The organism is Herbaspirillum sp. LeCh32-8 (genome assembly GCF_017814915.1).
In the GTDB taxonomy this organism is placed as follows: domain Bacteria; phylum Pseudomonadota; class Gammaproteobacteria; order Burkholderiales; family Burkholderiaceae_D; genus Herbaspirillum.
Genome location: NZ_JAGIPZ010000017.1, coordinates 1 through 57671 on the forward strand (window position 1 = coordinate 1; position 57671 = coordinate 57671).

Genomic DNA, 57671 nt, shown 5'->3' on the forward strand with positions numbered 1-57671 from the left:
TGCTCCAACCCTTCTTTTGCTTACTTTTCTTGGCGGAGCAAGAAAAGTGAGCGGCTGCCGGGCCGCCCCCGGCGCTCCCCTCCGACCGGAGAAAGATAGGAATCAAGCCAGTACATCTGCATGCAGCAAGACCAGACTGCCCACACTCCCAACAACAAGCGCCCGTGAAGCGCAACAAACGACGCTGGGTTCCTGCTTTCGCAGGGACGACGGATTAAACGGGAAACTGAGCCCGGATATCGGACGTATCGGACGTATCGGACATATCGTGGATGTCGTGAATAACTCGTCTATCCGGCACACCCAAGACAAGAAACAAGAACACTCAAACCGCATCACTGCAGCATGAACGTCTCATACTCCAGCATCTCCAGCTTGCGCGACAACAGCACACACCCCGCCAACACCACCAGACACACCGCCAACGCAAACCCGAAGCCATAGAAAGTCGGCCCCAGCGTGATCGAGATCCAGGTGAAGACGATGTTCAAGACCACAAACATCGCACACAAACCCAGCACGATCTTGCGCTTGTCCAGATAGAAGAAGACGTTCAAGATGCCCAGCAGCACCACCTGCATGCTGGCTGCGATCACGTCGATGTACAGCAGCGGCAGATACAGCGCCGAGATGCCCAGCCACTTGAGGATGGCCTCGCCGGCCACGATCAGCAGCAGCGTGGCGATGGCCTGGATCTTGATGATCTCGAACAGGCCCAGGCGCACCGTCTGCACCATGCCGTTGCGATGCTTCTCGATGGTCTCCAGCGAAGCGCCGCCGCGCACGGCGTCGTAGAAGGCGTCGTAGTCCTCGACGAAGTCGGTCTCCATGCGCAGCAGGAAGATCGCCATGCCGGGGATGATTGCGAGGTAAGCCAGGAACACCGGCAAGTCATAGATCACCGAGGCGCGCAGCGGGCCGATGATGGCCTGGCTGGTTTCCGGGGTGTACCAGAACATCGCCTTGTCGACCCAGATCGCGGTGTTGTAGAGAAAACCGATTGCCATCAGCGAGGGATACAGCAGCTTCTTGTCGTAGAACTCGAAAGAGATAAAACGGTTGGAGCCGAAGTTGCGCAGGATCAGCGCCATCATCGCCATCAGCAGCACCGCCTGGCCGATCACGAAACCGCCCATCAAACCCTCCAGCCCCAAGCTGCGCAGCGCCAGCGCGGCCAGCACGGTGATGGTGTAGCCGATGGCGTAGATCCAGAAGATCGCCTGGTACTGCCGCATGCCGGACAGGAAGATGGTAGCGATCCAGATGTTGCACATGATGACGAAGGCTGCCAGCAGCAGCAGGCGATACAGCGCGCTCTGCTGCGGGAACAGGAACAGCACCACCAGCAGCGCCAGCGCGCCGCCGACCACCGTGACGGTGAGCGACACCGCGTGGAAGTTCGGCAGGATGGCCTCGTTGTCCTTCTCGAACAGGCGATCGGCGGCGAAGCGCGTCAACGCCAGCTGGAAGATGCCGGTGAAGATCAGCGACAGCGAGATCACATAGGTGATGCTCACCTGGAATTGCACGATGATGGCCTTGGGCATGACCACCGCATAACTCAGCAAGCCGATCACCAGGATGCCGACGATGGACATGATCCACGGGCCCGAGCTGATCAGCGCCGCGTACGAATACGCCTGCATCAGCGACAGCAGGCTGTCGCGCTTCAATATCTTGCGGAGTTCGAATCCGATACCTGCCATCTTTTCCCTCTCAATGCTTCACTGGGCAACGCAACGCGCTCGCGGTCGGCGCGCTCGGCAACGCCAGCGCGTCCTCGTACAGGCGGCGATAGGCGCCAAACACCATGTCCTGCGTGTAAAAACGCTCCACCCGCGCGATGCCCGCCGCCTGCGCCTCGCGCCAGCGCTGCGGATCGGTCAGCAGTTTCAGCGCGGCGTTGGCCAGCGCCTGCGGCTCGGCGATGCCGACCACGTCGCCGGCGGCGCCCAATGCCTTGTCTTCGTCCGACAGGCCGAAGATCAGCTGGCGGCACGATCCGACGTCGGTGGCCACTGCCGGCACGCCGGCGGCGAAGCCTTCCAGCAGCACCAGCGGCAAGGCCTCGCTGATGCTGGAAAGCACCACCAGGCCGATCTTTGGCATGAGTTCATCGATCTTCTGGAAGCCCAGGAACTTGACCTTGTCGGTCAGCCCCAGGCCGTCGGCGATCGCGTGGCATTCCTCGGCGTAGGCCTGGTCCTCGTCCTCGGGGCCGGCGATCCAGGCTTCGGCTTGCGGATAGTGGTTCACCACGGTGCGCATGGCGCGGATGAAGGTCTTGACGTCCTTGATCGGCACCACCCGCCCCAGCAGGCACAGCACCGGCGGGATGTTCTCGCTGCGCTGGGCGCGCAGCTTGGACAGGCGCGGCAGGTCGATGCCGTTGGGGATGTTCATGGTGCGTTCGGCCGGCGCGCCGTCGCTGACCTGGCGCAGGCGGTTGGTCTCGTAGAGCGCCACGATATTGTTGGAGGCCTGGTAGCACAGGCGGCCCAGCGCCTCGAAGAAGCGGATCCACAGGTCGCGGAAGTACGGGATCTGCGAGGCGTCCTTCTCGAACACGTTGCGGTTGTCGCGGATCCACTCGCTCTGGAACAGGTCGATCTTGCGTTCCTTGGTGTAGATGCCGTGCTCGGACAGGATCAGCGGGCGCCCGGTCTGCATCTTCATCAGGCTGCCGAGGAAGCCCGCATAACCGGTGGAGATGGTGTGATAGCACCTGGCCGGGATCATGTTGCGCGCCACGCGCGCCAGCGTCCAGATCGGCAGGTGCATGATGCGCACGGTCCAGAAGTAGTCGACGAAGGACGGGTCGGTGCAGAAGCTGCGGTATTGCTCGGCCAGATAATCCCAGGCCTTCTTGCTGAACAGGAAGGAATCCTGGTCCAACTTGCCGCCGTCGGCCATCTGCGGGATCAGCTCGGCCAGCAGGCCGGTCAGCGCCTCGTGACTGGCGCCGCCGCGGCCGTAGTCGCGGAACTTGGTGTGCAACTCGTCCATCTGCGCGAACGCCGCCGCGTCGCCGCGCGAGCGCGTGACATTGGGCGCGGCCAGATGCTCGTGGATGTAATGGCGCTCCAGGTGCACCACGTTGTCGGGCAGCTGGTACTTGGGCGAACCGTAGTCCTGCGGGCGGCTGCCGATGAAGCACAGGCCGAAGCGGATCTCGGGAAAGCCGCGAATGATCTGATTGACCCAGCTCGACACGCCGCCGCTCACATACGGGAAGGTGCCTTCCAGCAGCAGCATGACGTCGCAGTCGGCGGCGCGGCGCTCGTAAGGATCGGCTGCGGCCTGGGTGGAAGTGGTGACTTGGTTCATGCGGGCCTTCGATTGGGATCCGGGCGGCCGCCGACGGCGCGCCGGCCATGGCGCCAGAAACGGTGCAACTGCGGATTGGAGGAGACGCTGGGGTTGTAGGCCATCTCGATGAAGAGCTTGCGCACCTGCTCGTAGTCGCGCTCCAGGTAGCTCAGCTCGGCCAGGTAGGGCAGCAGGCGGGTGCGCGAGAAGCCGTGCTCGGAAGCGTTCTGCAGCGCCTCGGCCGAGCCTGCGGCATTGCCTGTCATCAGCTCCAGGCGCACCAGCATGAACCACAGGCCGGGCTGTTCCTCGTTGATCGCCAGCGCCGCCTTGGCGTGCTCGCGCATCTGCGCGCAGGAATAGTTGAGCAGGTCGCCCTGCACCAGGTTCTGGTAAATCAGTTCCTGGTACAGCTCGGCCACCTGCCGGTGCATCAAGGCGCGCGCCTCGTCGTCGGGCGCGGACTCCAGCCGCGCGCGCAGCTCGACGATGCGCTGGGTGATCTTCTTTTCCTTGCCGTCCAGGATGCCGTAGGCCAGTAAGCGTACGTCGTCGGCCGGGTCGGCCAGCAGGTTGCGCAGCGACTCGCCGCTGGCGCGGGTGGGCGTACTCTGGATCGCCACCAGGGCGTTGAGGCGCTTGTCCACCGGCGTGCCGAGATTGCTCAGCTGCGCGCGCACGCGGTTGCCGGAAAAGCCGCTGCCTTCGCGGCGGCGCACGGTGATGAATTCCGGCGCCTCGGTGGTGTCGAAATGATCCGCCGCTTCGTCCTTGGGCCACAGGATGCCCACCGCCAGCGCCACCACCGCGCACAGCAGTCCCACCACCGGCATGAAGAAGTTGAAGAAGAACAGATACGCCAGCAGCCACTTGCGCGGATGGCGGTAGCGCTGCGGCACCAGCAACGCGATGGCCAGTGCCAGCAGCGCGCTGGACGCCAGGTGCAAGGCCAGGTAGCCGCTGATCGCCGCGAAGCCGATGCTGCCGGCGCCGCCGTGCAGCAGCATGCCGATGGAGGCGACCTCGAAGGAGATACCGGCGATGGTAAATTTATAAAGCACAGCGTTCCACCAGGTTGGGCAGCAGGCGCGCCGGGTCTTCCACGCCGATCGCCGCGGTGTGCGCCTCGGCATAGTTGGACAGGAACTTGTTGCCGAACTGCGCGTGCGACACCGTCTCCACCCGCATCAGATAACCATCGACGGCCGCCGCGCCCGACAGCGGCAGCAGCGTCATCAGCACGTTGCGGTTGCCGGACTTGTAGCTCCAGACCACGTCGGCGGCGCGCTTGAGGCGTCGGATCTGGTCGAACATGTCGCGCGACAGGTCGTCGTCGCCGAACACCAACGCCACCAGCGAAGAGTCGATACCGGTGTTGCGCTTCAAATGATGCAGGCGCACCACGTCGACCGCCAGCTCCGGCGGGCAGGTCGGCAGCTGCTGCAGGATGGCGCGCGAGGTCGCGCCCACTTCGATGCCGTCGGCGTAGTAATCGATCAGCACCGACATCAGCTGCAGCGTGTCTTCGTTGAGCGCCACGAACGGCAGCGCCTCCACCAGCAGCAGGCCGAACAGCTTGCCCTCGAAATTCTCCAGCGGCGCGACCACCAGATAGCGGCTCTGGTTGCGCAGCGCCTGGTTCACGCTCTCGGTCTGCACGTGCGCCAGCTTGCGCTGTTGCAGCGCGTATTTCACCAGCGGATCGTCGCCCGCGAATTCAGGCATCTTGCCCACCGCAGCCACCGGCTGGGCGACCACATTGCCCTGCGCGTCCAGGGTATGCACTGCAGCCGCCTCGACCTGGCAGCTTTGCACCAGGATCTGCAGGAAGGCCTCCGGCGCCGGGATCTTGGACGGATCCAGCATGGTCTGGGTGAGGGTCAGCGCGCGCATGCGGTCCAGCGATTCACGCAGCGTCAGCGGTTTGGAGAGCAGATCCTGCTCCAGCCGCTCGTGCGACAGACGCAGCAGGAAGTGGTTCTTGGTGAGCATGGTCAGGCGCTCATCCAGGTAGGCATTGATCGCCTTCAGGCGACGGCTGCGCGCATTCCAGACTTCGGCGAACTGTCCGCACAGCAGGGTCAGGATCAGGCCGCCCAGGAAATAAGGCTGCGGAAAGGCTTCTGCCGCCGACACCACCGCCTGCGAGGCATCGGCATGGATCTGGTGCACCAGCACATACCAGCCGGCCAGCATGGTGGCCACCGCGATCACGCCGATCGCGCTGCCGTAGCGCATGGCCAGGATCGCCGGCACCAGCCAGATCCAGGGAAACTGCGCGGCAATGCCGAACGGGTCTTCCGGTGCGATCCAGTACGACAGCGCCACCGCCGCCAGCACGAAGAGCACGGTCTCGACGATGCGCAGCGCCGCCTTGCGCGGCGAGCCGCTGTCGGTGTCGAAATGGGTGAATACCCTCGACCAGAAGTTCAAGCGGCGCCTGGTCTTGCCGACCAGCGGCTTGGCGTTGCCTGCCAGCCGCTGGCGCGGTGCGCCGATCGGGCTCTGGGCCGCCGGCTTGCTTTCGATATCGCTCACGATGCAGTCCTGAACTGACGAGGGCTCAGGGAGCCGGGGCCGGGGTCGCCTGCTCGGCGTCCTGCGCCGAACGCTGCAGCGAGGTCAGCGGCGAAAGCAGCGTGCGCGAGAGCTTCTGCGCCACGGCCGACAAGGCTTCACGGCTCCAGCCGCTCTTGCCGCCGGCGGCCGACCACACCACCTTGCCGGTGGCGACTTCGACCAGTTGCAGTGTCAGGCCCACGGCCGGCTCGCCGTCGATGCCGACCTTGTAGCGCCACTCATCGACGGTGCCGGTCAGCGCGTAGCTGAGGTTCTCAGAACGCGCCCATTCCAGGGCGGCATCCATCTGCTTGCGGTCCATCGGCTCGAACAGGGTTTCGTTGTTCAGCGTGGCCGGGTAGTGGCGCAGGTTGGCGCCGCCCCGCGCGCGCAGGATGCTCTCGGCGATCGCTTCGGCGCGCAGGCCGGCCTGCGGCGTCTCGGTGTGGTTGGCGAACGGCAGCAGGCCCCACTGACCGTTGGAAGCCAGCACCGGCGCGCGACCGATGTCGGTGGTGGTGCAGGCGGCCAGGCCGACGGCCAGCACCGCGGCTGCTGCCAGGCGCAGCAGACGAGACAGGCTGAAGATGGTTTGGTTTTTCATGTTGGTCACCGTTGGTTAGCGATGGGTTGAGACAAATAAACGAAAGGCATGATCAATGAATACCGGCCGCAATCAATACAGCCACTTGTACAGCACACTGAGTTCGAAACCGCGCTGCGGCGTGTTGGGCGTGGCGCTGGTGCTTTGCACGGCGATCGACAGCACGTCCTGGCCGATCACGCTGCCGGCCGCGCCGGCGCGCAGGTTGCGCCCCCAGCCGATATCCGAGGTGCGAGTCATGCCGATTTCGGCATACGGGCGCCAGGCGCGGGTGTAACTGCTTTCGACCACGGTGCCGGCGCCCAGGCTGATGCCATAGATGCGCGAATCCAGCGGCATGTAGCGGAATCCGGTCGGATCATTGCCGGCCGGGACCAGGCGTGCGATCTGATCGTCCGAGGCGCCATTGTCGACGAACTTGGCATCGCTCACGTAGGTGCGCAACGTCAGGTTGGGATACTCCACCCGGAAGTGTGTGCCGGCCTCGAGATTGAGCGTGCGTCCGCTGCCCAGCGAGGTGCCGGCTTGCGTCGTGTAGCGCTGGTACCCGCCGCCGAAGCGCAGGTACTCGGTGCGGCTCAGCAGCAGGTTCAGGTTGAGCTCGCCGCCGTAGCGTTTGGCGCCCACGCGCATGAGCGCCGAGTCGGTGGCGGCCAGGTTGTAGCCGCCGTTGCCGGACAAGGTCAGCTTGGGCGTGAGTTGCTTGGAAAACTCCAGACGCAGGCCGTTGAAGGAAGACATCGCGTCGCGATGCTGCAGGCCGACGCTGACGAAGCCGTCCTCGATGCGCCGGCGCAGCGACAGCTCGAACAGCTTGTCCACCGACGGTACATCGCCCAGCAGCGTGGCGTCGTCTACCGTCTGGTGGCGCTCGGTGTAGTTGAAATACAGCTTGGTGCCGGGCGTCAGCGTAAAGCCGGTGGTGACGTCGTAGCGCTTGGTCGCCAGCGGAAACTCGCGGCTGGAGGTATAGCCGGCGGAGAACTTGGCCGGCTCGTCGGTGACCAGGTTGGTCAGGCGGTTGTGCAGCTCGTCGTCGGCCGGCAGGCGGTCCAGCTGGTCGAACGCCAGCGTCTGCGCCAAGCCCACTCGGCCGGCCACGCGCGCCGCTTCGATGCGGTCGTACATGGGCAGCCAGTCGGCCAGGTTGTCGAGCATGTTGTTCAAGCCCTGGCGATCGTCCGCCGCCAGGGCCAGCGCCAGCTCGCCCCACAGCGGGCGGTCCAGCTCGCGCGCGAAGCGGGTGGCCAGCCAGGCGCGCGCCAGGTCGGACTCGCCGGTGTTCATGGCGTAGGCCAGCGCCAGCTCGCGCACGCTGGAGGACAGGCGCGCATCGTCGCGCGGACGCTGGCCGGATTCCGAAGTCGGCGCGAAGAGCGCGTCGGGCCCCTTGTCCAGTCGGGCCGCAATGCCTTCGCGCTCGCCGCGCTCGCCGGCGTCGCGACGTGCGGCGGCTTCCATTTCCTTCAACAGGGTCGGGCCGTCGGCCGGCGGCAGGTTCTTGTCGGCCGGCGCGACGAGCCTGGTGGCATCGCTCTTCAACAGCGCCTGCAACACGCGCAGGCTGGCGTCGGACTGCATGAACAAGGGCGACAGCGCCGCCAGGCGGTCGCGCCATTCCTTCAATTGGTTGGGCGGGATGTTGCGCAACACCTTGGGGTCGCGCAGCTCGAACCACGCGCGGCGGCGGATGCGCCAGGCCAGGTCGGGCTGGCCGGTGGCGTCCAGCGCCTCGGCGTAGCTCATCAGCCAGAGGTAATCGTTCTGCGGGAAGCCGGACTTGCGGAACCAGTGCAGCGCCACGTCCTGGCGGTTCAGCGACATGTTGGCGGCGGCGAACGGGCCCCACAGCTGCGGCAGGGTCTCGGCCTCGCCGGCCCACAATTGCAGCGCGCGCTTCAACAGTTCGGTGTCGCGCCCGGCGATCAGCACCCAGATCAGCTCGGCGCGCACTTCGGCCGAACGCGGGCGCAGCGTCAGCGCCGCGGCCATGTCGGCGCGCGCGCCGGGCAGGTCGCGTCGCAGCTGCTTGATGGTGGCGCGCACGGTCAGGTAGGGCACGTTCTTTTCCAGCAGCGCGTTCTGCTGCGGGGTAATGCTGTCGATGAAGGCTTGCGCGCCGTCGAGGTCGTTGATGCGCTGACGATAAGTCAGCGCCTGCACCGCGAAGTTGGCCACGCCGGTACGACGGAAGCCAAACTCGGCCAGCTCGGCGGCGGCGCGCGGTTGCTCCTCCTGGATCACGCCCATCATGTTGCTGATGTCGCCCTCCTCCGCCTTGTCGGAGGCCAGCAGCTTGTCGTAGCCCAGGCGCGCCTCTTTCTCGTGCTCGAGGAAGCGCGCGACCTCGGCATAGGCGCGCCAGAAATCGGTATTGCCCACCGGCGCAGCGGTGGCGGCGTCGTTGAGGATGGACATCGCATCTTCGATGTGGCCGTTCAGATAGAGCTGGTTGGCGGCCAGCAAGGCGTTGCCGGCAGTGGCGCCGAACTCCTGGCGTTGCTGGCGCAACAGCGCCAGCGCGTCGGTATCGCGGCCCATGCGCAAATACAGCCTGGCCAGCGCATCCATCTCGGCGTTGCGCTCGGTGGCGACTGCCTGCCCACGCCCGGCGCTCTTCTTCAGGCTGGCTTCCAGCAACGCGGCGGCGCGGTCGGCCTGGCCGATGTTTTCATACTGGGCCACCAGCTGATTGAGCCACTTGGGGTTGCCCGGGTCGACGTGCATCTTGTGCTGCAGGGCCTCGACCACGATCTCTTGCTCGAAGGTGCCTTCGGCGATGCGCAGCACGTTGTCCCAGGCCGCCTCGTCGTTGGACAGGCGGGCGTAGGCCAGCCACTGCGGCGTGGCCTGCTCGGGCACGCCGCTCCACTCGCTGACCTCGGCCAGGCGCTTGCGCCAGGCGGCGCTGTCGGGCTTTTGCCGCACCGCCGACTGCGCCAGCAGGCGCGCGTCGACCAGGTTGCGGTTGCCCAGGAAGACGTTGAAGGCCAGCGTGTAGATGTCGTCGTCGAACGGCAGCCGGGCGATGTCGCGGCTGGCGGCCATGTCGGCTGCGGTGGGCTGGCTGGGGTCGCCGGCCGGGCGCGCCATCACGGCGGCCGGCCTGGCATCGGCGGCAGCCGTGCGCAGGATGCGGCCGTCACGCAGGGCGTCGCGCATGCGCAGGCGCAGCTCGTGCGGCGAATGCAGCAGCGCCTGCGTCAGGCGCAGCGAGCGCGTGAAGTCGCGCATGCTCTGGAAGTGCACCTGGGCGTACGCTCCCTCGCCGGCGCCGGCCAGCGGCGTGCCGCGCAAGTTCATGGACAACTGCAGCAGCTGCTTCACGTAGCGCTCTGCCGCGTCCGGACGGTTGGCGGCCTGCGCCAGTTTGGTCAGGAACAGCAAGGTCTGTTTGTCCTCGGCCAGCGGGCCCAGGTTGGCGTCGGCCGCGGCCAGCGCTTCCTGGTACAGGCCGCCGGCCTGCAAGTTGCGCAGCGCGGTCATGAAGTTGTCGCGGCGTGCCTCCAGCGAACCGGCGCTCTTCATGGCCAGCAGGTAGAAGGCGGCGCTGCTGCGGTAGTCGCCCAGGCCCAAGCTTTCGCGCCCCATGCGGATCGCATCGGCGTTGGGCATGGAGGCGGTCGACTGGTCGGCCAGGATGCGCGAGAAGGCGACGTGCGCCGCCTCGGTGTCGCCCAGGGCCAGCGCGTCCTGCGACAGTTGCAGCCATTGCTGCGAGGTCAGCGGATAGGTCATCAATTGCTGCAGCTGGCCGCGCAGTTGCGCGATCTGGACGGCGCGTTCGGGTGACTTCTCGGGCAGCGCAAAGGCCTCCTGCTGGCGGATGCGGTATTCCAGCCAGGCGGCGTCGACCCGCGCCGACGGATCCGTGCCCTGCTGCAGCAGGGCCAGGTTCTGGCGCGCCTCGGCGTATTGGCCCAGGCCGATCATCTGGCGCACCAGCTCGGCGCGCAGCGAGGCGTTGCCGGGCTGCGCCTTGAGGAAGACCTTGAGGTACTCGATCGTCAGCTGGTCCGGACGGCCGCTCGCGTTGGCCACCTCAAGGCGCTGTTGCAGCGAGACCTTGGGATAGACGAGGGCGAACACCGTCCCGGCCGCCAGCGCGAAGCCGGCGATCGTCCAGGGCGAAAACAGCCTCAGCCGTTCATAAGGTGCATTGAACGAGTACCAGGTGCCTTGTTGTCGCGAGTTGGGCGTTTGCGGTGCCGATGTCATATTGGTGAACTGCGGACTTGCTTGTGAAATTCTTGGCCCACGACTGGGCGGCGATGGAGGCCGAGCTGCCGCGCGCGAGCGGCTTGCCGTCGGCGCTGGCGCTGCATTGCTTGGCGCCGCTCACGCTGAAAGTCGAGGCGCCGTTGGCGGCCAGCGTGAAGCTGAGCTCGGCCTTGTTGCCGTTGACGGTGCGCTTGAAGTCGCCGACCTGGCCGCCGGCTTCCAGCAGCATCGGCAGCGCGGCCTGCGGCGCGGCGGCAGCGCGTTCCTTCAGGCGCACTTCGCCGGCGGCAGCGATCAGGTAACGGTCGCTCGGGCCCGGGGCGATGCCGGCCACGCCCGGCGCCGACAGGTCGTACTCGGGCGCGCCGTCGGGAATGCGCAGCGTACGCAGGTGGGCGCCGGTGCGATAGACCAGGGTGCCGTCGGCGGTGCGCGCCACGCTGGTGTTTTCGAAATCGATCACCTTGCGGATGTACTGCGACACGAACAGGCGCGTGAACGGCTGCACCTGGGCCCAGCGGTGGATCTTGTGCAGCGCCGCCACCGAGGCCGGCTTGGTGCCGGCGTAGAAATGGTAATAGATGTCCACCGCCTTGAAGCGGATCGGCTCGCCGGTCAGCTCGTAGCTTTCGATGGCGCGCTCGAAGCCGTAGAACGGGCCGGTCCAGTTGCCGGTGTAGACGTTCTCGTCCTGGTTGGGCGCGAACACCTGGTACCAGCCTTCCTTGCGCACGCCCTGGGCGGCGATGTCGGTCCAGCTCTTGCGGCTGTTGGTGATCATGGTGTCGCCGCCGTTCATGTTCAGGTAACCGTCCAGGTACACCTGGGCAATCGCCTCGGGCGGCGGTACGCAGTTGCCGGTCCACAGGAAGATCTCGGCCTTCTTGCCCGGCGGCAGCAGGGTGTTGTTGATGTAGTCCATCGAGCCCTTGATCTCACGCTGCAGGTTGAACTTGTAGTTCGGGATCTCCAGCGTGTGCGAGGCGTCGCCGTCCATCTGCGTGATGTCGGCGCGGCTGGTGCCGTGCATGGCGTCGGCCCAGCTGAACGGGTGCGAGAACGAATGGCTGGCCGGCTCGATGTAAGGCAAGGTATACATCTTGCGCGCCAGCGCGGTGGTCTGTGCCGACAGCTTGGGATAGACGCCCTGCGGGCTCAGCTCCCCCTCCACCACCGAGACGGTGACGGGGAAACGGTACTTGTCCCAGATCTCGCGCTGCAGGACTTCCACCGCGAACGGCGAGCCGGGGTATTCCGCCTTGGAGGGGAAACCGTCGCCGTCCAGGTGACTCATCATGATGCGGCGGCCGCCTTCGGTGGTGACGTCGGGCACCGGGATGTCCGGCAGGCGCAGCGCGCGCTTCAGGAAGCTCAGCGGCTGCAGCACCCAGCGCGGCGGATCCAGCACCGGCAGCGTGGTGGTGGCGAACGGCGCCAGCGCAAAACCGCCCCAGGGCGTGATCGCGGCGGCGTCATAGGTGTTGTTGCGGTTGTCCTTCATGCGTAGCAAGGACTTGGCGTTGGGGTCGGTCAAGCGCACGTATTCCAGCTGGGTGCGGTCCACGCGCGGCTTGGTCTCGAAGCCCATCAGCTCGGCATCGGCTTCGGTCACGCTCAGCTTGTCCGGCGCCGGCGCCGAGAAGCTGGTCAGGCCCAGCATGCCGGCGGTGATCTTGGTCATCTGGAAGCCGAAGGCGTTGAAGATCGCCACCGGCACGCCTTCCTTGATGCGCGCGTTGATCCACGGTCCCAGGCGCTGATGGTCGATGCCGCTGCGAAACCAGGTCACCACGCCGGCATAGCGCCCGGCCAGCGGTTCGGTGGGCAGGCCCTGGCGGCCGACCTCGCGGAACTCGTAGCGCAGGCCCAGGTGATTCATCTGGATGCCCAGGAAGCGCTGCGCCTCGCTGGTGTGCAGGTCGTCGCCCTCGGCCAAGTCGAGCAGCACCAGCACGTTGCGCGGCACCAGCTCGACGCTGGAGACGCCGATCGACATCAGCGAGCCGTCGGCCACCCAGGGGATGAAGCCGTGCGTGGAAATCTTCTTCGCGGTCTCGCGCGCCAGATCGCGCGCGCCCGGCTGTTGCGGATCAACGTAGTCGATCGAGATCACCGGCAGGTGGTATTTGTCGCGCACGGTTTCCATCTGGCCCAAGAGCCAGGCGCGGTCGTTTTCCGGCACCGGGCCGTAGCTGCGGCGACCGGCGTCATAGCCGCGATACAGTGACTCGGCGGCCACGGCATAGGTCAGCGGCGCGATCTCCGGCAGCAGCTCGAAGCCGCGGTTGAGGAACAATTTGGCCTCGGGATAACGGCGCTTGAACTCGCGCAGCGTCTCCACCATGGCGGCGGTCTGGCGCGCGCGTTCGGCGTCGGTCTTGGCGAACAGCTGGTAGGAGTCCAGCGTGTCGAGGAAGAAACCGCGCCAGCCCTGGGCCCACAGCGGGGCGATGATCTTGTCGAGGAAGAAGTCGCGCCAACCCGGCGCGGCCTGGTCGATCACACGGCTGCCCCAGGCGGCATTGTCGCCGCGCAGCAGGCCAGACGGCAGTTGCTTGTAATAGGGACGCGAGGGCTGCACCTCGCCCAACGAGACATACGCGAACAGTTGGTGCACGCCGTCGGCGGCGGCGCGGGTGCGCACGGCGGGATGGCTGACGAACTCGGGCTCGACCACCGCCACGTCGAAAGCCTGCAGGTCGGCCAGCGGGGGATTGGGACCGTAATAGAAAGCGACTGAAGCGGGCGCGTCCGCCGCCGGTGCGGCCGGCGAGGTCTGCGCCGGCGCCGAGCCGCTCAACAGCGCGGCGCCGCCTGCGGCCAGCCCCCACAGCAGCACGCGCAAGCCGCGCGCACTCGCCTTCACCATCCGCAGCCAAGCAGATCCCTGTTGAGCGCTTCCCGCCACGCCCCCTCCTTATTCATTAGTTGATCGACAACGATTTCCGCATCAGACCATTGATGAGCCGGGGCGAAAATCCGGAAATTCCTGATCTGAACGAAAAATCAGCAAAATCCGGAAGTGTTTCCCAGTAAAAACTACTGCGGAAATACCGAATTCTATCTATTTTTTACGAAGCGAATTATATTGACTTATTGACAATATTATTGAGGGTCAGGACAAAAATCACAGACTTGTTGTCGAATTAATACTATTTTATTGTTATCAGGCAAGCTACCGCGCCACGCCAGGGCGGTCATGTCCGCGCCGCCCGCTGCGTACTTGCCCCGCATTAACGCGCGAAAGCGCAGCGACCGCAAGCTCGACAGGAGCCCGCGTCGCCAGATCAAGGATAGGGGAAATCAGAACAGGCTGCTGTCGATGCCTTCGCATTCGAGGGTCAACAGGCGCGCGGTCTTCATCAGCGCCGGCGCCAGCTCATCGCGGATCATCACGCGATCCGGCAACGGCCCCACCGCGCTGCAGTTCAGGCCCATCGATAGCGGCGGATTGCCCAACGCCAGCGGCACGCTAATGGCGAAGGTGTCGCGCTGGTATTCACCGGCGGCCAGGCAATAGCCGTGGGTATCGAGGTCGCCGAAGGCGCGCTCCATCCTGGCCACCACCTGCGGCCCATGCTCACCGCTCTTCTTCCAGATGCCAAACAGCAGGCGCTGGCGCTGTTCGGGCGGCTGCGACCAGACATACGCGCGCCCGATCGAGCTGAGCGCCATGGGCACGGTGCGTCCCACGCCCAGGCGCAACGTGGCGATCTTGCTGCCGTTGCAGTACTGGATGTAGACCATGTCGAGCTGGTCGGCCACGGCCAGGCCGACCGACATGTCGAAGCGGTCGGCGAAGTCCTGCATGATCTCGCGCGCCACGCGCGGAGCCGGGCTGTTGGCCAGGTACTTGTGCCCCAACCGCAGGCCGCGCACGCCGATCTGCACACGCACGCCGTCCGGGGCGCGGTCGAGATAGCCCAGCGCCACCAGCGTCGCCGTCAGGCGCGACACCGAGGCCTTGGAGTAGCCGGTGCGGCGCACCAGCTCGGCATGGGTCAACGGCTTGGCGCCGCCGTGGAATACCTTCAGCAGCAACAGCGCGCGCTCCAGCGTGTGGGTGCCGGCCGAAGCTTCGCCGGCGGCGTCCTCGCGCACCACGTCGGGCAAGGTCGCATCGGCCACGCGGGCACGGGCGGCCTCAACCCGGCGCACGTTGCGCCTCCATCTTCTGCAGCTGTCGCCCCATGGCCAGCAGTTGCGGTCCGGCGCGCTGCTCCACGCGCGCCTTGGTGAGCGTGCGCGACTGACCGGCGCACAGCAGCACCATGGGCAGGCGATCGGCCAGCTGCAAGGGAGTGGCGACGACGGTGATATCCGGCCCCCAGTCGCCGGTGGACACGCAATACGACTTCTCGGCGATCTGCGCCTCGGCCTCGGTCAGTTTCTGGCGCACCGCCATCCAGTCGTCGCGCTTGTGATAGGGCCGCATATGGTCCAGCAGATAACCGCGCTCGTTCTCGTGCAGGCAGGCCAGCAGCGCCCAGCCTACCGGCGAAGATGCCATCGGCATGTGCTCGCCCACGCCCAGGCCGACGGTGGCGGCGTTGGAGGCGCTGTGGCAGTTTTCGAAGAACACCATGTCCAGCCCGTCGCGCCCGGCCAGCGCCACGAACACGCCGTTGTCGTCGGCCAGCTTCTGCATCAGTGGGCGCGCCTGCAGCACCACGTCGGTATCGACCATGGCGGCGAATCCCAAAGTCAGCACCGCCACCGCAAGGCGGTACTTGCGGCGCTGTTCGCTGTAGGTGAGGTAGCCCAGCGCGGTGAGCGTCTGCGCCAGGCGCGAGACGGTGGCCTTGGGCAGGCCGGTGCGCAGGGCGATGTCCTGGTTGGCCAGCCACTCGGCCTCGCCGAGGAAGGCATCGAGCACGGCGAAGCCGCGCTCGATGGGCTTGATGATGCCCTGCGCCGCGGCGTCGCCGCGAAACTCGGGCGGATTGGGTGCGCGCAGGACGATGCGCACATCCTTGCGCACGTCGCGGCGACGACGCGCCGGGCCGGCTGCGGCCGCCTTCAAGTGCGGTCTCCCGGCGGCGGGCGAAGCGGCGCAAACGCGATGGCGAAATTCACTGGGTCTCCTTGCGGCGCATCGTCGTGGATGCGCATCGATATCTTCACGCCCGGCCGCGCCGGTCATTCACCGCGCGGCGATCGGGCAAGCGCCTTGTGCTGCTCCTGCCTGTTGCTCCTGTCTCTTGACGACACCATGCGACAGCCTGCGCGGCAGGGTCAACCGATGAATATTTTATGTTCCGTACTTTGAAATTTTCAATCGTGTTTTGAACAGCGAACGCCGTATGCTGCGCCGCGCCAGCGGATTTCCGGGCGGCATATGCAGTCGCTGCTCCGCGCACATGGCCTGCTTCATCGCATCAGCGACCCGACAGATTATTTTGTTGCGCACTGCAAGATGCAGCCGTGCAACGCTGCGAGCTGCGGCGACACGATTTGAAAGACATTCCACGATTCCGATATACGGAACAGCCGCAAAAGCCTGCTTGACACCCCTTCCCGGCTTCCAGACTATACGGTCAACGCAGCACCGGAAGCGTCCGTCGACAGGACGCGGCATACCGGAAGAACACCCAGAACCAAGCAAGAGAGACACGCCGACCATCGCCCGCCCTGCGGCGCGATGGCGACGACGGCGACAAACCTATAACGCCGGCGCCAAGCCGGCACGCCGCCATCAACAGCCAACCGAAACGAGCACGCGGATACCTCGCGGGGCGCAGCTTCGCCCGCACCATTTGCCTGCCGCTTCACCGATGTTTCAGAACAGGGAAAGAGTCATGAGCAATGAACGCATGCTGGACGGCAAGGTCGTCATCGTCACCGGATCGGGCGGCGGCATCGGGCGCGAGATCGCGCTGGCGATGGCGCGCCAGGGTGCAGCCGTGGTGGTCAACGACATCGGCGCCTCGCTTGCCGGCGAAGGCGGCAGCGCCGGGCCGGCCCAGCAGGTGGTCGACGAGATCAAGGCATTGGGCGGGCGCGCCGCGCCCAACACCGACAGCGTGGCCGACGCCGCCGGCGCCGAGCGTATCGTCGAGCAGGCGGTGCAGACCTTCGGTCGCATCGACGCCGTGGTCAACAACGCCGGCATCCTGCGCGACGCGCTGTTCCACAAGATGAGCGGCGACGAGTGGGATGCCGTGCTGAAGGTGCACCTGTACGGCGCCTACAACGTCAGCCGCGCCGCGGCGCTGCACTTCCGGGAACAGAACTCGGGCAGCCTGGTGCACATGACCTCCACCTCCGGCCTGATCGGCAACCTGGGCCAGGCCAATTACTCGGCGGCCAAGCTGGGCCTGACCGCACTGTCGAAGTCGATCGCGCTGGACATGCAGAAATTCAACGTGCGCTCCAACTGCATCGCGCCCTTCGCCTGGAGCCGCATGATCAGTTCAATCCCGGTGAAGAACGAGGAACAGCAGGCGCGGGTGGACAAGATCAAGCAGATGACGCCGGACAAGATCGCGCCGCTGGCGGTGTATCTCGCCAGCGATGCCGCAGCCGAGGTCAATGGCCAGGTCTTCACGGTGCGCAACAACGAGATCTTCCTGATGAGCCAGCCGCGCCCGTTGCGCTCCATCCATCGCGATCACGGCTGGACTCCGCAGACCGTGGCCGAGCATGCGATGCCTGCGCTCAAGGCCAGCTTTGTGCCGCTGGACCGCTCGGCTGACGTGTTCCAGTGGGACCCGGTGTAAGCGGACGACGCCATGGCCATCGATTACCACAAGCTGAAGAACTGGCGCTTCCCGCCGCTGCAGCACGCCTACGACGAAAAGGACAGCATGCTGTACGCGCTGGGCATCGGCGTGGGCGCGGCGGCCGCCAGCGATGACGGCGCCGGCGCGCTGCACTTCGTCTACGAACGGGATCTGCAGGCCATGCCCAGCATGGCGGTGATCCTGTGCCACCCCGGGTTGTGGATGGGTGCGCCGGAGGCCGGGGTGGATCTGTTGAAGGTGGTGCACGGCGAGCAGCGCCTGCGCCTGCACCGGCCGCTGCCGGTGGCAGGTATCGTCACCGGCGTGTCGCGCGTGAAGGCGGTAATCGACAAGGGGCGCGACAAGGGCGCACTGCTGATCGTCGAACGCGAATTGCGCGACGCCGCCGGCGAACTGCTGGCGACCGTCGAGCAAACCAGCTTCTGCCGCGGCGACGGCGGCTTTGCCGAACAGGGCCAGCCCAGCGACGACACGCCGCCGGCCATGCCGCCGGTGCCGCAGCGCGAGCCCGACCTGGTGTGCGAACTGCCCACGCGCGCCGAAGCCGCGCTGGTGTATCGCCTCTCTGCCGACCGCAACCCGCTGCACGCCGACCCCGAGACCGCGCGCCGCGCCGGCTTCCCCTCGCCCATCCTGCATGGGCTGGCGACCTACGGCGTGGCCTGTCACGCACTGGTGCGCAGCTGCTGCGACTACGACGCCTCGCGCCTGCGCGCGCTGGCCACGCGCTTCTCAGCGCCGGTGTATCCGGGCGAAACCATCCGCACCGAGATCTGGCGGGACGGCGAGCACATCCAGTTCCAGGCGCGCGCGATCGAACGCAATGTAGTGGTGCTCGCCAACGGCGCCGCCGAAATTACCGTCAACGCCGCTCAGGCCAGCGCCTGAAGCGCACCGAACCCAAACACGGAGACAGCCATGACCACCAAGACCGCGGAGATCCGCTCCGACATCGCCTTCAGCACTCCCGACCGCATTGTGGTGCGCGGCAAAAGCCTGCCCGACGAGATCCTGGGCAAGATGAACCTGGGCGACTTCGCCTACCTGCAACTGACCGGCAAGACCGCCACGCCCGAGCAGTCGCGCATGTTCAATGCGGTGCTGATCACGCTGGTCGAGCACGGCATCACCCCCAGCGCGATCGCCGCACGCATGACCTACGCCGGCGCGCCGGAGTCGCTGCAGGCGGCGGTGGCGGCCGGCCTGTGCGGCCTGGGCACGGTGTTCGTCGGCACCACCGAGGGGGCGGCGAAGATGCTGTACGAGGCCTTCGACGGTGCGGGAGACAATCCTGACCTGCACGCGCTGGCCATGAAGACCGTGGCCGCCTTCCGCGAACGCAAGCAGATCATCCCCGGCCTGGGCCATCCGGTGCACAAGCCGATTGACCCGCGCACGCCGCGCCTGTTCGCCATCGCCGCCGAGAACGGCATGGCGGGCAAATACGTGCAGCTGATCCAGCTGATCCAGCAGGAAGCCGAGCGCGCCTCCGGCAAGGTGCTGCCGATCAACGCCACCGGCGCGCTGGGCGCGATCTGCTGCGAGTTCGGTTTCCCATGGAAGATCGTGCGCGGCTTCGGCGTGATGGCGCGCGCCATCGGCCTGGTCGGCCATATTCTGGAGGAATCGGAAAATCCGATTTCCTACCAGCTGTGGCACGAGATCGAAGACCGCGCCAGCGCCCACCTGCGCGGCTGAACGGGGAACGACGACATGCACCAGCCCCACGTCCTGTGCACCTTCGCCGACGGCGTCGCCACCATCACGCTGAACCGGCCGGATCGGCTGAACAGCCTGAACGACGGCATGCACGACACCATAGCGGCCTTCCTCGAACGCATCGAGCATGACCCGGCGCTGCGCGTGCTGGTGCTCACCGCCACCGGCCGCGCCTTCTGCGCCGGCCAGGACCAGAGCGATCGCAAGCCGTTGCCGGATGGCCAGAAACGCGACATGGGCGCGGCGCTGGAACGTTACTACAAGCCGTTGGTGCTGCGCCTGCGCGCGCTGCCGGCGCCGGTGGTGTGCGCCATGAACGGCCTGGCCGTGGGGGTGGGCGCGACGCTGGTGCTGGCCTGCGACATCGTGATCGCCAAGCAGTCCGCCTACTTCGTGCAGGGCTTCACCAAACTGGGCCTGATGCCCGACGGCGGCGCCTCGCAGTTCCTGCCGCAGCGCATCGGCACGGCGCGCGCGCTGGCGCTGTGCATGCTCAACGACAAGCTGCCGGCGCAACAGGCGGCCGACTGGGGCCTGATCTGGCGCTGCGTGCCGGACGACGAATTCGATGCCGCCGGCGCCGCTTTGGTGGCGCAACTGGCGAGCTCGGCCACGCGCGCGCTGGCGCTGACCAAGCAGGCCATCTATGCCGCCCCAAACAACACGCTGGGCCAGCAGCTGGATCTGGAAACCACCTCCCAGCGCGCGCTGGGTTACACCGACGATTACCAGGAAGGCGCAGCCGCCTTCCGCGACAAGCGTAGCGCCGTCTTCAAGGGACGTTGAAGCGATCGCAGCGATTGCACGCACAGCAAGCACAAGCAGGAAGGGATCGCCGGCGCCATTGCCGGCAACGAGAATAAATGGCCGCCGCAAGCACGGCGCACCGACCACAACAGGAGATGAAGATGATCAAGTTGAGCAAGGCTTTCAAGATCGGCGTGCTGGCCTGCGCCATGGCGGCTTCGGTCGCAGCATCCGCCGGCGCCCACGCGGCCGACGTCACCATCGGCGCGCTGTTCCCGCTGTCCGGCCCGAACGCCTCGTACGGCGACATCTTCGGCTCCGGCGCCAACCTGGCGGCCGAGCACATCAACGCCGACAATCTTTTGGGCGGCAAGCTCTCGATCCAGTACGAAGACAGCCAGGCGCTGCCGCAGGCCGGCGTGATCGGCATGAACAAGCTGGTCAACGTGCAGAAGGTGCCGTATGTGCTGTCGGCCTTCACCGGCGTGTCCAAGGCGATCTCCACCATCGCCACCCGCACGAAGACGGTGGCGGTCAACGGCGGCGGCGTCGGCCCCGACCTGGCCGAGCTGGGCCAGTACTTCTGGAACATCATCCCGCTGGCCAACTATGAAGTGCGCGCGATCATTCCCTACCTGGTGGGCGAGCGCAAGATGAAGAACGTGGTGCTGGTCTACGTCGACGACCCGCTCGGCCAGGCCATCAAGAAGGAGCTGGAAAGCGCGCTGCCGCCGGCCGGCGGCAAGCTGCTCGAGGCGCTGTCGGTGCCGGCCACCGCCCAGCAATTCGGCGGCATCGCCGCGCGCGTGCGCTCGGCCAACCCGGATGTGATCTACGTCGCCTCCTACGGCTCGCAGCAGTCGCAGATCGTCAAGCAGTTCCGCGACAACGGCATCAAGCAGCCCTTCGCCAGCTACACCGCGTTCTCGATTCCGGAAATCAACGCCCAGCCTGAAGCCGTCGGCTCGATGTACACCTCGCAGAACATCGACTGGAACTCGCAGGATCCGGTAACCAAGCGCTTCGTGGACGATTACAAGAAGAAGTACAACAAGATGCCCACCGCCTACATCGCCAACTACTACAACGCGGTGCGCATGTTCGGCCTGCTGGCGCAGCAGCTGATCAAGAAGGGCCAGCCCATCACCGGCGACAACCTGTTGAAGCAACGCATCGAGACCAAGACCTTCGACCTGGTGGGCGGCAAGGTGAGCTTTGCCGAGAACGGCACCGTGACCATGCCGATGCAGATCAACGAGATCGACGGCAAGGGCGGCAAGGTGCTGAGCACCTCGGCCAAGTAAGCAATCTGACTGGAGTCGCCGGCGCCGCCGCCCGCGACGCCAATCGAGGAAAACGACATGTTGCTGCTACAGCTATTGATCAACGGAGTGCAGGTGGGCGCGCTGTACGCGCTGATCGCGGTCGGCTTTTCGCTGATCTTCGGCTCCACCCGCATCTTCCACTTCGCCCACGGCTCGGCCTTTACCATCGCGGCCTACGTGTTCTATGACCTGCTGGCCATCGCCCAGCTGCACTGGACCGTCGCCGTGCTGGGCGCGGCGGCCGCGGCCATCCTGTTCGGGCTGGCGCTGAACCGCTTTGTCTACATCCCGATCCAGAAGCACGAGGGCTCCTTCTTCACCGTCTTCGTGGCCTCCTTCGGCGTGGGCATCATCGTGCAGAACCTGTGCGGCATGTTCTTCGGCCGCAGCTTCGTGGCGGTCAGCACGCCGCTCTCGCGCAGCATCGAGCTGGTGCCGGGCTTGTACGTGTCGCCGCTGGCGGGCATCGCCATTGCCATCGCGGTGATCTTCTTCTTCGCGCTGCAACTGTTCCTGATGCGCACCCACACCGGCATGGCCATGCGCGCGCTGTCGGAAAACCCCGAGCTGGTGCGCGCCTACGGCCTGTCGCCGCGCCGCCTGTCGATGACGGTGTTCGCGCTGGGCTCGCTGCTGGCGGTGCCGGCGGCGGTGCTGTCGGCGGCAGGCTCGGGCCTGAACCCGGCTATCGGCCACCACGTGATGCTGATCAGCCTGGCCGCCACCATCGTCGGCGGCGTCGGCAGCCTGCGCGGCGCGGCCTGCGCCGGCCTGCTGCTGGGCCTGGCCGAGAACCTGGCGCTGGCCTACTTCGAGCCGCAGTGGAGCGAGGCGATCACCTTCATCGTGCTGTTCCTGTTCATCCTGTTCCGCCCGTCCGGCTTCTTCGGCCGCGCGGTCGCCCATTGAGGCTTACCCGACCATGCTCGCCTATCTTCTCAATCTCGCCACGCTGATGTGCATCAATGCGGTGCTGGCGATCACGCTGAACTTCATCATGGGTTATGCCGGGATCTTCTCGATCGCGCATGCCATCTTCTTCGGCGTCGGCGCCTATGGCGCGGCCTGGTTCGCCATGCACGCCAGCGCCAACATCTTCGTGGTGATCCCGGTGGCGATGGTGGTGGCGGGCGCCTTGTCGCTGGTGCTGGCGTTGCCGGCGCTGCGGGTGCGCGGCGAATACTTCGTGGCCGCCTCGCTGGGCCTGCAGGTGCTGGGCGTGACCGTGTTCTCGGAGTGGAAGTCGGTCACCGGCGGACTGGGCGGCATGATCGGCATCCCGCCGGCCGACCTGTTCGGCTACGCCGTGACCGACCCGGTGCAGTTCCTGCTGCTGGCGCTGTGCTGCCTGATCCCGGTGCTGCTGGTGACGAGCGTGCTGCTGCGCTCTTCCTTCGGCCGCAACCTGAAGGCCATCCGCGACAGCGAGACCGCGGCCTACGCCTTCGGCAAGAACGTGGCGCTGATCAAGACCATGTCGGTGGTGATCTCGGCCATGCTGGCGGCGGTGGCCGGCGCGCTGTACGCGTTCTACATGGGCTTCATCAACGTCGAGAGCTTCATGCTGGACACCTCGGTGCTGCTGATGGCCATGGTCATCATCGGCGGCACCGGCACGCTGCTGGGCCCGATCGTGGGCACCGTGCTGCTGATGCTGCTGCCGGGCGTGTTCAGCTACATGAGCTTCCTGCCGCAGACCGAGATCGGCTCGATCCAACAGATCGCCTATGGGTTGGCGATGGTGCTGCTGATGATCTTCCGTCCGGGCGGTATCGTCGGCTCCGGCAAACCCCGCGCCGCCAAGGAGAAGGCCGCATGAACGCCATCATCGAACGAGACAGCGCCCTGCAGCAGGCCGGCGCCGGGCAGGACGGCGAAGTGCTGCTGTCGATCCGCCACCTGAACATGAGCTTCGGCGGCCTGAAGGTGACCAACGATGTGTCGCTGGACCTGCGCGCCGGCATCGTCACCACGCTGGTCGGCCCCAACGGCGCCGGCAAGACTACGCTGTTCAACCAGATCACCGGCCACCTCGTACCCAACAGCGGCGAGATCCTCTGGCGCGGCAAGTCGCTGCTGGGCAAGAAGCATTTCCAGATCAGCCGCCTGGGCATCGCCCGCACCTTCCAGGACCTGCGCCTGTTCAATCACATGACGGTGGAAGAAAACGTGCTGACCGTGATGGAGCCGACCTCCTGGATCTGGCAGCCTGGCGGGCGCGCCGCGCGCAACGAACGCAGGCAAAAAGTGCAGGCCATCCTGCAGCGCACCGGCCTGGCGGCCAAGGCGCACACCCGCGCCATCGACCTGGCCTACGCCGAGCGCAAGTTCCTGAGCATGGCGCGCATCATGGCCGCCGATGCCAAGATCTGGCTGCTGGACGAGCCGGCCTCGGGCCTGGACCGCAGCTCGTACGAGCTCTTCCTCGACCTGCTGCGCAGCGAAGTCAAGAAAGGCGTGACGGTGTGCATCATCGAGCACAACCTGGACATCGTGGTCGGCATCTCGGACCGCATCGCCTTCCTCGACCAGGGCAAGCTGCTGGCCGACGGCCTGCCTGACGTGGTGCTGAAAGACCCGCACCTCGCAGCCATCTATTTCGGAGACCAGAACACATGACGGCGCAACCCAACCCAGAACCCCAGCCGCTGGTGCTGGAAACGCGCGGCCTGGTGGTCGGCTACGGCGGCCGCCCGGTGCTGCGCGACTTCAACTTCAACCTGCGTGCGGCCGAAGTGCTGTGCCTGATCGGCCACAACGGCGCGGGCAAGTCGACGCTTCTGAAAACCCTGTTCGGCCTGGTGCCGCGCCAGGACGGCCAGGTCCTGCTGGACGGGCGCGCGCTGGAGGCGGTCGAGCCGCGCCGCCTGAGCGCCGCCGGCGTCTCGCTGGTGCCGGAAGGGCGCGGCATCTTCCCCGGCCTGACGGTGGCCGAGACCATGAAGATGGGCCTGTGGGCGGCCGGCGTGCCGGCGGCCGAACGCGCCGACCGGCTGGAATGGGTGATGTCGGTGCTGCCGGCCCTGAAGCAGTTCTACGAGCGCCGCGCCGGCAACCTCTCCGGCGGCCAGCAGCAGATGGTGTCGATCGGGCGCGCGCTGCTGTCGCGCCCGCGCTGCCTGCTGATGGACGAGCCCTCGATCGGCCTGGCGCCCAAGCTGTTCCAGGATTTGCTGCAGCCGATCCGCCAGCTGCAGAAAGACACCGGCATGGCCATCCTGCTGGTGGAACAGAACGTGAAGGAAGCCCTGAAGATCTCGGATCGCGTGGTGGTGATGAAGTCCGGCGCCATCATCCGCGAAGCCCTGCCCGAAGAACTGAATGACAACGCGAAACTGATGGAGCTGTACTGACATGCCTTCCCCCCACACCGATCTGCTTCAGACCATGCCCGCGCTGCTGGCGCGCAACGTCGCCGAACGCGGCGACGCCGTCGCCTTCATCGACGGCGAGCGCGAGATCAGCTATCGCGAATTCGACCGCATGGCCGCCCGCACCGCTGGCTGGCTGCACGCACAAGGCGTCCGCCCCGGCGACCGGGTGGCGGTGTGGCTGGTCAACCGCATGGAATGGCTGGCGATGTACTTCGGCCTGGCCAAGGTCGGCGCAGCGATGATGACAGTCAACACGCGCTACCGTTCGCACGAGCTGGCCTACATCCTGGAACGTTCAGAAGCCTCGATGCTGGTGCTGCAGCTGAACTTTCGCAAGATCGACTTCCCCGCGGTGCTGCGCGACGTGCCGGCCGAGGCCGCGCGTGCATTGAAGAAGGTCGTAGTGGTGGATGCCGCCGGTTCTGCGTTGCCGCCGGAAGTGCTGGGCAAGCCGACGGTGGCCTTCGACCTGGCCGGTTTGCCGGATGCGCCGGTGGACGACGCTTCCACGCCGGAGTCCCACAGCATCCTCTTCACCACCTCCGGCACCACGTCCGGCCCCAAGCTGGTGCTGCACCCGCAGCGCACCGTCACCATCCACAGCCAGCGGGTGGCGCCGGCCTACGGCTTCACCGAGGAAGGCACACGGCTGCTGGCGGCGCTGCCGTTCGCCGGCGTGTTCGGCTTCAACGCGGCGATGGCGGCATTTGCGGCCGGCAAGCCGATCGTGGTGATGGACACCTTCGACGGCCCCGGCGCGGCGCAATTGATCAACCGGCATCGCGTCACGCACGTGTTCGGCAGCGACGAGATGTTTCGCCGCATCGTCGAAAACGGTCGCGGCGACCTGCCCTTCCCCAGCGCGCGCGTGTTCGGCTTCGCCTGCTTCCACCCGGGCATCGTGGAATACACCCAGGCGGCCTGGGCGCGCGGCATCCCGATGATCGGCCTGTACGGTTCATCGGAAGTGCAGGCGCTGTTTTCGCTGCAGCAGCGCGCGCTGCCGCTGGAAGAGCGCATCAAGGGCGGCGGCCTGCCGGCCAGCCACGGCATCGGCGCCGAGGTGCGCATCCGCGACGTCGACAGCGGCGAACTGGTGGAGGCGGGCCAGAGCGGCGCGCTGGAGATCCGCGCCGACACCAACTTCATCGGCTATCTCAACAATCCCGAGGCGACCGCCAAGGCGATCGATGCCGACGGCTTCTTCCGCACCGGCGATGTCGGCTACCTGCGCGAGGACGGCAGCTTCGTCTACGTCACGCGCCAGGGCGACGCCATGCGCCTGGGCGGCTATCTGGTGAGTCCGGTGGAAATCGAAGACGTCATCAAGACCGTGCCCGGCGTGGCCGACGTGCAGGTGGTGTCGGTCGACATCGCCAGCCAGGCGCGGCCGGTGGCTTTCGTCATCGCCGAGCCGGGGCAACGCCCGACCGAGCAGGACATGGTGCGCGCGGCCGGCGCTGCGCTGGCCGCCTTCAAGGTGCCGGCGCATGTCTGGCTGGTGGACGAGTTCCCGACCACCCAGAGTTCCAACGGCACCAAGATCCAGCGCGTGAAGCTGCGCGACATGGCCATGCAACGGCTGGCGCAAGCCGCCTGAACGGGAGCGAGACAATGACGTCGTACTACCTGGAAGACTTCAAACCCGGCCAGCGCTTCACCAGCAGCGGGCGCACCATCACCGAGGCGGATCTGACGATGTTCTCGATGATCTCCGGCGACTGGAACCCGATCCACGCCGACGCCGAGTTCGCGCGCGCCACGCGCTACGGCCAGCGCCTGGTGCACGGCACACTGGGCATCGCCATCTGTACCGGCATGCTGCACCAGATCGGCATCTTCGAGAAATCGGTGATTGCCATGCTGGGCCTGCGCGAATGGAACTTCAAGAAACCCATCCTGGTGGGCGACACGGTGCATCTGGAGCTGGAGATCCTCGCCGTCGAGCCGGGCAAGAGCGGGCGCAGCGGCAAGCTGGGACGACGTTTTCGCCTGCTCAATCAGCATGGCGAAGTCACGCAGGAAGGCGACAGCGACGTGCTGGTGCTGACCCACGAAGGCGCGCGCCAGCAGCAGGCGGAGCAGATCCAAGGCGGCGCCGCATGAGCGCGCTGGTGCTGCGGGAAGACCGCGACGGCCTGGCCGTGCTGACGCTGAACCGGCCCGAAAAGATGAACGCGCTGACGGTGCAGATGTTCCTCGAGCTGCACGAACACGTGGCGGCGCTGGAGCAGCAGACCGACACCATCGGCGCGGTGCTGCTGCGCGGCGCCGGGCGCTGCTTCTCGGCCGGCAACGACCTGCACGACATCGCCGCCGGCCAGCCGCTGCCGCCTCAGTTTCCTACCTTGCATCTGCAGGCGCGCACCATCGACCGCCTGGCCAGACTGCCCCAGCCGGTGATCACCGCCGTGCACGGGCATTGCTACACCGGCGCGCTGGAGCTGGCGCTGGCCGGCGACATCATCGTCGCCGCGCAGTCCGCAAAGTTTGCCGACACCCATGCCAAGTGGGCGCTCACGCCGCTGTGGGGCATGAGCCAGCGCCTGCCGCGCCGGGTCGGCCAGGCGCGCGCCAAAGAAATCATGCTGCTGGGCCGGACCTACACAGGCGCACAGGCGGCCGGGATCGGACTGGCCAATTTCTGCTACGCCGATACCGAGTTCGACGTCCAGGTGGACGCGCTGGCGCGCGAACTGCTGGCCGGTTCCTGGTTCTCGCACCGCGCCAACAAGCGCCTGCTGCAGGAGACCGACGGCCTGTCGCTGGAGGCGGGCCTGGCGCATGAAGTGTTTCGCAATGCCGGCAAGGGGCCGGACATGCAGCAACGCATTGCCGCCTTCGGCAAGAAATGAGAGACGCGCCATGACCGAGCTGCTGCTGCCCTCCCCTGCCGCCCTGCCGGGCCGACTGCGCCTGCCGGTGATCGGCTCGCCGATGTTCCTGGTATCCAACCCGGCGCTGGTGATCGCCCAGTGCTGCGCCGGCGTGGTCGGCTCCTTCCCCGCGCTCAACGCGCGTCCGCAGGAAGAGCTGGACGCGTGGCTGACGCAGATCGACAAGGCGCTTGGCGCGCACAAGCGCATGAATCCGCAGGCCGTGGTCGCGCCCTATGCGGTGAACCTGATCGTGCACCAGTCCAACCACCGGCTGCAGGATGACCTCGCCAGTTGCGTGCGCCATCGGGTGCCGATCGTGATCACCTCCTTGCATGCGCCGGACCAGGTGGTAGAGAAGGTCCGCGCCTACGGCGGCATCGTGCTGCACGACGTCACCACGCTGCGCCACGCGAAGAAGGCCATCGGCGCCGGCGTGGACGGCCTGATCCTGGTCTGCGCCGGGGCCGGCGGCCATGCCGGCGCGCTGTCGCCGTTCGCGCTGGCCGCGGAAGTGCGCGCCATCTTCGACGGCCTGCTGGTGCTGGCCGGCGCCATCAGCCACGGCCAGGGCATCCTGGCGGCGCAGGCGCTGGGCTGCGACCTGGCCTACATGGGCACGCGCTTCATCGCCTCGGAAGAATCCTCGGCGGCCGCGCTGCACAAGCAGATGATCGTCGAGGGCAGCGCCGACGACATCTTGTATACGGCCCATTTCTCGGGCGTGCCCGGCAATTACCTCAAACCCAGCATCCGCAACGCCGGGCTCGATCCCGACCACCTGCAACAGGAAGACAAATCCGCCGTCGACTTCGGCAAACCCAAGCGCTGGAAAGATATCTGGGGCAGCGGCCAGGGCATCGGCACCATCGCCGGCGTGTTGCCGGCAGCGGCCATCGTCGAGCAACTGAGCCGGGAATACCGGCTGGCATCGCAACGGCTGGGGATCCCGGGATAAAAAAAGCCGCCCGCCCGGCCACGCATTCCGCGGATTTGAGGTGAGCAGGCCATAACACTTTTCAGCCTGCGGGAAATGCGGAATCGACACAAGTCGCGCGGTACCCACAATACCTTTCATCTATAGAAGCACTGCACAAAGACGGTGCGGGCGAGCTTCACCGTGCGCGCACCAGAACGCGCCGTTTTTTGCCCCGTTTCCTGCTGAATGTTTGTTGCGCCGCAACTTTCCCCAAGCCAATCATTGTGCGGCCGCACATGACATGAGCGCCTGAAAACCCTTGCCACACAAGGCTCTGGCCGAGAATAATCGTCGTGCAGTTTTGTATGCCAATCTTGTATATCAGCGTGGCACGCAACTTGCTGATGAGTGGTCATGGGCACAAATCCTTCCGTCAAATCGTCGTCTCAAATCGCGATCCGCGTCACCGAGGCAATCCTGGCCAAGCAATTGGCCCCGGGAACCCGCCTTGGCGAGCAGCAATTGGCCGATCTGTTCGGCGTCTCGCGCACCCTGGTGCGTGAAGCGCTGACGCGGCTGATGGCGCGCGGCATCGTGACGGTCAGCGCCCGGCGCGGCTGGTTCGTGATCGAACCGACGCCCGAGGAGGCGCGCGAAGCCTTCGAGGCGCGCCGCGTGATCGAGCTTGGCCTGTTGCGCCAGGCCCGCATGCGACCGATCCCGGCCGAGGCGGTGCGTCAACTGCGCGAGCACATCGCTCGCGAAGAGGCGGCCATCGCCGGCGCCGACGTCGGTGCGCGCAGCTATCTGCTGGGCGACTTCCACGTCTGCCTGTGCGAATGCCTGGGCAATTCGCTGCTCTCGGAGACGCTGCGCGACCTCACGGCGCGCACGACGCTGACGGCGATGCTGCATCAGTCGTCGGAGCAGGCGGAGGATTCGTGTTCGGAACATGTGCAGATCGTCGAGGCGCTGGAACGCGGCGATCTGGAACAAGCGGAGCTGCTGATGCAGGGTCACCTGCAGCATGTGGAGTCCGGCCTGAACCAGGTGCGCAGCAGCGATCCGTTGGAACCGCTGCGGCAGGCACTTGCACCGGTATCGAGGACGACCGCCGTGAAGACGGCGGCCGTCACCGACATCATGTCTCACCGCAATCAACCAAAAAGGCCGCAGTAAAAGGGCCGCTCATCAACGTCGTCACAAGGGAAACTGCTATGAAACTGTCCAAACTCCTGATCGGCCTGATGGCCGGCGCCATGATGTTCTCCGCTGCGGCCGCCCGTGCCGATGCGCTGGACGATATCCAGAAGCACGGCACGCTGCGCGTGGCGGTGCCGGCCGACTTCCCGCCGTTCGGCTCGGTCGACTCCGACCTCAAGCCGCAGGGCTTCGACATCGACGTCGCCAACCTGATCGCCAAGAAGATGGGCGTGAAGGTCGAGCTGATCCCGGTGTCCAGCGCCAACCGCATTCCCTACCTGACCACCAAGAAGGTGGACCTGGTGATCTCCAGCATGGGCAAGAACGCCGAGCGTGAAAAGGTGATCGACTTCACTGCCGCCTATGCGCCCTTCTTCAACGGCGTGTTCGGCCCGGCCGACATGAGCGTCAAGAGCGCCGCCGACCTGGCCGGCAAGACCATCGCGGTGACCCGCGGCTCGGTGGAAGACCTGGAGCTGACCAAGATCATCCCGGCCAACGCCACCGTGAAGCGCTACGAAGACAACAACAGCACCATCAGCTCCTTCCTCTCGGGCCAGGTGCAACTGGTGGCCACCGGCAACGTGGTAGCTGCGGCCATCATCGCCAAGAATCCGCCCAAGAAGCCGGAGACCAAGTTCCTGATCAAGGACTCGCCGTGCTTCATCGGCCTGAACAAGGGTGAGAAGAAACTGCAGGACAAGGTCGACGCCATCCTGGCCGACGCCAAGAAGGACGGCAGCCTGAACGGCATCTCGCAGAAGTGGCTGGGCCTGCCGCTGCCGGCTGGCCTGTAATTTGCAAGAAGGATTTCAAGGGTAACAACGCATCGCCGGCGCGATTCCGCCTGGCGCCGGCGATGCGGGCAACAGCAGCAAGGCAGCAAGGGAGGCAGGCGGACAACCGGGGCGACGCGGCAGCAGTCAGGCGGCGACAATCCCAGCAACAAAAAGGCAGGGCAAACACGACATGGCCTATCAATTCGATTTCCTATCAACCTTCGAGTACAGCGACGTCATCGTCAAAGGCATCCAGACGACGATCGAACTGATCGCCATCGGCGGAGTGCTGGGCGTGGCGGTCGGCATCTTCGGCGCGTGGGCGCGCACGCAAGGGCCAGCCTGGCTCAAGCCCATCGTCAGCGGCTATATCGAGGTCATACGCAACACGCCCTTCCTGGTGCAGCTGTTCTTCATCTTCTTCGGCCTGCCCTCGCTCAATATCCATATCAGCGAAATCCAGGCCGCCATCCTGGCGATGGTGATCAACCTCGGCGCCTACAGCACCGAGATCATCCGCGCCGGCGTGCAGGCGGTGCCGCGCGGGCAGATCGAGGCGGCGGCCTCGCTGTCGATGTCGCGCATGCAGATCTTCCGCCACATCATCCTGCGCCCCGCGCTGCAGAAGATCTGGCCGGCGCTGTCCTCGCAGGTGGTGATCGTGATGCTGGGTTCGGCGGTGTGCTCGCAGATCGCGGTGGAAGAACTCTCCTTCGCCGCCAACTTCATCCAGGGCCGCAACTTCCGCGCCTTCGAGGCCTACATCGTGGCCACGCTGATTTACCTGGTGCTGGCCATCGTGCTGCGCCAGATCCTGCGCCTGATCGGCCAATACTTCATCACTGCCCGGAGGAGCGCATGATTTCATTCACTACCTGGGACATCGTCCGCAACCTGATGCTGGCGTGGCGCTGGACCATCCTCCTGACGCTGGTGACCTTCGTGCTGGGCGGCCTGCTGGGCCTGGTCATCCTGTTCATGCGCACCTCGCGCCAGGGCTGGCTGCGCCAGGTGGCGCGCCTATATATCGAACTGTTCCAGGGCACGCCGTTGCTGATGCAGCTGTTCCTGGTCTTCTTCGGCATCGCCCTGTTCGGCATCGAGGTGCCGGCATGGCTGGCGGCCGGCCTGGCGCTGATGTGCTGGAGCGCGTCCTACCTTGCCGAAATCTGGCGCGGTTGCGTGGAGGCGGTGCCCAAGGGGCAGTGGGAAGCATCGTCGGTGCTGGCCATGGGCTACTTCCAGCAGATGCGCTACATCGTGCTGCCGCAGGCGTTTCGCATCGCCATCGCGCCTACCGTGGGCTTCGGCGTGCAGATCATCAAATCCACCGCGGTGACGTCGATCATCGGCTTCGTCGAGCTCTCCAAGGCCGGCACCGTGATCACCAACGCCACCTTCCGCCCCTTCACGGTGTTCGCCATCGTGGGCGTCTTTTACTTCGTGCTTTGCTGGCCGCTGTCCAAGTACAGCCAGTCTTTAGAAAGGAAATACAATGCCGCTCATCGCCATTGATAACGTCAAGAAACGCTTCGGCGACAACGAAGTCCTGAAGGGCATCAGCCTGGACATCGAACCGGGTGAAGTGATCGCCATCATCGGCAAGAGCGGCTCGGGCAAGTCCACCCTCCTGCGCTGCATCAACGGCCTGGAGACCATCGACGAGGGCAACATCAGCGTGGCCGGCGCCAAGCTGGGCGTGACCGAGCTGGAGCTGCGCAACCTGCGCCTGAAGGTCGGCATGATCTTCCAGCAGTTCAACCTGTTCCCGCACCTGTCGGTGGGCCGCAACGTGATGATCGCGCCGATGATCGTCAAGGGCACCTCGGAAGCCGAGGCCGAGGCGATTGCCAAGGCCAACCTGGAAAAGGTCGGCCTGGGCCACAAGTTCGACGCCTTCCCCGACCAGCTCTCCGGCGGCCAGCAGCAGCGCGTGGCGATCGCCCGCGCGCTGTCGATGCAGCCGCAGGCGCTGCTGTGCGACGAGATCACCTCGGCGCTGGATCCGGAACTGGTCAACGAAGTGCTGGCCGTGGTGCGCGGCCTGGCCAAGGAAGGCATGACGCTGGTAATGGTGACGCACGAAATGCGCTTCGCGCGCGAAGTGTGCAACCGCCTGGTGTTCATGCACCAGGGCAAGGTGCACGAGATCGGCCCGCCGGAAGAAGTCTTCACCAACCCGAAGACCCCGGAGCTGCAGCAGTTCATCGGCATGACGCAGGGCGCCTGATCCTGCGATGCCGCCTGATGGGCGGGCATGAAAAAAGCCGGAAGCGCATCGCGTTTCCGGCTTTTATTTTTTGCGGCTGGCGCCTCAGGACGTCAGCGATCCAGCTGGCACACCTTGCGGTCGTTCTCGTAGAACACCACCGGGCCGGTGGTATAGCGCTCCTTGGGAATGGCCAGCATCAGGTAATCCTTGATGGTGTAGGAGGCGCCCGAAGCAGGCTCGCGGTAAAGGTAGTTCACTCGCAGCGTGTCATTGCGCAAGGTGACCGACAGCGGCGTGAACACGTGTGGTCGCTCGGCGGCGTCCGGGGCGCGCATCACGCGCGCCACCAGCAGGTATTGCTTGGTATCGAAGTGGGCGGAAGACGGGCCGTAGGGGCGCTTGTCGCCGGTGACGGGGGCCGGGTTCATCCATTGGTCCCAGTCCGCGCGGCTGCGGATCAGGGTGCAGAACACCGGTTGGCGCTTGTCGTCCCAATTCTTCAGGAAGCCCTGGTAGGCGCCGCTCACGATGGTCTTGAAGGGCACCACCGTCGGATCTTCCTTCTCCGTCCACGGCATCCAGGAACAGCCGGCCAAGCCGGCCACGACCGTCCCGCACATCAACAGCTGCAACGAACCCCACTTCGTCTTGCGCATGCATTTCCCCCAATGAAGGTTGGCATTTAAACACGTCTCCACATCCCCGGGAGCGATTTCACGGAATATTTACACCCCGATCCCGGCAGGCAAGAGCACCCGCCGCGGCTGGTGCTCAGAGTGCCGGCGCGGCATAAGGTTCATCGCGCAGGGGCGCGGACTTGGGTCGGGTATGCGATTTGCGTGATAATGCGGTGTCCGGGAGGCGGCTATGCTTGCCGCCAGGCGCATGTCCAGCATGTTTCGCCCATCCCTCGTTCTCGCCATTTTTGAAGGTCAGTCAGCCATGAACTCAGTAGTTACATCCCCCTCCGCCTCGGGCGCCGCCCTCGACGGTTTCATCGCCGGCATGCCCAAGACCGAGTTGCACCTGCACATCGAAGGCACGCTGGAGCCCGAACTGATGTTCGCGCTGGCCCAGCGCAACCAGGTCCAGCTGCCCTATGCCTCGGTCGAAGACCTGCGCGCGGCCTACAACTTCAGCGACCTGCAGTCCTTCCTCGACCTGTACTACGCCGGCGCCAACGTGCTGCGCACCGAGCAGGACTTCTACGACATGACCGCGGCCTACATCGCGCGCGCCCAGGCCGACAATGTGCGCCATGCCGAGATCTTCTTCGATCCGCAGACCCATACGGAGCGCGGCATCCCCATCGCCACCGTGTTCGCGGGCATCGCCGGCGCGCTGCGCGACGCGCGCCGCCGCGACGGCTTCGGCAGCGCCATGATCATGTCCTTCCTGCGCCACCTGTCGGAGGAAGACGCCTTCGCCACGCTGGAGGCGGCGCTGCCGCTGCGCGACCAGTATGAAGACCTGTGGGTCGGCATCGGCCTGGACTCCTCCGAACGCGGCAACCCGCCGGAGAAGTTCGAGCGCGTCTACGCCCGCTGCCGCGAACTGGGCTTCCGCCTGGTGGCCCACGCCGGCGAAGAAGGCCCTGCGGCCTACGTGATCGGCGCGCTGGACCTGCTGCACGTGGAGCGCATCGACCACGGCGTGCGCAGCGAGGAAGACCCGGCCCTGATGCAGCGTCTGGCGCAGCAACGCACGCCGCTGACGGTGTGCCCGCTGTCCAACCTCAAGCTGTGCGTGGTCAAGGACATGGCCGAGCACAACATCGCGCGCCTGCTGGACGCCGGCCTGGCCGTCACCGTCAACTCCGACGACCCGGCCTACTTCGGCGGCTACATGACGGCCAACTACCACGCCATCTCGCGCTCGCTGGAGCTCTCGCGCGAGCAGGTGCTGCAACTGGCGCGCAACGGCATCGAGGCCTGTTTCCTGTCCGACGAAGACAAGGCCACGCTGATGCAGGAGCTGGAGCAATACGCCGGCACCCACTGACCCACCGAGTCTGTCGCACGCGGCAGCCAAGCGGTTCCAGAACGCCCGGCCATTGCGCCGGGCGTTTTGCTTTTGGCGACGGATTCTTTGCGTCGGATTGGCCACGGGCGCGGGCAAGCACGCTTTTTGCATCATGCAAGTCGGACGCGATTGGCGACCGGATGGCGCGACAGCGTCTCGCCGCTGCCCCGCCACGTCGCCCCGATATTGCAGCGTCATTGCCGAGCATGGACGACAGGATTGGCGACAATTTTTTGCATCGAACGAAGGATCAGGATATTGCAGCGCATGCAGCGCCCGGGCAGCACGCTCGCCGCAGGATAACCATGCCGGGCAAGGCTCTGCAGGTGAAGCGTTTGCCTCGTGGCGCAGCATCGAAACCTGGTCGGGAACGCCCCGAAGAGAGGCGCACAGCGTTCTTTTTGGTGCAGAATAGCCCCGTTTTGTTGCAAATCCTGATTTTAATTGTCGACGATTTGAAGGAACGTTGTCGATCGATCATGACAGGGCGCGCCCCCTCGGCATCCGCAGGAACAGGATTTTCATCGAGAGCATGAGCATCATGAACAAAGCCAGCAAACCCGGCCGATCGCCGGCCCCGCGCGAGCGCGATCCGGCGGTCGCCGTCGAAGAGCGCATGTATCAGGACATCTACGACGCCATCATGGAGCACCGGCTGCCGCCGCGTACCAAGCTGACCGAGCAGACGCTCTGCCAGATCTACGATACGGCGCGCCACACGGTGCGCAAGGTGCTCTCGCGCCTGGCCTCGGAGGGCATGGTCGACCTCGAGGCCAACCGCGGCGCCTTCATCGCCAGCCCCTCGCACGCCGAGGTGCGCGACATGTTCGAGCTGCGCAATATCCTCGAGCACGCCGTGCTGGAGAAGGTCGGCCGCGAAGCCGGCACGCGCCAGATTGCCGGCCTGCGCCGCATGGTCGAGGAAGAGCGCGAGTCCTACCTCACCGGCGACCGGCCGCGCTGGATCCGGCTGTCGGCGCAGTTCCACCTGGCGCTGGCCGAGCTGACCGGCAACGCCCTGCTGGTGGAAACGCTGCGCAAGCTGGTCTCGCGCACCACGCTGATGATCGCCAAGACCGAGGCGCCGGGCCACAACGCCTGCTCCTTCGACGAACACGAATCGGTGCTGGAAGCGCTGGAACAGGGCGACGTCGACGCCGCCCAGGAGCACATGGCACATCACTTGCATTTGTGCGAAGACCGGGTACGGCCGGATGCGGACGATCAGTTCGATCTGCGCGCCGTGCTGGGCAAGGGGCTATAAGCCGCCCCGGCATCAAGTATTACATCGAGCATCAGGCCACCGCGCGCAGGCGCGACTGAACACATGCCGCAGAGCATGGACAGGAAGGATCCGCTGAACCATTCCCGGCGCCCGCGCGCCGGGCGGGTTCGTTTCATCCATCATCCCCTCTGGACGGAGACCGGCAATGACCATCGACTCATCCCCCGCAACCGGTAATTACCTGTCCGGCGCCGACGACGCGCGCCTGACCAATGAAGACCTCGCGCCCCTCAAACACCAGACCTGGGGCTCCTACAACATCTTCGCCTTCTGGATGTCCGACGTGCACAGCGTGGGCGGCTACGTATTTGCCGGCAGCCTGTTCGCGCTGGGCCTGACCAGCTGGCAGGTGCTGATCTCGCTGCTGATCGGCATCACCATCGTCTACCTGTTGTGCAACCTGGTGGCGCGGCCCAGCCAGGCGCACGGCGTGCCGTATCCGGTGATGAGCCGACTGTCCTTCGGCGTGCTCGGCGCCAACGTACCGGCCATGATCCGCGGCCTGATCGCGGTGGCCTGGTACGGCATCCAGACCTACCTGGCCTCGGCCGCCTTCGTGGTGGTGGTGCTGAAGTTCTACCCGGAGCTCAAACCCTGGGCCGACGTCCACGTGCATTCCTTCGCCGGCCTCTCGGCGCTGGGCTGGGGCGGCTTCCTGCTGCTGTGGGTATTGCAGGCGCTGGTGTTCTGGAACGGCATGGAAACCATCAAGAAGTTCATCGACTTCGCCGGCCCGGCGGTCTACGTGGTGATGTTCGCGCTGGCCGGCTGGATGATCTGGAAGGCCGGCTGGCAGAACGTCGGCCTGAACCTGGGCGAGATCAAGTACAGCGGCTGGGCTGCGGTGTCGGTGATGATCACGGCGATCTCGCTGGTGGTGTCCTACTTCTCCGGGCCGATGCTCAACTTCGGCGACTTCTCGCGCTACTGTCACAGCTTCAAGGATGTGAAGCGCGGCAACTTCTGGGGCCTGCCGGTCAACTTCCTGGCCTTCTCGCTGGTGACGGTGGTGACCACCTCGGCCACCATCGCGGTGTTCGGCGAGCTGATCACCGACCCGGTGGAGACCGTGGCGCGCATCGACAACACCACCGCCGCCGTGATCGGCGCGCTGACCTTCCTGATGGCCACCATCGGCATCAACATCGTGGCCAACTTCGTGTCGGCCGCATTCGACTTCTCCAACCTCTCGCCCAGCCGCATCAGCTGGCGCGCCGGCGGCATGATCGCGGCCACCGCCTCGATCTTCATCACGCCCTGGAACCTGTTCGGCAATCCCGAGGTGATCCACTACACGCTGGACGTGCTGGGCGGCTTCATCGGCCCGCTGTACGGCATCCTGCTGGCCGACTACTACCTGGTCAAGAAGCGCCAGGTCAGCGTCGCCGACCTGTACTCGATGGACCGGGGCGGACGCTACTGGTACACCAATGGCGTGAACCGCAACGCAGTCAAGGCGCTGGTGCTGGCCGCGGTGGTCTGCGTGGCCTGCGTGATGCTGCCGCAGCTGCGCGCGGCGGCGGACTTCTCCTGGTTCATCGGCGCCGCGCTGGGCGGGATGTTCTACCTGGTCTTCGCGCGCAAGGGGTAAGCCATGCGCATCAAGCTGATCAATCCCAACACCACCATGTCGATGACCGACGCCATGACCGCCTGCGCGCGCATGGTGGCCGCGCCCGGCACCGAGATCATCGGCGTCAGTCCGCAGATGGGGCCGGCCTCCATCGAGAGCCACTACGACGAGGCGCTGGCGGTGCCCGGCCTGCTGCAGGAGATCGAGCGCGGCGAGCGTGACGGCTACGACGCCTACGTCATCGCCTGCTTCGGCGACCCCGGCCTGTCGGCCGCGCGCGAGCTGGCGCGCGGGCCGGTGATCGGCATCGCCGAGGCGGCCATGCACATGGCTAGCCTGGTGGCGCCGTCGTTCTCGGTGGTGACCACGCTGGCGCGCACCGGCGGCATGGCCTGGCACCTGGCCGAACGCTACGGCATGCAGCGCTTTTGCCGCAACGTGCGCGCCTGCGAGATCGCAGTGCTGGAGCTGGAGAACCCGGCCTCGGACGCGCGCGCCCGCATCACCGACGAATGCCGGCGCGCGCTGACCGAGGATGGGGCCGAAGCCATCGTGCTCGGCTGCGCCGGCATGGCCGACCTGTGCGCGGCGATCGCGCGCGACATCGGCGCGCCGGTGATCGACGGCGTCACCGCCGCCGTCAAACTGGCCGAGTCGCTGGTGGCGCTGGGACTGGCCACCGCCAAGCGCGGCGAGCTGGCGCTGCCGCCGCCCAAGGCTTACCATGGCCTGCTGCGGGAGTTCGCACGATCATGATTCATCCGCCGGCGCGGCTGGCCTGCGCCGGGCATTTTCTTTTCATCGCAACCAGAATGAGCACCATGTCTTCGCAACAACACTACCCACGCGACCTCGCCGGCTACGGCCGCAACCCGCCGCACGCGCAATGGCCAGGCCAGGCGCGCGTGGCGCTGCAATTCGTCCTGAACTATGAGGAAGGCGGCGAGAACTGCGTGTTGCACGGCGACGCGGCATCCGAACAGTTCCTCTCCGAAATCGTCGGCGCGGCGGCCTACCCGGCGCGCCACATGTCGATGGAATCGATCTACGAATACGGCTCGCGCGCGGGCGTGTGGCGCATCCTGCGCGAGTTTGAAAAGCGCGGCCTGCCGCTGACGGTGTTCGGCGTGGCCATGGCCATGCAGCGCGCGCCGGAGGTCACCCGCGCCTTCATCGAGCTGGGCCACGAAATCGCCTGCCACGGCCTGCGCTGGATCCACTACCAAGGCATGGACATCGAAACCGAGCGCTCGCACATGCAACAGGCGGTGCAGATCTTCCGCGAACTCACCGGCAGCGCCCCGCTGGGCTGGTACACCGGCCGCGACTCCCCCAACACCCGGCAGCTGGTGGTGGAACACGGCGGCTTCGCCTACGACTCCGACTACTACGGCGACGACCTGCCGTTCTGGACCGAGGTGCAGACCGCCGGCGGCCAGACCAAGCCGCACCTGGTCGTGCCCTACACGCTGGACTCCAACGACATGCGCTTCGCCACGCCGCAAGGCTTCAACACCGGCGAGCACTTCTACCAGTACCTGAAGGACAGTTTCGACGTGCTGTACGAAGAAGGAGAAGACGCGCCCAAGATGCTCTCCATCGGCATGCACTGCCGCCTGCTCGGCCGCCCGGGACGCTTTCGCGCGCTGCAGCGCTTCCTCGACTATGTGCAGTCGCACGAGAAGGTATGGATCTGCCGGCGCATCGACATCGCCGAGCACTGGAAGAAGGTGCACCCGTATCAACCGCGCTGAACGACGCGCACGTGACAACGCCGGCTGACGCCGGCGTTTTTCTTTGCCTGGCGACTTTCGTGCGAGGCGCGACGAACGACGCTAGGCCCTTGCTTTCGCAGGGACGACGGATTACATGAGATAGCGAGCCGCCACATCGAGGCCGAAGGCGGGGAAGAAGCAGCGCGATGCCGCAGGCGAGGCGGATGGCATTTCCCCTTGTGGGCCAGCCGGCGGAGTGCGGTGAAAAATGGATCAGCAAGGCAACCGGAGCGCAGCGACTTTGCCTTGCCCATTTTTCAGCGCGCTGCGCCGGGAACCCCGCAGGGGCTGGCACTTAGGGGCCGCCTTCTTTTGCTTACTTTTCTTGGCGGAGCAAGAAAAGTGAGCGGCTGCCGGGCCGCCCCCGGCGCTCCGCTCCGACCGGAGAGAGCAAGCATCAAAGCCAGTACGCCCATAAGCAGCAAGACCAGACTACCCAACGCGCCTCAACAAGCACCAGTGAAGCACAACAAACGACGCTGGATCCCTGCTTTCGCAGTGACGACGGCTTAAACGAGATGAGGAGTCAGTCTTTCCAACTGCGGGTCAGTTGGTAGCAGCCCCCGCCTCAAACCACTTCCCAATAATCGCCCGCTCATCATCGGTAATGTTGGTCATATTCCCCAACGGCATCGTCTTCTGCAGCACCGCCTGCTGATAAATCTGCTGCGCATGCTGCGCGATATGCTCCTTGCTGTCCAGCAGCACGCCCTTGCCCGGCACCGGCATCAGGGTCGGCTTGGCCGCATGGCACTGGATGCAGCGCGCCTCGATCACCTGCTGCACCTGGGCAAACCCGCCGGTAGCCGCAGGTGCCTTGGCATCGTCGCCCGCAGACGCCACCGCAGCGGGAGCCGCCGCCGCGTCGGCAGGCTTGGCCTGCTCCTGGTGATGCACGGCCGCCGGCACGGGCTTGTCGCGCATCATCGGGCTCAAGCCAATCGCCACCGCCAGTAGCAGCGCTACCGCCACACCCGGATACCACCAGTTGTAAACGCCCTTGTGACGCAGCACGAAGAACTGGCGGATCAAGGCGCCCGCCGCCATGATCATCAGCAGCACCAGCCAGTTATGCGGCGCGCTGTAGGTCATGCTGTAGTGGTTGGAGAGCATGGCGAACAGCACCGGCAGCGTGAAATAGGTGTTGTGCACGCTACGCTGCTTGCCGCGTTTGCCGTGGATGGGGTCGGGCGCCTGGCCGGCGCGCATGGACGCGACCATCTTGCGCTGGCCGGGAATGATCCACACCAGCACGTTGGCGCTCATGATGGTGGCCAGCGAGGCCCCGCTGATGAGGAAGGCGGCGCGTCCGGAGAACAGATGGCAGGCGGCCCACACCGACACCACCACCTGCAGCCCAACCAACAGGTTGACCAGCCGGTCGGCGTTGGGACGGTCGCCGATATTGCTGCAGATGGCGTCGTAGATCAGCCAGTTGAAGACCAGGAAGGCGATCGCGGTGCCGCCGGCCATCGAGGCCGACATGTCGAACACGTTGCGGTCCACCAGGAACACGTTGGCATTGAACAGGTACAGCAACGAGAACAGCGCGAAGCCGGACAGCCAGGTGCTGTACGACTCCCAGTAGAACCAGTGCAGGTGCTCGGGCAACTGCCTGGGCGCCAGCAGGTATTTCTGCGGGTTGTAGAAACCGCCGCCGTGCACCGCCCACAGCTCGCCGCCGACGCCCTTTTCCTTCAGCTCGGGGTCGGTGGGCTGGACCAGGCTGTTGTCCAGCCAGACGAAGTAGAAGGATGAGCCGATCCAGGCGATCGCGGTGATCACGTGCAGCCAGCGCAGCAGCAGATTGAGCCAGTCGAAGATATAGGCTTCCATGGTCGGGTCGAGTCCTCTGTGTTGTTGTGTGGCGGTTCTAGCATAAATGGTGCCGGGTGGCGAGCGCGCGCGGCCGGATCGGCGTGCGGCCGCGTTTGTAAGCGATTCCAGCCATTTTTACTAGCGATTGGCCACAATATCGCAAAGCGCTGTCGACAATATCTGCCAACGCTGATAAGCGACAGATTCTTGCGCACATAATCCCAAGCCCAGCATTGGCGCGACTTTTCGTCGTACCCCGCCACCAGCGCGGCCGCCGGCACCTCTCCATTTTTAGTGCAGCGCGTCAAATTCGGTGCAAGCCAAGCACCAAGTTGTCGCAAATAGAAGAAATCATTGTCAACAAAATGACGCAGGCTTGGCGACCGGCCCGCCGGCCTGTCCCCGGGCCACCTTGCGCGCCGTTCCCCTGCGGCGTCCACGCGACATCGCCCGCCTCCACGCGGCGCATCACCCGCAATCGGCGGCAAGCCGCCGTGCCGCGCCGCCGGCCGATCTTTACATCCCGCCTCCGAAAAAGCAGCCGCAAACCCGCTCAGCATCGTCGATGGCATTGGCACGATATCTGCTAAACACTCGTCCTGAGTCCGCGGCGGCGGGCGCAACGGGAGAGTTGCAACATCGTTCGCCGACGCGGCAGAAGAGGTGAACTGGCCGGGCAATCCCGCCCGGCGTCTTTTAAATCAGGGGAGCGTAATGAAAAAAACTCGTTTGGCATTGGCCTTGGCATCCTGTCTGGTGGCCGGCAGCGCGATGGCGCAATCGTCCGTCACGGTCAGCGGTCTGGTCGATGCCTTCGCCGGCAGCATGAAAAACAGCGGTGAAGCCAGCAAGGCTTCCGTCGGTTCGGGCGGCATGACCACCTCGTGGATCGGCTTCAAGGGCATTGAAGACCTGGGCGGCGGCCTGCGCGCGGAATTCAACCTGACCTCCTTCTTCCAGACCGACACCGGCGCCTACGGCCGCTTCTCGGGCGACAACCTGTTCTCACGCGACGCCAACATCGCGCTGGCCGGCAACTACGGCCGCGTCATGCTGGGCCGCGGCCTGGCGCCGAGCTTCCTGCCGACCGTGCTGTTCAACCCGTTCGGCGACTCCTTCACTTTCTCGCCGCTGGTGCTGCACGTCTACACGCCGTCGGGCAACTTCGGCGCGCGCTCCTGGGCCCAGGCCAACGCGGCCGACAGCGGCTGGAGCAACGAGATCATCTACACCACGCCCAAGTTCGGCGGCCTGCAGGCCAACCTGCACTACCAGCTGGGTGAAGTCGCCGGCCAGACCGGCAAGAAGAACATCGGCGTGAACGCGCTGTACTTCAACGGCGGCCTGGCCCTGACCGGCCTGTACTTCGACGCCCAGGTCAGCAACCCGAACTCGGGCAGCGCCATCATCGACGCCACCGCGCCGTTCAACTCGATCACCCGCCAGAAGACATGGATGGTTGGCGCCACCTATGACTTCCAGGTGGTCAAGCTGTACGGCACCTACCAGGGCAGCAAGGACACCACCGCCGGCACCAGCCAGGCCAAGGACAAGGTGTTCAGCGTCGGCCTGTCGGCGCCGGTGGGCAACGGCTCCATCTTGGCCGCCTTCGCCCGCACCAAGCGCACCGGCGACCTGCTGGCCAGCACGTCGGGTGACGTCTCGCGCAACACCACGTCGGTCGGCTACGACTATTTCATGTCCAAGCGCACCGACCTGTACGCGATCGTCATGAACGACAAGATCTCGACCAAGAGCTCGGGCGTTTCCTTCGGCCTGGGCATGCGCCATCGTTTCTGATGCGCCTGCAGGGTTGACGGCGTCCCGGCAACGGGGCGCCATCGACGGCGGCGACCGCGCGGATTTCCTTCCCGCGCGGTGGTCGCCGGCAGCAACGTAGTACGGCAAACCGGCGACTCCTTCTGGCCGGCCAGCCGCGTCTTGAGCCTGTGCTTGGGTGGAAACCGTATTACCGGAATGCGCGGCGCCTCTGCCTGCGTACCTGCATCGCCAAGCTTCTGTAAGGCGGCGCGCGCATTGCGGTTTCCACCATCTTTTTCTTTCAATCGCCTTTCGGGAGACTTCCCCATGCGTTCATTCCGCTTCCTCGGCTGTTCGGCGGCATTGCTGCTCGGCCTGGTATCGGCATCGTCCTCTTTCGCACAAGAGACCAAGATCAAATTCCAGCTGGACTGGCGCTTCGAAGGGCCGTCCGCCCTGTTCCTGGTGGCCAAGTCCAAGGGTTACTTCGCCCAGGAAAAACTGGACGTCACCATCGACGCCGGCAACGGCTCGGGCAACGCCGTCAACCGCGTGGCCTCCGGCACCTATGACATGGGCTTCGCCGACATGGCCGCATTGATGGAGTTCGCCGCCAACAATGCGGACGCGCCGGCCAAACCGGTGGCCGTGATGATGGTCTACAACGACACCCCGGCGGCGATCTTTTCGCTGAAGAAGTCCGGCATCAAAAAACCGGCCGACCTGGCCGGCAAGAAACTGGGCGCGCCGGTGTTCGACGCCGGCCGCCGCGGTTATCCGATCTTCGCCAAGGCCAACGGTCTGGACGCGTCCAAGGCGCAATGGACCAGCATGGATCCGCCGCTGCGCGAGACCATGCTGGCGCGCGGCGACGTGGACGCCATCACCGGTTTTTACTTCACCTCGCTGCTGAACCTGAACGCGCGCGGCATCAAGGATGAAGACGTCAACGTGATGATGTATCCCGACTACGGCGTCAAGCTCTACGGCAACGCCATCATCGCCTCCGAGGCCATGATCAAGCAGAAGCCGGAAGCCATCAAAGCCTTCCTGCGCGCCTTCGCCAAGGCCACCAAGGACGTGATCGCCAATCCCGAAGCCGCCATCAAGGTAGTCAAGGAACGCGACGGCCTGATCGACGAAAAGCTGGAGCTGCGCCGCCTGAAGCTGGCCATCGCCAGCGCCATCGCCACGCCGCACGCCAAGTCCGAAGGCTACGGCCAGGTGTTCGGCCCGCGCCTGACGCTGATGGCCTCGCAGGTCTCGGACGCCTACGGCACCAAGACCCGCGTGAACGCCGACAAGGTCTGGAACGGCGCGTTCCTGCCGTCCAAGGCGGAGCTGGACGTTCTCCCCAAGTAATTGCCTGCAGCAGGAACGGCGGCAGCCGAGCGCCGCCGTCCGGATCACCAGCCACAGTACAGAAAAGAAGCAAACCATGAGTGAGACTTTCGTCGATTTCCGCCACGTCTACCTGGCCTATGACGGCGCCGCCGAGTTCGCGGTGGAAGACATCGACCTGCAGACCAAAGCGGGCGAATTCATCGCCATCGTCGGGCCTTCCGGCTGCGGCAAGTCGACCTTCATGAAACTGGCCACCGGCCTGAAACAACCCAACCGCGGCAGCGTCGTGATCGACGGCCGGCCGGTGACCGGTCCGCTGAAGTTCGTCGGCATGGCCTTCCAGGCGCCGACCCTGCTGCCCTGGCGCACCACGCTGGAGAACGTGCTGCTGCCGCTGGAAATCGTCGAACCCTATCGCCGCGATTTCAAGCAGAAGAAAGCCGAATACACCGAGCGCGCGTTGAAGCTGCTCAAGACCGTGGGGCTGGACGGCTATGCCGACAAGTTCCCCTGGCAGCTCTCCGGCGGCATGCAGCAACGCGCCTCGATCTGCCGCGCGCTGATCCACGAACCCAAGATGCTGCTGCTGGACGAGCCCTTCGGCGCGCTCGACGCCTTCACCCGCGAAGAGCTGTGGTGCGTGCTGCGCGATCTGTGGGCGGAACGCAAATTCAACGTCATCCTGGTCACGCACGACCTGCGCGAAGCGGCCTTCCTGGCCGACACCATCTATGTGATGAGCAAGCGCCCGGGCCGCATCGTGGTGCGCCGCGAGAACCCGCTGCCGCGCCCCTGCGCGCTGGAAACCACTTATACCGACGCCTTCAACGCCCTGGTGCACGAGCTGCGCGAGCATATCGGCCACGTGCGCAACACCTGAGCCGGGGAGAACACGACATGAAAAAACCGTTCAACGGCAAACTCAACAAAGCCGCCACCACGCTGGCGCCCTGGATCCTGCTGCTGGTCATCCTCGGCATCTGGCAATTCATCTGCAGCGTGTGGCAGGTCTCGGACTTCATCTTCCCCAGCCCGATGTCCATCATCCAGGCCATGGTGGAATTCTCCGGCCCGATCACCCAGCATGCGCTGTCGACGTTCTGGGTCACCATGGTGGGCTTTGCCATCGCGGTGGTGGTGGGCGTGACGCTGGGCTTCGTGATCGGCTCCTCGCCGATGCTGTATGCCGCCGCCTATCCGCTGATGACCGCCTTCAACGCCCTGCCCAAGGCGGCCTTCGTGCCGGTGCTGGTGGTGTGGTTCGGCATCGGCGCCGGCCCGGCCATCCTGACCGCCTTCCTGATCTCGTTCTTCCCCATCATGGTCAACATCGCCACCGGCCTGGCCACGCTGGAGCCGGAGCTGGAGGACGTGTTGCGGGTGCTGGGCGCCAGGCGCATGGATATCCTGCTCAAGGTCGGCCTGCCGCGCTCCCTGCCGTATTTCTTCGCCTCGCTGAAGGTCGCCATCACGCTGGCCTTCGTCGGCTCCACCGTGTCCGAGATGAACGCCTCCAACGAGGGCATCGGCTACCTGCTGGTCTCGGCCGGCTCGTCGATGAAGATGCCGCTGGCCTTCGCCGGCCTGGTAGTGATCGGCGCCATGGCGATGGCCATGTACGAGCTGTTCGCCATCATCGAGAAGCGCACCACCGGCTGGGCGCACCGCGGCAAATGAAACATGCGCGCCGGGACCGAGGCGCCTGCGCCACAGAAATCGGCCGCAATTGAAGGGAATCGGCCGCAAAAGCCGTCGCTGACGGCGTTTGCGGTGAAAAGCGGTATGCGACGCGGGCCAATTTGTCTATGATGACGCGCGTATAAAGTCCCGGCACGCCCGGGGCGCCGCAGCGGGCAAGCCGCCGACAACAAATGACAGGGAAAACACGTGAGCGCAGTACCACTCCGCCTAGAAATCCGCCATGTGCGCAAGGCCTATCCGGGCGTGCTGGCCAACGACGACGTCAGCCTTTCGGTGGCGCCGGGAGAGATCCATGCCGTGCTCGGTGAAAACGGCGCCGGCAAGTCGACCTTGATGAAGATCATCTTCGGCGCGGTCAAGCCCGACGCCGGCGAGTTGCTCTGGAACGGCGCGGCGGTGCAGATCGCCAATCCGCAGGTGGCGCGCAAGCTGGGCATCGCCATGGTGTTCCAGCACTTCTCGCTGTTCGATACGCTGACCGTGACCGAAAACATCGCGCTGGGCCTGGACGCCGGCACCGACCTCAAGGAATTGGCCCAGCGCATCACCCAGACCGGCGAGAAGTACGGCCTGGAGCTGGAGCCGCATCGCCACGTGCATACGCTATCGGTGGGCGAGCGCCAGCGCGTGGAGATCGTGCGCGCGCTGCTGACCGACCCGCAGCTGCTGATCCTGGACGAGCCGACCTCGGTGCTCACGCCGCAGGCGGTGGAAAAACTTTTCGTCACCCTGCGTCGCCTGGCCGACGAGGGGTGCAGCATCCTCTACATCAGCCACAAGCTCGACGAGATCCGCGCGCTGTGCCACAGCGCCACCGTCATGCGCGGCGGCCGCGTGACCGGCAACTGCGATCCCCGCCAGGAAAGCAGCGCCGGCCTGTCGCGCATGATGATCGGCGACGAGCTGGTGCGCCTGACGCGCGAGCGCAATCCCGAATCCCAACGCAACGAGCGCAAGCTGCATATCAACCGGCTGTCGCTGCCCAAGGCGCATCTGTTTGCCACCGAGCTGAAGGACATCGAGTGCGAGGTGCGCGCCGGCGAGATCGTCGGCATCGCCGGCGTCTCCGGCAACGGCCAGCAGGAATTGCTGGCGGCGCTGTCCGGCGAAGACCAGCGTGCCGCGCCCAACATGGTGATCCTGGGCGGTAGTCCGGTCGGCCATCTCTCGCCCAATCCGCGCCGCGCGGCCGGCCTGGGGCTGGTGCCGGAGGAGCGCCTGGGCCGCGGCGCGGTGCCGGCGCTTTCGCTGACGGCCAATATGCTGCTGTCGCACCAGAAGGCGCCGTACGTGAAGCGCGGCATGATCGACTTCGGCTTCACCCGCCGCGCCGCCGCTTCCATCATCGAGCGCTTCAAGGTCAAGGCGGCCGGGCCGGATGCGCCGGCCAAGAGCCTGTCGGGCGGCAATTTGCAGAAATTCATCGTCGGCCGCGAAATGGAACGCAAGCCGGCTGTGTTCGTGGTGGCCCAGCCGACCTGGGGCGTGGACGTGGGCGCGGCCGCCCAGATCCACGGCGAAATACTGAAACTGAAACAGGAAGGCTGCGCGGTGCTGCTGATCTCGGAAGAACTGGATGAATTGTTCGCGCTGTGCGACCGCCTGCACGTGATCGCCAAGGGGCGGCTGTCGCCCTCCATCCCCATCGAGCAGGCCACGCGCGAGCAGGTCGGCGTGTGGATGAGCGGCCTGTGGGACGCACCTGCCGGCAATGCGACGGAGGCCGGCCATGTCTGAGCTGATGTCATTGCCCTTGCGTCTTGAATTGCGCGGCGCGCCCTCGCGCGCCATGACTTACCTGTCGCCGGTGATCGCCATCGTTGCCACGCTGCTGCTGGGCGCCCTGCTGTTCCTGGCGCTGGGCAAGGATCCGGTGGCCGGGTTGAAGGTGTTTCTGGTCGATCCGTTCAGCGGCAAACGCGCCATCAGCGAGCTGCTGTTGAAATCCATCCCCTTGATCCTGTGCGCGCTGGGGCTGGCGGTGTGCTTTCGCGCCAGCATCTGGAACATCGGCGCCGAAGGCCAGTTCACCGTCGGCGCCCTGTGCGCGGGCGCCATGCTGGTGTGGCTGGATGTGCCGGGCCACGGCATCTCGGGCACTGCCGGCTTGTTGCTGATGATCGCCGCCGGCATCGTCGGCGGTGCGCTGTGGGCCGCCATCACCGCGTTCCTGCGCGACAAGTTCAACGCCAACGAAATCCTGGTGTCGCTGATGCTGACCTATGTGGCGCAGCTGCTGCTGATGTGGGCCGTCAACGGCCCGCTGAAGGACCCCAACGGCATGAACTTCCCGCAGTCCAAGGTGTTCTCGTCCGAATTCATGCTGCCGATGCTGCTGTCGGGCACGCGCCTGCACGTGGGCTTTGTGGTGACCATCGTCGCCGCGGTGCTGATGGCGGTCTTCATGATGCGCAGCCTGCGCGGCTTCTCGCTGATGGTGGGCGGCGTGGCGCCGCATGCGGCGCGCTACGCCGGTTTTTCGGCGCGCTCGGCGCTGTGGGTGTCGCTGCTGATCTCCGGCGCATTCGCCGGCCTGGCGGGCGCTTTCGAGATCGCCGGCCCGATCGGCCAGCTGCTGCCGTCGGTGTCGCCGGGTTACGGCTTCGCCGCCATCATCGTGGCCTTCATCGGCCGCCTGCATCCCGTGGGCGCCATCCTGGGCGGCCTGATCATGTCGCTGCTGTACCTGGGCGGGGAGCTGGCGCAGTCGCGCCTGGGCCTGCCCTCGGCGATCACCGGCGTGTTCCAGGGCATGCTGCTGTTCCTGCTGCTGGCGTGCGACACGCTGATCGATTACCGCCTGGCGTGGAAGAAAAAGGTCTGAACATGGAACAACTCGCTCCCCTCATCGCCGCCTCGATCAACGCCGGCACCCCGCTGCTGCTGGCGGCCATCGGCCTGCTGATCAACGAACGCTCGGGCGTGCTCAACCTGGGCGCCGAAGGCATGATGCTGGTCTCGGCCATCGCCGGCTTCGCGGTCGGCTACGCCACCAAGAGCCCGCTGCTGGGATTCGCCGCCGGCGCCGTCTGCGGCATGCTGATGGCCACGCTGTTCGCCTGGCTGGCGCTGCGCCTGGCGACCAACCAGGTCGCCACCGGCCTGGCCTTGTCGATTTTCGGCGCCGGCCTGTCGGCCTTCGTCGGCCAGCGCTTCGTCGGCCTGGCGCTGCCGGCGCAGGCCAATTCGGTGCCGCTGCTGGGTGACATCCCCTTCATCGGCCGGGCGCTGTTCCACCAGCACTGGATGAGCTACGTGGCCTTCGCGCTGTGCCTGGCCAGCATCTGGTTCCTGTACCGCACGCGCGCCGGCCTGGTGCTGCGCGCAGTGGGCGAGTCGCCGGAGTCGGCGCATGCGCTGGGCTATTCGGTGCGCGGCATCCGCTACGCGGCGCTGCTGTTCGGTGGCGGCTGCTGCGGCCTGGCCGGCGCCTACATGTCGCTGGTCTACACGCCGATGTGGGTCGAAGGCCTGGTGGCCGGACGCGGCTGGATCGCGCTGGCGCTGACCGCCTTCGCCACCTGGCGCCCGGCACGGGTATTGCTGGGTTCGCTGCTGTTCGGCGGCGTCACCATCGCCCAGTTCTATCTGCAGGGCATGGGCGTGACGGTGCCGTCGCAGATCCTGTCGATGGCGCCCTATCTGGCCACCATCGTGGTGCTGGCGCTGATCTCGCGCAATCCGGACTGGATCCGCCTGAACATGCCGGCCTCGCTGGGCAAGCCCTTCCGCCCAGGATCCAACTGAGCTTTCTGCTGAATTTGTTGTTGTAGCAAAACGTACTTAACCACTGACTAGAGGGAGAACCACAATGAAGATTTCGCGCAGGGCGTCGCTCACGATGCTTGCCACCCTGGCCGCGGCAACCCTGATCGGTTGCGGCAAGAAGGAAGACGCCGCACCGGCGGCGCCGGCCGCGGCCCCCGCTGCCGCCGCGCCCGCTGCTGATCCGCTGAAGGTCGCCTTCGTCTACATCGGCCCGGTCGGCGACGCCGGCTGGACCTTCGCCCACGACAAGGGCCGCAAGGCGGTCGAAGAGAAGTTCGGCGACAAGGTCAAGACCACCTTCGTGGAGAACATCCCCGAGTCCGCGGCCGACGCCGAGCGCGTGTTCCGCCAGTTGGCCACCGACGGCAACAAGCTGATCTTCGGCACCACCTTCGGCTACATGGAAGCGATGCTGAAGGTTGCCAAGGAATTCCCGGACGTGAAGTTCGAACACGCCACCGGCTTCAAGACCGCCGACAACCTGGCCCAGTACGACGTGCGCACCTATGAAGGCGCCTACCTGGCCGGCGTGGTGGCGGGCAAGATCTCCAAGTCCGGCAAGCTGGGCGTGGTGGCCTCGGTGCCTATCCCTGAAGTGATCCGCAATATCGACTCCTTCACCATGGGCGCGCGCTCGGTGAACCCGAAGGCGACCACCGCCGTGGTCTGGGTCAACAAGTGGTTCGACCCGGGCAAGGAACGTGAAGCCGCCACCACCCTGATCGGCCAGGGTGTGGACGTGCTGATGCAGAACACCGACTCCGCCGCCGTGGTGCAGACCGCGCAGGAAAAGGGCGTGTACGCCTTCGGCTGGGACAGCGACATGACCAGCTTCGGCCCCAAGGCCCACCAGGCCGCCTCGGTGATCAACTGGGGCGTGTACTACACCGCGCGCGTGCAGGCGGTGCTGGACGGCTCCTGGAAGAGCAGCACCACCTGGGTCGGCCTGAAGGACAACGGCATCGACCTGGCCGCCTTCAATCCTGATCTGCCGGCCGACGTGAAGTCGCTGGTGGAAGAGCGCAAGAAGGGCATCGTCGACGGCAGCGCGCCGATCTGGAAGGGTCCGATCAAGGACAACGCCGGCAAGGAAGTGCTGGGCAAGGACGCCGTGGCTGACGACGGCTTCCTGCACGGCATCAAGTTCTACGTCGAAGGCGTGGACGGCAAGGTGCCGGGCTGATGCGGTGACGGCAGGGAACGCTCCCTGCCTGCCCCATCCGGAAACCTGAACAAGGGGCCGGGAGCGTCGCAAGGCGCTTCCGGCCTTTTTCATGGGATGACCGGAGGCGGCGCATAATCGGCATAATCGGCCCCGCCCGAGCAGGGCCGAACCCGCCGAAAACCCGCGATCCACCGCTATCGCAGCGCGATCCTGCCTGTATAATGCACAGCCAAACATTGCGGAAAGCGGCGCTTGCGTGGCTTTTCGCCGCACCCGACCCCACGATTTATGCAAAAAGCCCGCAAACCGATCGACATCAAGATATCCACCGTCGTTGCCATCTCGGCAATTCTGCATGAAACCGACCCGGCGGCCCTGGAACAGGCCCTGAAGGACATGACCGGCGGCGTATCCGACTTCTTCGAGGACGAGTTTGCGGTGCTGGACATCGGTGCGCTGGAAGGCGACGCCGCCGCCGGCATCGACTGGAGCGCCGTGGTGGCGCTGTTCAAGAAATTCCGTCTCAACACGGTCGCCGTGCGCAACGCGCCCGAAGACTTGCACGCAGGCATCGTCGCCCATGGCCTGGCCATCGACAGCGGCGCGGCCACCGGGGGAGCGGCCAATGCCCGCGCCCAGGAAAATGCGATGGTGGCCTCGGCTGCCGCCGCCGCTCCGGCGCCCCAGCCGCAGCCCGTACCTGAACCCGAACCGGCCCCGGCGCCCGCACCGGCGCCTGCCCAGCAGGCCGCCCCCGCGCCGGCCGCCCGCACCATGATCGTGGACACCCCGGTGCGCGCCGGCCAACGCATCTACGCGCGCGGCGCCGACCTGGTAATCCTGGCGGCGGTCAACAACGGCGCCGAGATCATCGCCGACGGCAGCATCCACGTCTACGCGCCGCTGCGCGGGCGTGCGCTGGCCGGCGCCTCCGGCAACACCGAGGCGCGCATCTTCACCGCCTCGCTGGAGGCGGAACTGGTCTCCATCGCCGGGGTCTATCGAACCTTCGAGAACGGCCACCCGGCCGACATCGCCGGCAAGCAAGTGCAGGTGCGCCTGAACGGCGAACGCATCGACGTGCTGCAAATGAAGGCGTCGTAAGACGGCTTCCACAAGAATCTAAATCCAGCCGGGACCACCCGGCCTCTGTTCTTCTCTTAAGGAGTTTTTCGTGGCAAAAATCATCGTTGTGACTTCAGGTAAGGGCGGCGTCGGCAAAACGACGTCGAGCGCCAGTTTCGCATCGGGCCTGGCAATGCGCGGCCACAAGACGGCCGTGATCGACTTCGACGTCGGCCTGCGCAACCTGGACCTGATCATGGGCTGCGAACGCCGCGTGGTCTATGACCTGATCAACGTGATCAACAAGGAAGCCACGCTGAACCAGGCCCTGATCAAGGACAAGCACTGCGAAAACCTGTTCATCCTGCCGGCCTCGCAAACCCGCGACAAGGACGCCCTCTCGGAAGAAGGCGTAGAGCGCGTGCTGGACGACCTGGCCAAGATGGACTTCGAATACATCATCTGCGACTCGCCGGCCGGCATCGAACACGGCGCCGTGATGGCGCTGACCTTCGCCGACGAAGCGATCGTGGTGACCAACCCGGAAGTGTCCTCGGTGCGCGACTCCGACCGTATCCTCGGCATCATCCAGGCCAAGTCGCGCCGCGCCTCCAACGGCGGCGAACCGGTCAAGGAACACTTGCTGATCACCCGCTACGCGCCCAAGCGCGTGGAAGGCGGCGAGATGCTGTCGTACACCGATGTGCAGGAAATCCTGCGCATCCCCCTGATCGGCATCATCCCGGAATCGGAGTCGGTGCTGGCGGCATCCAACCAAGGCAGCCCGGCCATCCACATGAAGGACAGCGACGTGGCGCAAGCCTATCAGGACGTGGTGTCGCGCTTCCTCGGCGAAACCGTGGAGCTGCGTTTCACCAACTACGAAAAGCCGGGCTTCCTGCAGCGTATTTTCGGAGGTAAGTGATATGTCCCTGCTTTCATTCCTGTTCCCGGCCAAGCCCAAGAGCGCGGTTGCAGCGAAGGAACGGCTGCAGATCATCATCGCGCGCGAGCGCTCCAACGGCCGCCAGGGCCCTGACTTCCTGCCGGCGCTGCACAAGGAGCTGATCGAGGTGATCTCCAAGTACACCAAGGTCAACGCCGACGACATCAAGATCTCGCTGGACCGCCAGGGCAACCTGGAGGTGCTGGACGTGAACGTGGTGCTGCCGGACGCCGAGTCGCCGACCTGAGCCGGCATTCGACACGCCGGGGCGCGTACCGATCAAAGGGCAGCATCGCTGCCCTTTTTTCCATGCGCGCGACGGCTTGTTCAATGATTGCCTGACTGATTGCCTGACCTCTGCCCCACCCTGACGCGATGAAAACCGGGATCCTCACCTCCTCCGCCGATTGCATGGCCCTGCTGCGCCAGCTGCTGGCCGGGCGCGACTGCGCGGTCTACGCCGGCGCGGAGGGCATCAATGCCGCGCGCGAAGACGGCGTCGACGCGCTGGTGGTCGACCTCGACGGGCTGGAAACGGCGCAGGCGGCAAGCGTGGCCGCACTGCGCGTCCTGCGCGAGGCGCCGGGTGCAAACGGCAAGCCGCCGGCCGTGCTGCTGCTGGCCGCCGCTCCGCAAAAAAAACTGCTGCAAGCCTTACGCGCGGCGGGCGCCGACGATTACCTCCTCAAGCCGGTCCGCCGCACCGAGCTGGCGCTGCGCCTGGAGCTGCTGCTGGCGGCCGGCGCGCAAACAGCGCATGCGGTGCAGGCCGGCGACTTCCTGTTCGACCTGGGCCGCCTGCGCGTCTCCAGCCCGGCGCGGCCGACGCTGGATGCCGCGCTCACGCAAAAGGAGGCAGAGCTGGCCATGCTGCTGCTGGACAACCTCGGCCGGCCGCTGTCGCGCGCCTTCCTGCAGGAGCGCATCTGGGGGGCCGAACCCGAACTGCCGACCCGCACCATCGACACCCACGTTTCACGCGTGCGCACCAAGCTCGGCCTGAAGCCGGAGCACGGCTACCGGCTGGCCACCGTGTACGGCTATGGTTATCAGCTGGAACGGCTGGGCGATATCGACCAGGATGGCCAAGCCTGATTTCCACCTGGAAATTTGTTGTATTCCCATCCGTACCACAGGCCGAAAACTGATCCATATCAGGGACGAATACCGATTATCAGGGCCTCTCCAAACCCCTTATTGCGCAGCGGGTATAATACGGACTCATAAAAGGTCTACTTTTACCTGTTTTTTTATAAAGTTTTACCGTCCCAGCTCATCGGCCATCGCGGCCCCGTACTTCCATGCATTTGCTCGCCGTCGGACTCAACCACACTACCGCGCCGGTTTCGCTGCGCGAGAAAGTGGCGTTTCCCGCTGACCAGATCGGTCAGGCGGTGGCAGCGGCGCGCTCATGGTTCGGCGGCAACGACAAGATCATCTCCGCCGGCGAAGCGGCCATCCTCTCGACCTGCAACCGCACCGAGCTGTATGCGGCAGCCGCCGCCGGCCGCGACGGCGTGGATTTCGCGATCGACCGCACCGCGCAGTTCCTGGCGGAGTACCACAAGATTCCCTACGCAGACCTGCGTCCCTTCCTCTATGCGCTGCCGCAGGACAATGCCGTGCGCCACGCCTTCCGCGTCGCCTCCGGGCTGGACTCGATGGTGCTGGGCGAGCCGCAGATCCTGGGCCAGATGAAGGACGCGGTGCGCCAGGCGGACGCCGCCGGCGGCCTGGGCACCTATCTGCATCAGTTGTTCCAGCGCACCTTCGCGGTGGCCAAGGAAGTGCGCACCACCACCGAGATCGGCGCGCATAGCGTGTCGATGGCGGCGGCGGCGGTGCGCCTGTCGCAACGCATCTTCGATTCGATCGCGGGCCAGAACGTGCTGTTCATCGGCGCCGGCGAGATGATCGAGCTGTGCGCGACCCACTTCGCGGCGCAAAACCCCAAGACACTGACGGTCGCCAACCGCACCATGGAACGCGGCGAGACGCTGGCGCACCGCTTCAACGGCAGCGCCATCCGCTTGGCCGAGCTGCCTGACCAGCTCGCGCGCTTCGACATCGTGGTGTCCTGCACCGCCTCGTCGCTGCCCATCATCGGCCTGGGCCTGGTGGAGCGCGCGGTCAAGGCGCGCCGACACAAACCGATTTTCATGGTCGACCTGGCCGTGCCGCGCGACATCGAAGCCGAAGTCGGCCGCCTGGACGACGTCTTCCTGTACACCGTGGACGACCTGGCCTCGGTGGTGCAAAGCGGTGTCGAGAATCGCCAGGCCGCGGTGGCGCAAGCCGAGGCCATCATCGAGACCCGCGTGCAATCCTTCATGCACTGGATCGACAGCCGCGCCATGGTGCCGCTGATCCAGGATCTGCATGAGACCGGCGAGGCGCTGCGCCTGGCCGAGCTGGAGCGCGCGCGCAAGATGCTAGCCAAGGGCGACGACGTCGAAGCCGTGCTCGAAGCGCTCTCCAAAGGCCTCACCGCCAAATTCCTGCACGGCCCGCAACAGGCCCTGCACCATGCGCAGGGCGAGCAGCGCAGCCAGCTGGTCTCGATCCTGCCGCAACTGTTCCGCACCAAGCGTTAGCTTTTCTCCTGACGCCGGCGCCGCGCGCCGGCCTCTGCCTTGCCGCCTCCGACGGAGCGCCGGCCCGCTTCACGACACCCCTGCCTCACGACACCTCTTTTATCGCACCACGCCATGAAACCATCAATGCTCGCCAAACTCGACCAGCTCGCCGAACGGCTGGAAGAGCTCAACAGCCTGCTGGCCCAGGAAGACGCCACGGCCGACATGGACAACTTCCGCAAGATGACGCGCGAACACGCCGAGCTGGGCCCGCTGGTCGCGCTGTATCTCGATTACGCGCAAGCGGGCAAAGATATCGGCACCGCGCAGGAGCTGCTGTCCGACCCTGACATGAAAGACTTCGCGCAGGAAGAGATCAACGGCGCCCGCGCACGCATGGAGGCGCTGGAGGGCGACCTGCAGAAGATGCTGCTGCCCAAGGATCCCAACGACGAGCGCAACATCTTCCTGGAAATCCGCGCCGGCACCGGCGGCGACGAGTCGGCGCTGTTCGCCGGCGACCTGCTGCGTATGTACACCCGCTATGCCGAGCGTCAGCGCTGGCAGGTGGAGATCGTCTCGGCGTCGGAGTCCGAACTAGGCGGCTACAAGGAAGTGATCGCACGCATTGCCGGCTTCGGGGCCTACTCGCGCCTGAAGTTCGAATCCGGCGGCCACCGCGTGCAGCGCGTGCCGGCCACCGAGACCCAGGGCCGCATCCACACCTCGGCCTGCACCGTGGCGGTCATGCCCGAGGCCGACGAGGTGGAGGATGTCGAGATCAATCCGTCGGAGATCCGCATCGATACCTACCGCGCCTCCGGCGCCGGCGGCCAGCACATCAACAAGACCGATTCGGCGGTGCGCATCACCCACCTGCCCACCGGCATCGTGGTGGAATGCCAGGACGACCGCAGCCAGCACAAGAACAAGGCCCAGGCCATGAAGGTGCTGGCCGCGCGCATCAAGGACGTGCAGCTGCGCGAGCAGCAATCCAAGGAAGCCGCCACCCGCAAGTCGCTGATCGGCTCGGGCGACCGCAGCGAGCGCATCCGCACCTACAATTTCCCGCAGGGGCGCATGACCGACCACCGCATCAACCTGACCTTGTACAAGCTGGATTTCATCATGGACGGCGACCTCGACGAGCTGACCAATGCGCTGATCACCGAGCACCAGGCCGAACTGCTGGCCGAACTGGGCGACGACTGAGGTCAATCCGACAACAGGCTGATACGCTACGGTAAGCGTACCGTAGCGGTCACCGCGCCCCGGCCGGAACCAAACCCGGGGCGACGGTTCTGAGAAGCTTGCATCGCAAAACCGCCTGAGGGGGCGGCGCGCAGGCAACCGGGGCTCTCCACTACAATTCGTCATGGCATGCGTGCCAGAACCGCTCACAACCCTATCCAATCGAATAACCATGAAATCATCCAAATCGGTCTTCCTGCTGGTGGCGCTGGTGTGCGTCGCGCTGCTCGGCTTCGCCATGTACCTGCAGATCGTCGAAGAAATGCAGCCCTGCCCGCTGTGCGTGATCCAGCGCTACATGTTCGTGCTGGTGGCGGCGTTCTCGCTGATCGCCTGCTTCATGCCGGCGCCGGCCCGTCGCGGCAGCGCCGGCCTGGGCGTGCTGGCCGCGCTGGGCGGCGCCGGCACCGCGATCTGGCACTTGTACGTGAAGGCGCATCCGGGCGTGTCCTGCACTACCGATCCGATGGAAGTGGCGCTGAACCAGCTGCCCACGGCCAAGATGTTCCCGCAGATGTTTACCGCGGACGGATTTTGCTCGGCGCCATGGCCGCCGGTGTTCGGCCTGCAGATCCCGACCTGGTCGCTGATCTGGTTCGTCGTGCTGGCACTGGTGCTGCTGCGCCAGGCCGCCAAGCGCGTCTGATCGACACGATGGAACACGCATCCAGCTTTGCCGGCTGCACCCTGGCGACGGTATTGAAGACGGCCCCGCTGGATGCGCTGGAAAACCGCATCCTGCTGTGCCACGCGCTGCGGCTCACGCGGGTGCAATTGATCACCCAGTCTGAACGCCGGCTGGAGATCGCCGAGGCCGACGCGCTGGCCTCCTTGTTTGAGCGTCGCCTGCGCGGCGAACCGATCGCCTACATCGTCGGCGCGCGCGAGTTCTTCGGGCTGGATTTCCGCGTCACGCCCGACGTGCTGATTCCCCGTCCCGATACCGAATTGCTGGTGGAGTTGTCCATCGATCGCCTGCCGCAAGGCGGCCGCCTGCTGGACATGGGTACCGGCTCGGGCGCCATCGCGGT

Annotated in this window: 52 protein-coding genes (1 of these 52 running past the window's edge); 41 read left to right on the top strand and 11 right to left on the bottom strand. The window is 65.7% G+C overall.

Going from position 1 to position 57671, the window contains the following annotated elements; translation table 11 throughout:
- The coding region (locus J8I26_RS20870) for a hypothetical protein (RefSeq protein ID WP_209609040.1) at nucleotides 1–349 on the top strand (349 nt) is incomplete at its 5' end.
- Here J8I26_RS20870 and pelG read toward each other — a convergent pair.
- From pelG to J8I26_RS20915, 9 genes are all read right to left on the bottom strand, one after another.
- Nucleotides 336–1706: an exopolysaccharide Pel transporter PelG gene (gene pelG / locus J8I26_RS20875; protein ID WP_209609041.1), complete on the bottom strand. Its 1371-nt coding sequence runs from the start codon at nucleotides 1704–1706 to the stop codon at nucleotides 336–338. The genes J8I26_RS20870 and pelG overlap by 14 nt on opposite strands.
- Before the next feature lie 10 nt (nucleotides 1707–1716).
- The gene (gene pelF / locus J8I26_RS20880) at nucleotides 1717–3255 is read right to left on the bottom strand and encodes a GT4 family glycosyltransferase PelF (RefSeq protein WP_245200444.1); all 1539 of its coding nucleotides are present in this window, start codon (nucleotides 3253–3255) and stop codon (nucleotides 1717–1719) included.
- 68 nt (nucleotides 3256–3323) lie between these two features.
- A complete protein-coding gene (locus tag J8I26_RS20885; RefSeq protein WP_209609043.1) occupies nucleotides 3324–4370 on the bottom strand; it encodes a hypothetical protein in 1047 nt (348 codons plus the stop codon).
- A complete protein-coding gene (locus J8I26_RS20890) occupies nucleotides 4360–5847 on the bottom strand; it encodes a PelD GGDEF domain-containing protein (RefSeq protein ID WP_348635352.1) in 1488 nt (495 codons plus the stop codon). Before J8I26_RS20890 ends, J8I26_RS20885 begins: the two co-directional genes overlap by 11 nt.
- Nucleotides 5848–5872: 25 nt before the next feature.
- Nucleotides 5873–6472: a penicillin-binding protein activator LpoB gene (locus J8I26_RS20895; protein ID WP_209609044.1), complete on the bottom strand. Its 600-nt coding sequence runs from the start codon at nucleotides 6470–6472 to the stop codon at nucleotides 5873–5875.
- Nucleotides 6473–6544: 72 nt separating this feature from the next.
- Complete coding sequence (locus tag J8I26_RS20900) at nucleotides 6545–10690, bottom strand: tetratricopeptide repeat protein (protein WP_245200442.1); 4146 nt, start codon at nucleotides 10688–10690, stop codon at nucleotides 6545–6547.
- Nucleotides 10620–13562, bottom strand: a complete 2943-nt coding sequence (locus J8I26_RS20905; RefSeq protein WP_209609045.1) for a bifunctional glycoside hydrolase 114/ polysaccharide deacetylase family protein — start codon at nucleotides 13560–13562, stop codon at nucleotides 10620–10622. The genes J8I26_RS20900 and J8I26_RS20905 overlap by 71 nt, the downstream gene beginning before the upstream one ends.
- 434 nt (nucleotides 13563–13996) lie before the next feature.
- The gene (locus J8I26_RS20910; protein WP_209609046.1) at nucleotides 13997–14851 is read right to left on the bottom strand and encodes a helix-turn-helix domain-containing protein; all 855 of its coding nucleotides are present in this window, start codon (nucleotides 14849–14851) and stop codon (nucleotides 13997–13999) included.
- A complete protein-coding gene (locus tag J8I26_RS20915) occupies nucleotides 14838–15716 on the bottom strand; it encodes an IclR family transcriptional regulator (protein WP_245200443.1) in 879 nt (292 codons plus the stop codon). Before J8I26_RS20915 ends, J8I26_RS20910 begins: the two co-directional genes overlap by 14 nt.
- Before the next feature lie 790 nt (nucleotides 15717–16506).
- On the opposite strand from J8I26_RS20915, the gene J8I26_RS20920 reads away from it, so the two are divergent.
- The 18 genes from J8I26_RS20920 to J8I26_RS21005 all read left to right on the top strand — a co-directional run bounded on the left by J8I26_RS20920 (nucleotide 16507) and on the right by J8I26_RS21005 (nucleotide 32608).
- Nucleotides 16507–17412: an SDR family NAD(P)-dependent oxidoreductase gene (locus J8I26_RS20920; RefSeq protein WP_209609099.1), complete on the top strand. Its 906-nt coding sequence runs from the start codon at nucleotides 16507–16509 to the stop codon at nucleotides 17410–17412.
- Between the two features lie 12 nt (nucleotides 17413–17424).
- Nucleotides 17425–18324 (top strand): MaoC/PaaZ C-terminal domain-containing protein, encoded by a 900-nt coding sequence (locus J8I26_RS20925; RefSeq protein ID WP_209609048.1) that lies wholly within the window; start codon nucleotides 17425–17427, stop codon nucleotides 18322–18324.
- A gap of 30 nt (nucleotides 18325–18354) precedes the next feature.
- Nucleotides 18355–19134, top strand: a complete 780-nt coding sequence (locus tag J8I26_RS20930) for a citryl-CoA lyase (RefSeq protein WP_209609049.1) — start codon at nucleotides 18355–18357, stop codon at nucleotides 19132–19134.
- Nucleotides 19135–19149: 15 nt separating this feature from the next.
- Nucleotides 19150–19941: an enoyl-CoA hydratase-related protein gene (locus J8I26_RS20935; protein ID WP_209609050.1), complete on the top strand. Its 792-nt coding sequence runs from the start codon at nucleotides 19150–19152 to the stop codon at nucleotides 19939–19941.
- A 122-nt stretch (nucleotides 19942–20063) separates the two neighbouring features.
- Nucleotides 20064–21206, top strand: a complete 1143-nt coding sequence (locus tag J8I26_RS20940; RefSeq protein WP_209609051.1) for an ABC transporter substrate-binding protein — start codon at nucleotides 20064–20066, stop codon at nucleotides 21204–21206.
- Nucleotides 21207–21263: 57 nt separating this feature from the next.
- On the top strand, nucleotides 21264–22136 hold the full coding sequence (locus tag J8I26_RS20945) for a branched-chain amino acid ABC transporter permease (protein ID WP_209609052.1): 873 nt from the start codon (nucleotides 21264–21266) through the stop codon (nucleotides 22134–22136).
- Nucleotides 22137–22149: 13 nt separating this feature from the next.
- Entirely contained in the window at nucleotides 22150–23046 is an 897-nt protein-coding gene (locus J8I26_RS20950) for a branched-chain amino acid ABC transporter permease (protein WP_209609053.1), read from the top strand.
- Entirely contained in the window at nucleotides 23043–23846 is an 804-nt protein-coding gene (locus J8I26_RS20955) for an ABC transporter ATP-binding protein (protein ID WP_209609054.1), read from the top strand. Before J8I26_RS20950 ends, J8I26_RS20955 begins: the two co-directional genes overlap by 4 nt.
- Entirely contained in the window at nucleotides 23843–24580 is a 738-nt protein-coding gene (locus tag J8I26_RS20960) for an ABC transporter ATP-binding protein (protein WP_209609055.1), read from the top strand. Before J8I26_RS20955 ends, J8I26_RS20960 begins: the two co-directional genes overlap by 4 nt.
- Nucleotide 24581: 1 nt before the next feature.
- Nucleotides 24582–26201 carry an AMP-binding protein gene (locus J8I26_RS20965; protein ID WP_209609056.1) on the top strand — a complete coding sequence of 540 codons (1620 nt, stop codon included), beginning with the start codon at nucleotides 24582–24584 and terminating at the stop codon, nucleotides 26199–26201.
- Between the two features lie 14 nt (nucleotides 26202–26215).
- A complete protein-coding gene (locus tag J8I26_RS20970) occupies nucleotides 26216–26707 on the top strand; it encodes a MaoC/PaaZ C-terminal domain-containing protein (protein WP_209609057.1) in 492 nt (163 codons plus the stop codon).
- Entirely contained in the window at nucleotides 26704–27456 is a 753-nt protein-coding gene (locus J8I26_RS20975) for an enoyl-CoA hydratase/isomerase family protein (RefSeq protein ID WP_209609058.1), read from the top strand. The genes J8I26_RS20970 and J8I26_RS20975 overlap by 4 nt, the downstream gene beginning before the upstream one ends.
- A gap of 10 nt (nucleotides 27457–27466) precedes the next feature.
- The gene (locus J8I26_RS20980) at nucleotides 27467–28435 is read left to right on the top strand and encodes a nitronate monooxygenase family protein (RefSeq protein WP_209609059.1); all 969 of its coding nucleotides are present in this window, start codon (nucleotides 27467–27469) and stop codon (nucleotides 28433–28435) included.
- Between the two features lie 375 nt (nucleotides 28436–28810).
- Nucleotides 28811–29575, top strand: coding sequence for a GntR family transcriptional regulator (locus J8I26_RS20985; RefSeq protein WP_209609060.1), 765 nt, complete (start codon nucleotides 28811–28813; stop codon nucleotides 29573–29575).
- Nucleotides 29576–29613: 38 nt separating this feature from the next.
- Complete coding sequence (locus tag J8I26_RS20990) at nucleotides 29614–30396, top strand: transporter substrate-binding domain-containing protein (RefSeq protein WP_209609061.1); 783 nt, start codon at nucleotides 29614–29616, stop codon at nucleotides 30394–30396.
- Nucleotides 30397–30568: 172 nt separating this feature from the next.
- Nucleotides 30569–31240 carry an amino acid ABC transporter permease gene (locus tag J8I26_RS20995; protein ID WP_209609062.1) on the top strand — a complete coding sequence of 224 codons (672 nt, stop codon included), beginning with the start codon at nucleotides 30569–30571 and terminating at the stop codon, nucleotides 31238–31240.
- Nucleotides 31237–31893, top strand: a complete 657-nt coding sequence (locus J8I26_RS21000) for an amino acid ABC transporter permease (RefSeq protein ID WP_209609063.1) — start codon at nucleotides 31237–31239, stop codon at nucleotides 31891–31893. The genes J8I26_RS20995 and J8I26_RS21000 overlap by 4 nt, the downstream gene beginning before the upstream one ends.
- On the top strand, nucleotides 31874–32608 hold the full coding sequence (locus tag J8I26_RS21005) for an amino acid ABC transporter ATP-binding protein (RefSeq protein ID WP_209609064.1): 735 nt from the start codon (nucleotides 31874–31876) through the stop codon (nucleotides 32606–32608). Before J8I26_RS21000 ends, J8I26_RS21005 begins: the two co-directional genes overlap by 20 nt.
- 92 nt (nucleotides 32609–32700) lie before the next feature.
- On the opposite strand, the gene J8I26_RS21010 is transcribed toward J8I26_RS21005, so the two are convergent.
- Nucleotides 32701–33246, bottom strand: coding sequence for a hypothetical protein (locus tag J8I26_RS21010; protein ID WP_209609065.1), 546 nt, complete (start codon nucleotides 33244–33246; stop codon nucleotides 32701–32703).
- A 286-nt stretch (nucleotides 33247–33532) separates the two neighbouring features.
- On the opposite strand from J8I26_RS21010, the gene J8I26_RS21015 reads away from it, so the two are divergent.
- From J8I26_RS21015 to puuE, 6 genes are all read left to right on the top strand, one after another.
- Nucleotides 33533–34591: an adenosine deaminase gene (locus J8I26_RS21015; RefSeq protein WP_209609066.1), complete on the top strand. Its 1059-nt coding sequence runs from the start codon at nucleotides 33533–33535 to the stop codon at nucleotides 34589–34591.
- Between the two features lie 227 nt (nucleotides 34592–34818).
- Nucleotides 34819–35148, top strand: a complete 330-nt coding sequence (locus J8I26_RS21020; protein WP_209609067.1) for a hypothetical protein — start codon at nucleotides 34819–34821, stop codon at nucleotides 35146–35148.
- Between the two features lie 5 nt (nucleotides 35149–35153).
- Nucleotides 35154–35876, top strand: a complete 723-nt coding sequence (locus tag J8I26_RS21025) for a GntR family transcriptional regulator (RefSeq protein ID WP_209609068.1) — start codon at nucleotides 35154–35156, stop codon at nucleotides 35874–35876.
- Nucleotides 35877–36042: 166 nt separating this feature from the next.
- Complete coding sequence (locus J8I26_RS21030) at nucleotides 36043–37488, top strand: NCS1 family nucleobase:cation symporter-1 (protein WP_209609069.1); 1446 nt, start codon at nucleotides 36043–36045, stop codon at nucleotides 37486–37488.
- A gap of 3 nt (nucleotides 37489–37491) precedes the next feature.
- The gene (locus J8I26_RS21035) at nucleotides 37492–38226 is read left to right on the top strand and encodes an aspartate/glutamate racemase family protein (RefSeq protein WP_209609070.1); all 735 of its coding nucleotides are present in this window, start codon (nucleotides 37492–37494) and stop codon (nucleotides 38224–38226) included.
- Nucleotides 38227–38291: 65 nt separating this feature from the next.
- Entirely contained in the window at nucleotides 38292–39224 is a 933-nt protein-coding gene (gene puuE / locus J8I26_RS21040; protein WP_209609071.1) for an allantoinase PuuE, read from the top strand.
- Between the two features lie 567 nt (nucleotides 39225–39791).
- Here the strand turns inward: puuE and J8I26_RS21045 are convergent.
- Entirely contained in the window at nucleotides 39792–41081 is a 1290-nt protein-coding gene (locus J8I26_RS21045) for a urate hydroxylase PuuD (RefSeq protein WP_209609072.1), read from the bottom strand.
- A gap of 696 nt (nucleotides 41082–41777) precedes the next feature.
- Here J8I26_RS21045 and J8I26_RS21050 point away from each other — a divergent pair.
- The 16 genes from J8I26_RS21050 to prmC form a co-directional block, all read left to right on the top strand.
- Nucleotides 41778–42863, top strand: coding sequence for a porin (locus tag J8I26_RS21050; protein ID WP_209609073.1), 1086 nt, complete (start codon nucleotides 41778–41780; stop codon nucleotides 42861–42863).
- A 288-nt stretch (nucleotides 42864–43151) separates the two neighbouring features.
- Nucleotides 43152–44186 carry an ABC transporter substrate-binding protein gene (locus J8I26_RS21055; RefSeq protein ID WP_209609074.1) on the top strand — a complete coding sequence of 345 codons (1035 nt, stop codon included), beginning with the start codon at nucleotides 43152–43154 and terminating at the stop codon, nucleotides 44184–44186.
- A 76-nt stretch (nucleotides 44187–44262) separates the two neighbouring features.
- The gene (locus J8I26_RS21060; protein ID WP_209609075.1) at nucleotides 44263–45048 is read left to right on the top strand and encodes an ABC transporter ATP-binding protein; all 786 of its coding nucleotides are present in this window, start codon (nucleotides 44263–44265) and stop codon (nucleotides 45046–45048) included.
- 17 nt (nucleotides 45049–45065) lie between these two features.
- Nucleotides 45066–45845 carry an ABC transporter permease gene (locus tag J8I26_RS21065; RefSeq protein WP_209609076.1) on the top strand — a complete coding sequence of 260 codons (780 nt, stop codon included), beginning with the start codon at nucleotides 45066–45068 and terminating at the stop codon, nucleotides 45843–45845.
- 210 nt (nucleotides 45846–46055) lie between these two features.
- Complete coding sequence (locus J8I26_RS21070) at nucleotides 46056–47606, top strand: ABC transporter ATP-binding protein (protein WP_209609077.1); 1551 nt, start codon at nucleotides 46056–46058, stop codon at nucleotides 47604–47606.
- Entirely contained in the window at nucleotides 47599–48693 is a 1095-nt protein-coding gene (locus J8I26_RS21075; protein ID WP_209609078.1) for an ABC transporter permease, read from the top strand. The genes J8I26_RS21070 and J8I26_RS21075 overlap by 8 nt, the downstream gene beginning before the upstream one ends.
- Before the next feature lie 2 nt (nucleotides 48694–48695).
- Entirely contained in the window at nucleotides 48696–49616 is a 921-nt protein-coding gene (locus tag J8I26_RS21080; RefSeq protein WP_209609079.1) for an ABC transporter permease, read from the top strand.
- A 64-nt stretch (nucleotides 49617–49680) separates the two neighbouring features.
- A complete protein-coding gene (locus J8I26_RS21085; RefSeq protein ID WP_209609080.1) occupies nucleotides 49681–50820 on the top strand; it encodes a BMP family ABC transporter substrate-binding protein in 1140 nt (379 codons plus the stop codon).
- Between the two features lie 270 nt (nucleotides 50821–51090).
- Nucleotides 51091–51906 (top strand): septum site-determining protein MinC, encoded by an 816-nt coding sequence (gene minC / locus J8I26_RS21090; RefSeq protein WP_209609081.1) that lies wholly within the window; start codon nucleotides 51091–51093, stop codon nucleotides 51904–51906.
- 70 nt (nucleotides 51907–51976) lie between these two features.
- Nucleotides 51977–52792, top strand: coding sequence for a septum site-determining protein MinD (gene minD, locus J8I26_RS21095; RefSeq protein WP_209609082.1), 816 nt, complete (start codon nucleotides 51977–51979; stop codon nucleotides 52790–52792).
- 1 nt (nucleotide 52793) lies between these two features.
- Nucleotides 52794–53060, top strand: a complete 267-nt coding sequence (gene minE, locus J8I26_RS21100; protein WP_209609083.1) for a cell division topological specificity factor MinE — start codon at nucleotides 52794–52796, stop codon at nucleotides 53058–53060.
- 128 nt (nucleotides 53061–53188) lie between these two features.
- Nucleotides 53189–53908: a response regulator transcription factor gene (locus J8I26_RS21105; protein ID WP_209609084.1), complete on the top strand. Its 720-nt coding sequence runs from the start codon at nucleotides 53189–53191 to the stop codon at nucleotides 53906–53908.
- Nucleotides 53909–54114: 206 nt separating this feature from the next.
- A complete protein-coding gene (gene hemA, locus J8I26_RS21110) occupies nucleotides 54115–55407 on the top strand; it encodes a glutamyl-tRNA reductase (RefSeq protein ID WP_209609085.1) in 1293 nt (430 codons plus the stop codon).
- 114 nt (nucleotides 55408–55521) lie between these two features.
- Nucleotides 55522–56601: a peptide chain release factor 1 gene (prfA, locus tag J8I26_RS21115; RefSeq protein ID WP_209609086.1), complete on the top strand. Its 1080-nt coding sequence runs from the start codon at nucleotides 55522–55524 to the stop codon at nucleotides 56599–56601.
- Nucleotides 56602–56812: 211 nt separating this feature from the next.
- Entirely contained in the window at nucleotides 56813–57286 is a 474-nt protein-coding gene (locus J8I26_RS21120) for a disulfide bond formation protein B (protein ID WP_209609087.1), read from the top strand.
- Nucleotides 57287–57294: 8 nt separating this feature from the next.
- Nucleotides 57295–57671: the start of a peptide chain release factor N(5)-glutamine methyltransferase gene (gene prmC, locus J8I26_RS21125; RefSeq protein WP_209609088.1), read on the top strand. Its footprint extends 463 nt past the window's final position; the window shows 377 of its 840 coding nt (coding positions 1–377); its start codon is at nucleotides 57295–57297; its stop codon lies off the right edge, out of view.

Coding starts and splice junctions, on each gene's coding strand:
- pelG (WP_209609041.1), bottom strand. CDS start 1,706: ATGGCAGGTATCGGATTCGAACTCCGCAAGATATTGAAGCGCGACAGC.
- pelF (WP_245200444.1), bottom strand. CDS start 3,255: ATGCTGCTGCTGGAAGGCACCTTCCCGTATGTGAGCGGCGGCGTGTCG.
- J8I26_RS20895 (WP_209609044.1), bottom strand. CDS start 6,472: ATGAAAAACCAAACCATCTTCAGCCTGTCTCGTCTGCTGCGCCTGGCA.
- J8I26_RS20900 (WP_245200442.1), bottom strand. CDS start 10,690: ATGACATCGGCACCGCAAACGCCCAACTCGCGACAACAAGGCACCTGG.
- J8I26_RS20905 (WP_209609045.1), bottom strand. CDS start 13,562: ATGGTGAAGGCGAGTGCGCGCGGCTTGCGCGTGCTGCTGTGGGGGCTG.
- J8I26_RS20920 (WP_209609099.1), top strand. CDS start 16,507: ATGCTGGACGGCAAGGTCGTCATCGTCACCGGATCGGGCGGCGGCATC.
- J8I26_RS20925 (WP_209609048.1), top strand. CDS start 17,425: ATGGCCATCGATTACCACAAGCTGAAGAACTGGCGCTTCCCGCCGCTG.
- J8I26_RS20930 (WP_209609049.1), top strand. CDS start 18,355: ATGACCACCAAGACCGCGGAGATCCGCTCCGACATCGCCTTCAGCACT.
- J8I26_RS20935 (WP_209609050.1), top strand. CDS start 19,150: ATGCACCAGCCCCACGTCCTGTGCACCTTCGCCGACGGCGTCGCCACC.
- J8I26_RS20940 (WP_209609051.1), top strand. CDS start 20,064: ATGATCAAGTTGAGCAAGGCTTTCAAGATCGGCGTGCTGGCCTGCGCC.
- J8I26_RS20945 (WP_209609052.1), top strand. CDS start 21,264: ATGTTGCTGCTACAGCTATTGATCAACGGAGTGCAGGTGGGCGCGCTG.
- J8I26_RS20950 (WP_209609053.1), top strand. CDS start 22,150: ATGCTCGCCTATCTTCTCAATCTCGCCACGCTGATGTGCATCAATGCG.
- J8I26_RS20955 (WP_209609054.1), top strand. CDS start 23,043: ATGAACGCCATCATCGAACGAGACAGCGCCCTGCAGCAGGCCGGCGCC.
- J8I26_RS20960 (WP_209609055.1), top strand. CDS start 23,843: ATGACGGCGCAACCCAACCCAGAACCCCAGCCGCTGGTGCTGGAAACG.
- J8I26_RS20965 (WP_209609056.1), top strand. CDS start 24,582: ATGCCTTCCCCCCACACCGATCTGCTTCAGACCATGCCCGCGCTGCTG.
- J8I26_RS20970 (WP_209609057.1), top strand. CDS start 26,216: ATGACGTCGTACTACCTGGAAGACTTCAAACCCGGCCAGCGCTTCACC.
- J8I26_RS20975 (WP_209609058.1), top strand. CDS start 26,704: ATGAGCGCGCTGGTGCTGCGGGAAGACCGCGACGGCCTGGCCGTGCTG.
- J8I26_RS20980 (WP_209609059.1), top strand. CDS start 27,467: ATGACCGAGCTGCTGCTGCCCTCCCCTGCCGCCCTGCCGGGCCGACTG.
- J8I26_RS20985 (WP_209609060.1), top strand. CDS start 28,811: ATGGGCACAAATCCTTCCGTCAAATCGTCGTCTCAAATCGCGATCCGC.
- J8I26_RS20990 (WP_209609061.1), top strand. CDS start 29,614: ATGAAACTGTCCAAACTCCTGATCGGCCTGATGGCCGGCGCCATGATG.
- J8I26_RS20995 (WP_209609062.1), top strand. CDS start 30,569: ATGGCCTATCAATTCGATTTCCTATCAACCTTCGAGTACAGCGACGTC.
- J8I26_RS21000 (WP_209609063.1), top strand. CDS start 31,237: ATGATTTCATTCACTACCTGGGACATCGTCCGCAACCTGATGCTGGCG.
- J8I26_RS21005 (WP_209609064.1), top strand. CDS start 31,874: ATGCCGCTCATCGCCATTGATAACGTCAAGAAACGCTTCGGCGACAAC.
- J8I26_RS21010 (WP_209609065.1), bottom strand. CDS start 33,246: ATGCGCAAGACGAAGTGGGGTTCGTTGCAGCTGTTGATGTGCGGGACG.
- J8I26_RS21015 (WP_209609066.1), top strand. CDS start 33,533: ATGAACTCAGTAGTTACATCCCCCTCCGCCTCGGGCGCCGCCCTCGAC.
- J8I26_RS21020 (WP_209609067.1), top strand. CDS start 34,819: ATGGACGACAGGATTGGCGACAATTTTTTGCATCGAACGAAGGATCAG.
- J8I26_RS21025 (WP_209609068.1), top strand. CDS start 35,154: ATGAACAAAGCCAGCAAACCCGGCCGATCGCCGGCCCCGCGCGAGCGC.
- J8I26_RS21030 (WP_209609069.1), top strand. CDS start 36,043: ATGACCATCGACTCATCCCCCGCAACCGGTAATTACCTGTCCGGCGCC.
- J8I26_RS21035 (WP_209609070.1), top strand. CDS start 37,492: ATGCGCATCAAGCTGATCAATCCCAACACCACCATGTCGATGACCGAC.
- puuE (WP_209609071.1), top strand. CDS start 38,292: ATGTCTTCGCAACAACACTACCCACGCGACCTCGCCGGCTACGGCCGC.
- J8I26_RS21045 (WP_209609072.1), bottom strand. CDS start 41,081: ATGGAAGCCTATATCTTCGACTGGCTCAATCTGCTGCTGCGCTGGCTG.
- J8I26_RS21050 (WP_209609073.1), top strand. CDS start 41,778: ATGAAAAAAACTCGTTTGGCATTGGCCTTGGCATCCTGTCTGGTGGCC.
- J8I26_RS21055 (WP_209609074.1), top strand. CDS start 43,152: ATGCGTTCATTCCGCTTCCTCGGCTGTTCGGCGGCATTGCTGCTCGGC.
- J8I26_RS21060 (WP_209609075.1), top strand. CDS start 44,263: ATGAGTGAGACTTTCGTCGATTTCCGCCACGTCTACCTGGCCTATGAC.
- J8I26_RS21065 (WP_209609076.1), top strand. CDS start 45,066: ATGAAAAAACCGTTCAACGGCAAACTCAACAAAGCCGCCACCACGCTG.
- J8I26_RS21075 (WP_209609078.1), top strand. CDS start 47,599: ATGTCTGAGCTGATGTCATTGCCCTTGCGTCTTGAATTGCGCGGCGCG.
- J8I26_RS21080 (WP_209609079.1), top strand. CDS start 48,696: ATGGAACAACTCGCTCCCCTCATCGCCGCCTCGATCAACGCCGGCACC.
- J8I26_RS21085 (WP_209609080.1), top strand. CDS start 49,681: ATGAAGATTTCGCGCAGGGCGTCGCTCACGATGCTTGCCACCCTGGCC.
- minC (WP_209609081.1), top strand. CDS start 51,091: ATGCAAAAAGCCCGCAAACCGATCGACATCAAGATATCCACCGTCGTT.
- minE (WP_209609083.1), top strand. CDS start 52,794: ATGTCCCTGCTTTCATTCCTGTTCCCGGCCAAGCCCAAGAGCGCGGTT.
- J8I26_RS21105 (WP_209609084.1), top strand. CDS start 53,189: ATGAAAACCGGGATCCTCACCTCCTCCGCCGATTGCATGGCCCTGCTG.
- hemA (WP_209609085.1), top strand. CDS start 54,115: ATGCATTTGCTCGCCGTCGGACTCAACCACACTACCGCGCCGGTTTCG.
- prfA (WP_209609086.1), top strand. CDS start 55,522: ATGAAACCATCAATGCTCGCCAAACTCGACCAGCTCGCCGAACGGCTG.
- J8I26_RS21120 (WP_209609087.1), top strand. CDS start 56,813: ATGAAATCATCCAAATCGGTCTTCCTGCTGGTGGCGCTGGTGTGCGTC.